Below are 56,783 nucleotides of genomic sequence, written 5' to 3' on the forward strand. Positions count from 1 at the left end.
TGACGGCGCTCAGGTGAATCTCCCCAGTTCTGCTCACTGAAATTCCCCACCCTGTGGCCCCATCCGGGGACGGGCGGGGCTCCTTCGATGATGGCGGTCTCTGACCACACGCCTACTCGAAGGAGCCCCTCGTCCCATGCTGTCACGGGAGGAAGACATCGAAGTTCACGCGTTGGCCCGGCAGGGCTGGACGATCTCAGCGATCGCCCGGCATCTGGGTCGGGACCGTAAGACCATCCGCGCCTACCTGCGCGGAGACCGGGCCGCGGGCGTCCGCAAGCCGGCGGGGCAGGACCCGTTCGAGCCGTTCGTGGACTACGTCCGCGCCCGGCTGGCCGAGGACCCGCACCTGTGGGCGATGACCCTGTACGACGAGGTCGTCGAGCTGGGGTACGACAAGGCCTACTCCACCTTCACCCGGCAGGTCCGCACCCGCGGGCTGCGCCCGCACTGCGAACCGTGCGCCGGCACGAAGGGCCGCCCGGCGGCGGTGATCGAGCACCCACCGGGTGAGGAGACCCAGTGGGACTGGGTCGAGCTGCCGGACCCGCCCGAGCACTGGGGCTGGGGCACCAAGGCGTTCCTGCTCGTCGGTGCCCTGGCCCACTCCGGCCGGTGGCGCGGCGTGCTGTGCCCTTCGATGGACCAGGCTCACCTCATCGGCGCCCTCGACCGCGTGACCAGAGCGCTCGGCGGGCTCACGCGCTCGTGGCGGTTCGACCGGATGGCCACCGTGTGCCACCCGGCCACCGGGCGTGTGTCCGCGTCGTTCGCCGCGGTGGCCAAGCACTACGGCGTCGGTGTGGAGATCTGCCCGCCGCGGCGCGGCAACCGCAAGGGCGTGGTGGAGAAGGCCAACCACACCGCCGCCCAACGCTGGTGGCGCACCCTGGCCGACGAGGTCACCGTGGAGCAGGCGCAGGCGTCGTTGGACAAGTTCTGCACCACCCGTGGCGATGCCCGCATGCGGCCCGGCGGCCCCGACGGGAAGGCCTCCGTGCTCACCCTCGCCGCCAAGGAACCGCTGGCCCCGGTCCCGACCGTCCCGTTCCCCGCGTCGATCACCGAGGAGAGGGTCGTCTCGGCGCAGGCGCTGGTGGCCTGGCGCGGCAACTTCTACTCCGTCGCCCCCGAGCTCGCCCGTGCCCAGGTGACCGTCACCTGGCGCCTGGGCAGCACGCGCATCGACATCGCCACCACCTCCGGGACGGTGATCGCCCGGCACGAGCTCGCCCCCGACGGTGCTGGCGTCATGGTCCGCGAGCACGCCCACGTCACCGCGCTCGAGGCGCGCGTCCTCGCCGGGCACGACGCCTCTGTGCCGCACCGGCGCAAGGAACGCATCCCACCCGGCCCCGCAGCCCAGGCAGCCGCGCAGGCGCTGCGCGCCCGCCACCAACCCGAGCCCGCCACCACCGCGGACGTGGTCATCGACCTGTCCGCCTACGACAAAGCAGCCCGAGGAAGGAACACCCTGACCCGATGAACACCACACCCACGACCGCGACGACGACCGAGGCGCTGCCGGCGCCGATGATCACCAGCCAGGCGTCGACCTACCAGCAGCTGCGCTCCCACCTGGCCGCGTTGAAGCTGCACGCCGCCGCCGAGCACCTGCCCACCGTCCTGGCAACCGCCGCCGAGCAGGGGTGGTCGATGACCGCGACGTTGGAGCACCTGCTCGCCCGCGAGGTTGAGGCGACCGAGGCCCGCAAGCTCGCCGGCCGGCTCCGGTTCGCCTCACTGCCCACCCCGGCCACCCTGGCCGACTTCGACTTCGACGCCGCCCCGAACGTCGACCGCAAGCTCATCGACGAACTGGCCACCTGCCGGTACCTGGAGTCGGCGACCAACGTGCTGCTCATCGGCCCGCCCGGCGTCGGCAAGACGCACCTGGCCGTCGGCCTGGGCCGGGCCGCGGCCGAGGCCGGGTACCGCACCTACTTCACCACCGCCGCCGATCTGGCCGCCCGGTGCCACCGCGCCGCGATCGAAGGACGCTGGGCCACCACCATGCGCTTCTTCGCCGGCCCAACCCTGCTCATCATCGACGAGCTGGGCTACCTGCCGCTGCCCGGCGAGGCCGCCTCCGCGCTGTTCCAGGTCGTCTCCCAGCGCTACCTCAAGACGTCCATCGTGCTCACCACCAACCGCGGCGTCGCATCCTGGGGCGAGGTCCTAGGCGACAGCACCGTCGCCGCAGCCATGCTCGACCGGCTCCTGCACCGCTCCGTCGTGCTCAACCTCGAAGGCGACTCCTACCGGCTGCGCGACCACCACGCCCGCCAGGGCACCCTGCGAGCCGCCACCCGCCAACCCCTACACTGACCACCGCCCAAGGTGGGGAAATTCAGTGAGCATCACTGGGGAACTTCGACGAGCCTCGTCATCTCGGCCGATCTGTCGGGGGAGTGGTTCGTTGACCTGCAGGGCGACAAGATGGTGAGACGAGGGCTGTCTCACCAACTTGTAGGGAATCCTCAGGCTCGAAATCCGGGCTCAGCAAGCTCGAAGGCGGCGCATGCACCTGTGAACCTGCAAAGCACACCCCAGCGCGGGCCTCCGCTAGGTGGTTTACACTGTCGTGAATCCCAGGCCGCGGTATAGGCCGTGCGCGGCGGAGGAAGTGCCTTGCCCGACGCGCAGCGACAGCTGCCGGTCGCCAGCGCTTGTGCAGGCCTCCATCGCGGCCAGCACCAGCGACCGGCCCAAGCCAAGGCCCCGCGCTTCGGGATGCACGAACAGGTCGATGACGAAGGGCCCGTCGAGGTGGTCGTCCCAGATGGAACGCTCGACGACCAGGATCGCGCCCGCCGGCCTGCCGCGAACGCGCGCGAGCCAGCTCGCATCCGTTCGCAGGGTTCCGAACTGGCCGGTGAAGGTCTCATCGATCTCGCGTCGGGCGTCGTCCAGGTCCTCGGCTCCCACCTGGGGCGGGTAGCTGGCCAGGTAGAGCCGAGCCAGATTCTCACGCTGGGACTGATCGAGAGGCATGAGGCGCTCGGCGGGATGAGCGGCGGGTGGATCGCCGGCCGCAGGCAGCGTGATGCTGAGCAGGTCAGAAGGCATGAGGGTTCCGTTCCAATGGTCGATGACGTGGGGATGAGAGGCGACGTCAGGAGCGGAACATGGTGAGGAGGATAGCAACCACGTGATGCCGACCGCCCGCCCTCCGGGGACGGGCGCCCAGGGCATGTGTTGACCTTGACACTGTGGAAGGGCGTCAGATGGCTGTCGACATGCTGAGTATCGGACATATGGCGCACGTGACCGGGGTGTCCCGGCGGATGCTGCGGCACTGGGAAGAGGTAGGTCTGCTCGCGCCGGCCTCCGTCGATGAGTTCACCGGCTACCGCCGGTACGCGCGGAATCAAGTTGGCCGGGTTCGGGCGATAGCGTCATTGAGAGCCGTCGGCTTCAGCCTCGACGCGATCAATGATCTTCTCGGTGGGCAACTCTCGGAGCGGCGACTCAAGGAGCTCCTGCGAGCTCGTGAGAACGAGCTCGTGGCCCAGATCGACGAGGACTCAGCGCGTCTGAAGGAGGTGCGAAAGCGCCTCACCGCTCTCCAGAGAGGACACCGAACGATCATGAACAACCTCGAGCTCGGCACGCTACCTACCTTGCAACTAGCAGCCCTGCAGACCTTCGTGGCGGATGAGTCGGAGATCGGCGACGCGGTCGCCGATCTACTGCCGCGAGTACGGGACCAGCTGGCCAAGAACGGCGTCACCGACGTCGACATCGTGCTCACGTACGACGGGACCTCCGAGGACAGCATCGTCGTCACCGCAGGGGCTCCGACCTCTGATGCACGCGTCATCCCAGGCCTCGAGGCAGTCCGGGTCGAGGGAGCCGAGCACGGTGCCAGTGTCCGTTTCGACACACCGCCCTCTGATATCGGTGATGCGTGGATCGCGATCGATGCGAACCTCGAACAACGCGGTCAAGAGACGACCGGGGTCTACCGCCAGACTCTCACGCGGGACGGTGGCGTCGTCCTGCAGGCGCCCCTCAAGAACCTGCCACACGAGGGCTGATGTGCGGCCGCGGGTCTCAGCCTCGGGTTGCTGCCCGGTGGTCCCCGTCCAGTTCCCAGGTGATGTGACCGCGCCTGGATAGGTCCTCAGTGTCGAGGGCGAGGGTGTGGCGGATCTGTCGGTGGACCAGCGGGTCGACGATGTGCTTGTCGTGCGGGAGGCCGCGCAGCGCCTGGTAGGTGGCGCGCGCGGTGGGGAGGAGGTGGGCCAGGAGGTCGGGGTTGGTGATGCCGTAGGTGCTGTCCAGGACGGCCGCAGCAGCCGGTGAGAACGCCTGCGACGGTAGTTCGTCCTCGGCAAGGAGGATGCTGACCGTCCTGCTGATCACCGTGGAGTGGTCCCAGTGCACGGACCATGGCAGCAACGCCGGCGCTGACCCGGTGTCATCTCGTACCGGCGGCCGTGCCGGCCCGGGAGACTGGCTGCTTCAAGGAGGTCGCCACGTCAACGGTTCGCCAGGGTTGTGGCCGGCCGCCTCGGCGACTGCGGTGGCGACCATGGCCAGGAATCGGGCCAGGTCGGGGTCGGCGGTCGGGTCGGTGTGGGCGCCCTCCTCGTCGTCGCGGTGGTACAGGTCGGGGTTGAGCAGTGTTCCCTCGGTGGGCGCGGCCAGCCGTAGGTCACCGCCGGTGTAGACGGACCAGAAAAGTTCGACCAGGGCGCTGGTGCTGACCCAGCCGTGGCACGCGCAGAGGAGGCTGCGGGTGTGGTTCACCGCGGCGACGAGCAGGTCCTGGTCGGCGGCGATCCACCGGCGGCTTTGGTAGTCGATCGGCGGGGGAGTGGCCTCCAGGAGGGTCGCGACCTCGTCCAGGCGGCGCAGCACGGATGGCCAGGCGCCGGTGCGGCGCAGGTGCCGGACCAGGTTCGGTGGGTGGACCGTGAACGAGGCCGGTAGGCCGAGGTCGATCGCGATCAGTCGCCAGGGCCGGGTGCTGCCGACCTTGGCCAGCAGCATGCTGGCGGCGGCCCGGTCCCGGTAGTCGCTGTCGCGGATCCACGGGTGCAGCGTGCCGGGCCAGAGCAGCTGCGGGATCCATGCCAGCCGTGCCTGTCCCGGCGCCGGGCTGGGCGCACCGTGCTGGGTAGGGCAGGGGTAGCGCGGGTTGTCGCTTCCGGTGCGGAAGACCAGTTGGCTGCTGGCGGGTAGTCGCTCTCTCAGGGAGGTGAGGCGGACCGCGGCCAGCAGAGGGTTGCGCCGGCGTTTGGTCAGGACGTGGTCGGGGCCGATGGGGGTGACCGGCCCGGCCGGGTGCAGCAGCCCGTGCCGGTCGGCGATTGCTCCCGCGACGGCCGGGTCCGGTTGTGCGATCACTGCTCGTGCGGCCAGGACCGCGTCCAGCAGGTCGCCGGTGGCACGGCCGGGACGGGTCAGGTGCTTGACGTCGCCGAGCCGTTCGACGACGAGCTCCAGGGCGGCGTCGAACAGGTCCGCGTGGGACACCTCGAACCCGCAGGCCCGGATCACGTGTGCCGGATCGTCGTCGGCTTGTCGGGCCACGGCGTGCAGCCATAGCTGGACAGCTGCCACGTCCTGGTCGACCGGCGGTGCGGGGGCTTCGCGCAGGTCGTGCCCGCACACCTGGTACCTGGTCCGTGGGGTGTGCTGTCCGGGCGCGGGTTCGCTGCAGACCCAGGGGGCGTTGTCGTGGGTCATCCATGCCGAGCTGGTGAACCGTGCGCGGTGGCACGCCGGGCAGCGGCGGACCAGGAGCCGTCGGTGCGTCGTGCAGACCAGGTTCAGCGGTGCCGCCCAGGCCTGCTGCCAGATGCCGCCGGTCTCGGCGAGGCAGGAGGGGCAGAAGCGGGTCCGGTCCGGGGCGACCTGGCCACGGCCGTGATAGGCGCCCAGGTACCGGGCCACCTGGGAAGGCAGCGCATCATCGCCGCAGTCGGTGCCCGGCGGGCGGGAGTCGAGCCCCGCCGCGGTGGCCAGGGTCTGGACGTGCGGTGCCAGGTGCGCCTCGACGCGGGCGGCCGGGCCGGCCACGACCGCCACGCCGAGCTCGCTCAGAAGACCGGAGACCGGCAGCCTGTATCGGTGGGCCAACCGCGCCAGCCACGACGCCAGCTGCTCCCCCGCGGCCGGAGGCACGGCCAGCGGGAGCCGGGTGATGTCGTACCCGCCCGGTACCAGCCGCGCCCGGGCACGCCCGGTGACCGGCCGGGGGAGGGGATCAGGTGCTCTGGCTGAGATGCTCGGCGGCATTGTCGATCCGGACCGATGACAGTACGTCGGCGTCGAGCACCTCGGTCCCTGTGGTGATTGCTCGTGCGCAGGCACGTTCGAGCAGGGTCGCCAGCGACCCGATACGACCCTGGGTGCGTTTGTGCAGCAGGTCGGCGTGGTCGGTCAGCATCCCCGGGCGGGCCCGCGCCAGCTTGTAGTGCGGTTCCAGGGTGGCCAGGAGCGTGGCCCAGGCACGGGCACCGGCGTCGGTGCTAGTGGAGAAGGGGACGACCGGGCAGCGGGTAGCCCGCCGGCTGGTCTGGGCCAGGACGGCCTGGTCGCCGTGCAAACCTTCGTCGAAGAAGCGTCGCTCACGCAGCCCGACCCCGACGTAGATGAACGTGACCGGTAGCTCGTTGGCCAGGCCCTTGAGGTGGTTGGACACCTCGGTGCCGTGGCGCCCGGCGAAGTCGACGAAGTGCAGCTCGTCGATGACGATCAGGCGGGTGTCGCAGCTGGCGACGCAGTCGATGGCCAGTGCGGTCAGCTCGGTGCGTGAGCCGCGACGGGCCGCAGGGTGGCCGTAGAACTCCAACAGCTTCTGGTTCAGGCCCTTGAGGGTGATGCCCTCGTTCAACGGCACGAACGCCACCGGCAGCCGCTGATTCCCCTCAGCCGTGGTGTGCCCGTAGCGGCGGTAGATCCGCCGGTGGAAGTCGCGAGCGTACCGGGTCGCGATCGTGGTCTTGCCCAGGTACGGCTCGGCGTCGATGACCACCGACCCGCGCAACTTGTCCGCATCGCGACGGTTGGAGGCCATCACCTCATCGATCACCTGGTAGGCCGAGACGAGCTGCTGGGTGCGCACCGTCGGAGGGTTGGTGTTCCAGACAACCCGGGCCTCGCCGTAGTCCTCGGCCTCCTCCGGACTCAGATCGGCCATCTCGGCGAGGGTCAAGGTCGGGAAGTCCGGCCGGGGAGCCGCGTTCACGAACGCGTCCCACCCGGCCTTGCGGGACATCTGGAACAAGGCGGTGTCGTGCACGGCCAGCCACCGGGCCCACGGGTTGCTCATTCGTCGAACACCTCCAGCACCTCGCTGTCCGGGTGCTCGGCGTAGTAGCGCTCGAACACGTCCAGGTCGTCCGGGTGCTGCGTCGGCGCGGCCTTCCGGGCCTCGCGGGCGGTGAGCAGGTCGATCACCCCGGGCACGGAGGCGCGGTCGGTCACCTCGCCTGCGTCGAACACGTGGCTGCTGGGCTGGGTGGCCAGCCGGATCGCAAGGTTGCGTTCTCGGCGGCCCATCACCTCCTACCGGCCCCACCGGGCCAGGAGGTCTTCCACAGCCTGCTGCGGGTCGACGTGCCGGTGCTCGGCGATGCTGATCCGGCGGGTGTAGTCAGCTGCGTCCTTGCTGAACGGGGCGTTGATCCCGCTGGCGAGCCGCCACTCCAGGCGGTGCCACCTCTTATCGGCCGGGTCCTGGAAGTAGACGGCCCGCACATCGTCGACATCGACCAGGATCGGCCACTTCCCGGCATGGGCGCCGCCGTAGTCCGATCTCCTGGCCCGGTAGGTGTTCAAGCCCGGACCGTCGTACCGGCGCCCGTCGATGTCGACGCCGTAGTGATGGATCTTGCGCCACTGGACCTCCATCAACTCATACCGCAGGTCCTCGGCCGCCGGGAGCCGCAGCAGCCCGGAGAACTCGATGCCCCGGTTGAACATCTCCTGCGGGGACAGGTCGACCTTCGGCAGCAACGGGTCCCGCAGCCCCCGGTGCGCGCGGAGGTGATAGACGTCACCGACCCACTCCCTGATCAGGTCCTCCAGCTCGGTGACGTAGTAGAACGCGCCCTTCTCGACGTCCTTGCCGCGGGAGGCGATGTTGGGACCCTTGTAGCCGGACAGCCTGTCCAGCAAGGACAATCGCAGGCTCTTGAAGAACCGCTCGAGTGCCGGTTTGTCGGTCGGCTTGTCCGGGATCGCCGGCTGCACCGAGATCCCCAACCGGCGGCACACCCCCATCGTGTGCTCAGACAGGTACACCTTGCCGTGGTCGATGACGATGGTGTCCGGGAACACCCCGACCGACCCCAGGACCACGTGTTCCGGGACGCCGGCGTACGGACCTGACGGGGAGTCGGGTCTCCGTCCCCACTGCTGCGGGGTCAGGCACTGCAGCAGCACGCTGGCCACGTCCGCCGACTTCGCCGCGACCGGGCGCAGACGCAGGCCTTTCACGGAGCGGTCGTACAGGTCCATCGCCAACGTAAGCTCGGTGTTCACCCACCGCATCGTCACCGGCTCCATCGCGAACACGTCCAGCTTGTACCCGTCCATCAGCACGTACTCACCGGGACGGTTCGGACGCAGCTGCCCCAGGACACCCTGCGGGCGCTTGGCAACCGAACGACGCCGCGGAGCGTCCCCGAACGTGTGCCGGCCGGCGTCCAGCTCGACAACGCGTTCGTAGGCCACCGACGGGGTGGGTACTACGCCGTCGGGTACCGACTCCAGGAACACCCGGTTCGTCTCCCGGATGACCGTCTGCTGCGAGGGTGTGGACCGGTTGGTATAGCGGGAGAGGACCTCGGTGCACGCATCATCCCAGCGGGGATCGACGCTGCGCCTGGTGTCCTTCAGGAGCCGCTCATCGATCAGCCCGGCCGGGCCCAGCTCGTCGAACCGGCGCAGGCGCCGTTGCACCGTTCGCAGCGACAACCCCAGCTTCGTGGCCGCTGAGCGCATCCGGGCGGGCGCCTCGTCAGCTCCTCGAACCGCGAGCAGCTCAGCGAAGATCTCCACCTCCGCCTCCAACCGGGTGCGCTGCTTGAGGGTCAAGGACTCCAGGCCGATAGCTGACAGGAGGTCCCGCTGCCCTGCATCGACGGCGTGACTGTCGGGGTCCGGTCCGGAGGCACCTTCGAGCAGGTCCGTCACCGCAGCTGTCCGATACCGTCCACCGTCTCCCTGCAGACGCACAGACGTGCCGCGGACCTCGCAGACGGCCCAGCCCTCGCCGTCGAACCACAGTCGAGTGCCGACCCGGACCTCAAGCAAGGACCCTGTCACCCTCGGGACACCTCCCGGACGCGATCGATCCGCGTCGCCGAGCTGAGGGGCTCATCCAGGTCGATCTCCCACGCCTGGTGCCAAAGGAGGCCAACCATCGCTGCCCGCAGGGCGTGCGCCGTGTAGTCGGTGGCGCGGCTCGCGGCCCTGAGCGACTCGCCCAGTGACCGGTCCACGGCGCCGTGGCGATGGAGCTGGATCGTGGCTCCGGGGTCCACCAGGTGTGCCCGGCGCCCCTGAGCCAGGAACCGGACGTTGGTCAACCGACGCGAGTCGGTGCCGGACCACACCGAGTAGCGCCACCCTCGTTCAGCAAGCACCCGGCCCGTCCAGCCGAGAACTTCGGCGACCTCTGGCTTGTCGACCAGATGTCCGGGCTTGACGTCGACCACCTCGACCGACCCATCACGTCGTTGCAGCAGGTAGTCCGGGACATGTCGGCGCACGACGTCGCCATCACGACCGGCGAGCCCGAACGGTTGACTGGCTACGGCGACCACGTCCTGGTCGAAGTCAGCCAGCATGAGCCGGTCCCGTTCGAGCAGGCTCTCGTACCCGACCAGGTCACCCATCGTCGCCGCCCACCACCAGCCCGGGTAGTGACCCATCCCCGCGTACGACCCGAACCGGCGAACCGGGAGCCCGCGCACCACCAGGTCCGCTCGGACAGCATCCCAAGTCGTCACGACGTCCTCGCCGTCTCGGGACGTGTAGCGGACCTCGACCAGCCTTCCCGGCTTCTCCCTGGCCACGGCTCCAGGGTCCACCTCGCGACAAGATCCCCGGACCACGACACGCCGACGACAAGAAACCTGGACAACGACAAGTTACGGCGGAACCTACAGCTGTGTAGGTTCTCGCGCGGATTGTCATCGCCGCGAGCCGTTGACCTGCGATGGGACAGATTGTCGGGACGCCGACCGTCTCACCAACTTGTCCGAATCCTCATGGTGAGCCCATCCCGTGGCTTGGCTCCGCCGGCCAGCATCGCCGGACGGCAGAGCACTGGAGCCAGCCTGGGTCGCTCCAACTTGGGTGAGCATGCGTCGTCCGCCCGCCGGCGTGCACGCCCGTCGCTACGGTACCGACGACGTCGATGTACAGGATGGCACCATCGACAGTGGCCGTCCCACATGAGGATCGTCGGCTGGAACAGGGGCCCGGTCATCGATCCACGTCAATGTCCATGGGCTGGTTCGCCGGGATGATGTGGTGCTGGGGCAGGCGGATGGCAACAACGGCGGCGAGCAGAGCGACAGCAATCCCGACGGTTAGAGCGACGCTCAGGCCGCTGTTGTAGAGGGGGGTCGGAGGGCTTGGCCGCGCTGGCCACGATGGCGAAGTACGTGCTCCCCACGGTGGCGAATCCGCGGCTGGCGGAGAACTGACCAACGCTGTTTGACACCCCGGAGGCTTCGGAGGCGTGGTTGCGCGACACCCGGGAGAGGGCCGTCTCGGTCAGCGGGCCGACGACCAGCCCCATACCGAGGCCACCGATCGCGCTACCGCAGGAAGTGCCAGAACGCCGGCCCTGCCGGGGCGAGGAGCACGACCGCGACGACCAGGGACATGCCTAGCCGATCCTGGCCACCTGCGCTGATCGAGCCTTTCCGAGGTGCACCTGCTCGGTGACCCAGCCGGCGCCGCTCCCGGGCCGGTGGCTGACCATCACGACGACGCCGTCGTCCGCCGGGCGGGAGGCGAGCAGGCCGGCCAGGGCCCGCTCGGCGGTGGCGTCGTCGAGGTGCGCGGTGGGCTCGTCGAGGAGGACGACCGGACGGGCCGAGACCAGGGCACGGGCGAGGGACAGCCGGGCGCGCTCGCCGCCGGACAGGCCGGACAGCCGGGTGTCCAGGCCGTCGGACAGGGTGTCGTACCAGTGCCCCAGGTCCACCGCGTCCAACGCGGCGAGCAACTCATCGTCGCTCGCCTCCGGCGCGGCCAGGACGAGGTTGGCCCGCACCGAGCCCAGGAAGGCGTGCGGCTCGTCGTCGACCACGGCGATCGCGCCGCGCACCTGGCCGAGCGGCAGGTCGCGCACGTCCTGGCCGTCGGCGGTGCAGCTGCCCGTCGCGGGGTCCAGGTGCCGCGCCAGCAGCGCGAGCGCGGTCGACTTGCCGGTGCCGTTGGGCCCGGTGAGCGCCACACGGGTGCCCGGCGGCAGGTCCAGGTCGAGCGGTGGCAGGTCGAGGGAGGTATGCGGCGGGCCCTCGCCCCCCGCCCCTGCCCGGGCGGGGCTGGCCGTCCAGCTCGCGCCGGCCCTGTTCAGGGCCAGGTGGGTGATTGGTGCGCGGCCGGTCTGGTCCTCGTCCTGCGCGCCGCCGGTCGCGACCGCGGGCCCCTGGTCCAGCACCCGGGCGAGCCGGGCCGCGGCGGCCCGCGCCCGGGCGCGGGCCCCGGCGATGTCGGCGGAGTCGGTCCAGGGGTCGGCCAGGGCGAGGGGGATCAGCGCGACCATCGCGGCGTAGGGTGCGGAGAGCAGGCCGGCGGTGTGGGCCGACCAGGTCAGCTGGGTCACGACCGCGGTGGTCGCGGCGACGACCAGCCAGAGGCCGAGGATGGTCAGCGCCCGGGCGCGGATCAACCGGGTCTCGAGAGCCTGCTGTGCCTCCTCCGCCTCGGCCACCGGCCGCACCAGGGGCCGGGGGTCGGCGTCGACGCCGGTGACGGCCTGCACCGCCAGCAGCCGCGAGGTCAGCGCGGTCGTCAGGTGTTGCACCTGTCCGCGGCTGCGCACCGCCTGGCCCTGGGCCGAGTGCTCGAGCACGTACCCGGCGGCGCTGACCGCCAGCACCAGCAGCGCACCCGCGGCCAGGGCGAGGCCGGCGGCGGGCACGTGCCAGCCGGCGAGGACCACGCCGACGACGGTGGCCAGGACCGCAGACCACGCGGGGACGGTGACGCGGACCCGCTCGTCGACGACGTCGTCGAGGTCGCGCACGACGGTGGTCAGCACCTCACCGCGGCTGCGTCGGCCGAGCCGGGCCGGGGTCAGCGGGATGAGCCGGGCGAAGACGTCCGCCCTCCGGTCGGCCAGCTCCTCCAGCGCGACGTCGTGGGAGACCACTCGCTCGGCGTAGCGGAACACCGGCCGGAAGATGCCGAACGCCCGCACTCCGACGATCGCCACCAGCAGGGTCAGGATCACCGGCTGCGTGGAGGCCTGCACGATCAGCCACCCGGAGGTGGCGGTGAGGGCCACGCCGCAGGCGACGGAGGCGCCGCCGATGAGGCAGGCGAGGACGAGGCCGTGCCGACCCCGAGGCGTCTCGATCGGGGCGACGACACCGGGCTCGGGGTGGGCTCCGTCCCCGGGGCCGGCCGTCCCGTCGCTGTCGTCCTTCTCCCTGGCGTTGCCCATCCCCCCGGCGCGGTCACGGTGCGCGGTGGTCACACCTGCGCCGGTGGTGGGGACGCGCGCGTGGAGCGGAGCGGGCGGACGGTGCCGTGCGGGCGCGGGTGCGGGCTCGACCCGCCACCGGTCGTCGGCCAGGGCGGCGAGGTCGGGGTCGTGGGTGACGACGACCACCCGGCGGGTTCGGGCCAGGGCGGTGATGACGGTGTGCAGCGCGGGCAGGGAGGTGATCGCGACGTTGGCGGTCGGTTCGTCCAGCAGCACCAGGGGCGCGCCGCTGAGCGCGGCCCGGGCCAGCGCGAGGCGCGAGCGCTGCCCGGCAGACAGGCCGAAGCCGTCGTCCCCGAGCACGGTGTCCAGCCCCTCGCGCCCGGCCAGGGCGTCCCACAGCCCCACCCGGTCCAACGCCGCGACCATCTGCGGGCCGGTCAGGCCTTCGTCCACCAGGGCCAGGTTGTCCCGCACCGTGCCGGGCAGGATGACCGGGCGCTGGGCGGCGAGGTGGGCCCGCGGTGCGACGACCTGCCCGGCGTCGGGGGTGCGCAAGCCCGCCAGCAGCTCGAGCACGGTGGTCTTGCCCGCGCCGGAGGGGCCGGTCAGCGCGGTCAGCCCCGGGTCCGCGAGGCTGGTCAGGCTCACGTCGACGATGCTGCGCCTGCGGCCCGGATGGGCGTAGGAGACGCCGGCGAGGCCGACCTGGTCGGGTCTGAGGGCGGTGCGGTCGGCGGCGACCCCGTCCGGTCCGGACCTGGTCGCGGCCGCCGCGGCCGGCCCTGCTCCGGTGGTGCCCTCCTCGCCCTGCTCATCCAGCACCCCCTCGGCGCGCAGCTTCTCCAGGGTCTCGGCGCCGTCGGCGGCGTTGTGGAACTCGGCGCCGACCCGGCGGATCGGCCAGTAGGCCTCCGGGGCCAGCAGGATCGCGGCGAAGCCGGTGAGCAGGTCCAGCTGCCCGAAGGCCAGCCGCAGTCCGACCGCGACCGCGACCAGCGCGACGGAGATGGTGGCCAGCAGCTCCAGCGCGGCGGTCGTCAGGAAGGCGGTGCGCAGCGTCTGGACGGTGGCCCTGCGGTGCCGGTCCCCGACCTCGCGCACGACGTCGACCTGGGCCCAGGCGCGGCCGTATCCGACCAGCGTCGGCAGGCCGCGGACCACGTCGAGAAAGTGGCCGGCGAGCAGCGCCATGGCTTCCCACCGGCGCTCGGTCTGGTCCTGGGTGTGCTGGCCGATGAGCGCCGCGAAGAGCGGGAGCAGCGGGACCGTCAGCACCACGATGAGGGCGCTCCACACGTCGATCACGGCCAGGGTGAGCACCGCCAGCACGGGCACCACCGCGCCGGTGACCAGGGCGGGCAGGTAGCGGGCGACATACGGCTCGACGGCCGAGACCCCCTCGGTCGCCCGGGTGACCGCGACCTCCGCCGGCGGCCGGGTCTCCTCCGGCCGACGCAGCCAGCGCCGCAGCACGGCCAGCCGCAGCACGGCCGCGACCCGCAGGCCGGCGACGCGGGCGACGTGCTCGGTGAGCCCGGCCAGGACGCCGCGGGCGGCGAGGAGCAGCACCAGCCAGGTCAGCGGTCCCGTCAGGTCGCCGCCGGTGACGACCCGGTGCACGGCCCAGGCCAGCGCCACCGCCTGGGCGATCGCCACCGCGCCGGAGACGACACCGACCAGCGAGAGCAGCGCCACCGGCCCGCGGGTGGCGGGCAGGGCTCGCAGGAGGGCGGGGTCGAAGGGACGCACGGTCGACAGGTCCGGTCAGGGGGTGCTGCCGGCGGGCTCGGCCCGGTCGTCGAGGCCGGTGGTCTCGCCGGTCACGGCCGCGTGGTGCACGGAGGTCGGGATGTGGTGGCCCTTGACCCGCCTGCGGAAGGCCCAGTAGGTCCACGACTGGTAGAGCAGCACGATCGGGGTGAAGATCAGCGCGACCACGGTCATGATGCCCAGCGTCTTCTGGCTGGAGGCGGCGTTCTCCACCGTGAGCGACCATTCCGGGTTCAGCGTGGACGGCATGACGTCGGGGTAGAGCGCGACGAACAGCGAGCCGACGGCGAGCAGGATCGTCACGAAGGTGCCGGAGAAGGCCCAGCCCTCGCGACCCTGGCGGGCGCTGCCCAGCGCCAGCAGCAGGGCGACGACGGCGACCGCGGCCAGCGCCCAGGAGACGACGGCCCCCCTCTCCAGGTGGATGACGGCCAGCCAGACCACCGCGAGCACGGCCGAGATCACGCCCACCCTGATGCCCAGGACGCGGGCGTCATACCGCAGCTGCCCGTCGGTCTTGAGACCGATGAACAGCGCCCCGTGCGTGACGAAGAGAGTGAGGGTGACCAGGCCGCCCAGCAGCGCGACCGGGTTGAGCAGGCCCCAGAAGCCGCCGACGTACTCCATCGAGGCGTCGATCGGCACGCCACGGACGATGTTGGTGAACGCCACGCCCCACAGCAGCGCCGGGACGACCGAGCCGAAGATGATCATGGCGTCCATCCGTCGACGCCAGCGGGCCGAGTCGACCTTGCCGCGGTACTCCAGCGCGACCCCGCGCACGATGAGGGCCACCAGGACGAGCAACAGCGGGATGTAGAAGCCGGAGAAGAGGGTGGCGTACCAGTGCGGGAACGCCGCGAAGGTCGCGCCGCCGGCCGTGATCAGCCAGACCTCGTTGCCGTCCCAGAACGGACCGATCGAGGACAGCATCTGCCGCCTGCGGGTCTCGCCGGACTCCTGGTCCGGGTCGTCCGGGTTCTCCCGACCGAGGACCGGCAGCAGCGCGCCGACGCCGAAGTCGAAGCCCTCCAGCACGAAGTAGCCGATCCACAGTACGGCGATGAGGATGAACCAGATCGTGGTCAGTTCCATGGTCACTTCTATCTTTCGATGGTGTCCGGGTATGCCGTGTCGGGGTCAGTAGGTGAAGACGAACGCGTCGTCGTCGGTGCGGCCCTTCGGGTCGTAGGAGGCGTCCTCGGGCACCACCTCGGCCCCGGCGCGGCCGTAGCGCAGGCTCAGCCCGACCATGAGCACCGCCAGCACACCGTAGAGCGCCGTGTAGACGACCATCGACAGGGCGACCGTGCCCGCCCCCACGCTGGGGGAGACCGCCGTCTGGGTGGTCATCAGGCCCATCACGACCCAGGGCTGGCGGCCCATCTCGGTGAAGATCCAGCCGAAGCTGTTGGCGAACAACGGCATGAAGAGCACCGTGGCCGCGGCCCAGCCCCACCACCGGCTGCCCTCCATCCGGGTCTCGCCGTCGGCGTCGCCCTTGCCGCGCAGGCGCCACAGGACCGCCATCCCGATGCCCATGCCGAGGAAGCCCAGGCCCATCATCAGCCGGAACGACCAGTAGGTGACCGGCATCAGCGGCCGGTAGTCCTCGACCTCGGTCAGGTCGTTGCCGGCGTAGGTCTGCACGTAGCGCTCCTGGATGCCGTTAACACCCTCGACCGCTCCCTCCAGATCACCGGTGGACAGGTAGGACAGCAGCTTGGGCACGGTCAGCGCCCAGACCTCCTCGGTGCCATCGAGAGAGCCGACGGTGATGATCGAGAACGGCGCGCCCTCACCCTCGGGGTAGTCCTCGTAGAGCGCCTCGGCGGCGGCCATCTTCATCGGCTGCACCTCGCTCATCACCTTGCCCTGCACGTCGCCGGAGACGATCACGCCGACGCCGGCGATGACCAGGGTCCAGGCACCGAGCTTGGCGGCCTTGCGGTACATCGGCTTGTCGCTCTGAGGGGTGCGGGTGCGCCACAGGTGCCACACGGCGAACGCGAGCACGAAGGCGCCACCGGTCATGTAGGCCGCGGTGAGCACGTGCGGGAAGGCGACCAGCTGCACCTTGTTGGTGAGGACGGCCACGAAGTCGGTGAGCTCGGCGCGGCCGCTCTCGGGGTTGAGGGTGTAGCCGACCGGGTTCTGCATGAAGGAGTTGGCGGCCAGGATGAAGTAGGCCGACAGCGCGGTCCCGATGTGCACCAACCAGATCGCGGCCAGGTGCAGCTTCTCCGGGATCCGGCCCCAGCCGAAGATCCACAGGCCCAGGAAGGTCGATTCCAGGAAGAAGGCGAGCAGGGCCTCGATCGCCAGCGGCGCACCGAAGATGTCGCCGACGAAGCGGGAGTAGTCGGACCAGTTCATCCCGAACTGGAACTCCTGCACGATGCCGGTGACCAGGCCGAGGGCGAAGTTGATGGTGAACAGCTTGCCGAAGAACTTGGTCAGCCGCAGCCACTGCGGGTTGCGTGTGCGCATCCACTGGGTCTGCATGATCGCGACCAGCAGGCTCAGCCCGATGGTGATCGGGACGAAGAAGAAGTGGTAGACGGTGGTGATGCCGAACTGCCACCGCGCCAGGTCGAGTGCGTCCATCAAAACCCTCCCACGGGACCGTGCGTACTACGAGACGTCGTTAAACCATACCTCGCGGGTGAGTAGCTCAGACCCAGGTCCCGGGTGAGGACCTCGAACCTCGGGCGCGGGGCCGCGTTGACGAAGCTGTCCCACCCGGCCTTGCGGGACAGCCGGTAGCCGGCGGTGTCGTGCTCGCCCAGCCAGGCCGCCAAGGGTTGGTCTTCATTCGTCGAACACCTCCAGCCCGTCGGCGTCCGGATGCTCGTAGTAGCGGGCGAAGACGTCGTGCACGTCGTCGACCACCTCCAGCGGTTGCTGTCTGGAGCGTTCGGCGAGTAGATCGACCACGCCCGGCAGGGAAGCCACCTGCTCCGCCGGCGACGTCGGTTGTCCGTCCTCGCCCGTCGAGAGGGGCTGACTTTGCGGTGGAGTGCCGGTGCCGTGGCTGCGGGTGGTGGCCAACTTGAGCGCGAGAGACTTGTCCCGCCGGGATGGTGACTGCCTGCTTCGACCAGGCGCCCAGCGGGCCCTGGACCACGGTCAGCGGGTCGACGTGCCGGTTCTCGCGCAGTGCGAGCTTCTTGGTGTACTCCGAGGCGTCCTTGGAGAACGGCTGGTCCCCCCCGGGTGCGTGCTCCCACTCCAGCGGCGCGAAGGCTTTGGTGTGGGGCCGGGACGCCGTGGAAGGGCCACCAGCCGTCCTCGGCGCCGGTGGGTTGCGGTGTGACGCACTGGTAGAGCACGTTGGCCATAGCCGACGATGAACGTCGTGATCGACCGAGTCCGTCAGCGGGTGGACGAGGAGCACGGGCTTGGGGTCGTCCCGATGCCGTCGCGAGCGACCGCCTACCGGCGCCTGAGCGAGTTGTCGAAAGGACGGCATGCGTTCGGGCCGGGCAAGGCTCGCCGCTCGGTGGCGAACCGTCCCGGTGGCCGTACGGGCAGTTGCGGGCGACCCGGCCGGGTGAGTACGTGGTGCTCGACACCACCCCGCTGGACGTGTTCGCGATGTAGCTGGTCACCCTGCGGTGGGTGCCGGTGGAGCTGACCGTCGTCCATGACCTGGTCACCCGGGTGCGTCCTGGGCGTGCGGCTGTCGCCGGTGTCGACGAAGTCAGCCGACGAATCGACGAAGAGACGAAGTCCCCGCAGCACTGCCAGGCACGCCACGTCCCACGAGGATCAACGGAGCCAGGACGGTCTCGGAGAAGCCTGGCAGCCACCAGTCCCGCTGGTCCGGCCTCACGATAGGACTTGAGTCACCTCTCCAGGGTGCGCACCGACGCGTTCCCTCTGCCTGAGAAACCGACACGTTAGATGAGACACCCCACACCTTGAGCAGAGAGAAGAGATGTAGGTTCGCTGCACCTGTCGGACAAGCAGCCGTTTGACCTGCGCAGTGACACGTTGGTGAGACGCGGGCCGTCTCACCAACGTGTCGGAATCCTCAAGGGGGCAGGCGGATACCGGGCCTGAATGGCAGCGTGATCAAGTGGATGGAGTACAGACCGATGACGAAGGCCTCCGAGCCACCCTGGCTGACCACGGGTAGGTGGGGGCGTCGCATCGGACCTGCCCGAGGGGTTGAGCTGGCGCGGCGCCGCTCTCGGCTACGACGTCGATCTCGGGGGTGCAGTGTGACGCGTGTCCTCGACGTACCGGCCCGGCTTGGCCATCATGACGCCGCCGAGCGTCATGGGGGATGAAGGTGGCGACGAGGTACCCGTCACCCCCCGCAGGCCGGCCGTGGTGGTACTTCGACGCTGGAAACACGTTCTGTTCACTCGTCCTCTTCGGCCTCGCGCGTAGCGAGACTCCTCGGAAGGGGGCGCCTTCGGCCTGTGACCGTCCCCGACCGCGGGGGTCGGTATGAGGCGTCCTGTTTCCCCGGCGGAGGGTTCTCAGGGTCGGGCTTTACCATCCGGGGCGGGACCGGAGCGTCTCCGCGGCTTGACTTGACGATTGTCCGTGCCTGATGAAGGAGTGCCCTCTTGCGGCGTAACGTGATCCTGTCCCTCCTGCTGATCGGCGTCTTCGCCGCGGTGGTGGCCATCGCCGTGCAGCTGACCCGCCCGGCGTCGGCCCCGGGGGTCACTGACGCGGCAGGGGCGAGTTCGTCCGTGCCGGTGGCGCGCGAGGACAGCCACGTGCTGGACGACGCGGGGGAGGGGGCGCCGGTGCTGGTGGAGTTTTTGGACTTCGAGTGCGAGGCGTGCCTGGCGGCCTATCCGCTGGTGGAGCAGGTGCGGGAGCAGTACGCCGGAGAGCTGACGTTCGTGGTGCGCTACTTCCCGATCGACGGGCACGCGAACTCGATGACGGCGGCGGTGGCGGTGGAGGCCGCGGCCCAGCAGGGCAGGTTCGAGGACATGTACACGCGGATGTACCAGACCCAGACCGAGTGGGGCGAGCAGCAGGAGTCGAAGGCGCCGCTGTTCCGGGAGTTCGCGCAGGAGCTGGGGTTGGACATGGACGCCTATGACGCCGCGGTCGCCGACCCGGCCACGCAGCAGCGCGTTGAGCGGGACCGGCAGGACGGTTTGGCGCTGGGGGTGCAGGGCACGCCGACGTTCTTCCTGGACGGAGAGCCGGTGCAGGTGACCTCGGCCGAGGACTTCCTTGCCCACATCGATGCAGCCGTCAACGACTGAGTCGCGGCCGGTGTCGGACGCGTCCCCCCAGTCGGAGAAGCGAGCCTCGCCGACGACCGGCTGGGTCCTGCTGGTCTGCGGGTGGATCGGCCTGTCGGCGGCATTCGTGCTGCTGGTCGAGAAGATCCGGCTGGTCGCAGACCCCGCGTACGTGCCCAGCTGCAGCATCAGCCCGCTGCTGAGCTGCGGGTCGGTCATGAGCACCCCGCAGGCCGAGCTGCTCGGGTTCCCCAACCCGATCCTGGGCGTGGCCGGCTTCGCCGCCCTGGTCACGGTCGCCGTCACGGTGCTCAGTGGCGCCCGGCTGCCGTCCTGGTACTGGGGCGGACTGACCGTGGGCACGGGCCTGGGCACGGTGTTCGTGCACTGGCTCATCTTCCAGAGCCTCTACCGCATCGGGGCGTTGTGCCCGTACTGCATGGTCGTCTGGGTCGTCACGGTCACTGCCCTTGTCGCGGTGCTGGCCCGCTGGTCCCGCACCGGTGCGCTGCCCCGCTGGGTCGGGACATACGCCAGCAGCCTCGTCGTCGCCTGGGCTCTCGTGGTCGCCGGTCTGATCGCCGTCCGGTTCTGGGACTACTGGGTCACCCTGGTGTAGGAGTGTGCCCAGGGTGCGAAGACGCCCCCGCCATGCACTATCATCGTCGTATGACGATGGCACCACGGAGCACGAGCGAGTCTGCGGACTCGTCGACAGACGGTCTGGACGTCGCCGCGGCGCTGTTCCACGGTTTGTCGGACCCGTCCCGGTTGGCGATCCTGCAGCACCTGACCCTGGGCGAGCACCGCGTCCGGGACCTCACCGAGCACCTGGGGCTGGCGCAGTCGACGGTGAGCGCGCACCTGGCGTGCCTGCGCGACTGCGGCCTGGTCGCGTCCCGGCCGCAGGGTCGGGCCTCGATGCTCTCGCTGACCAGTGCACCGGAGCTGCTCGGCGTGCTCGACGCCGCGGAGCGGCTGCTCGCCTCCTCTGGGTACGCGGTGGCCCTGTGCCCGAACTACGGCGTCGGGACCGAGGGCAACCCCGCCCCGGACCAGCTGCGCACCCACACGGGGCAGGAGGCGGGCGCGTGAGCGGCCAGGAGACCCCGGAGCGGGAGATCCTCGTGGACGCGTGCGGGTGCGAGATCACCCCGCCGCCTCCCACCGGTGGCGGTGAGGTCGAAGAACCGGTCACCCGGCTCTGGCAGGTGCGCGAGGTGCAGCTGGGTCTGCTCTCCGGTGCCCTGCTGGGTGGTGGGCTCCTCGCCGGGCTCGCGGGGTGGGAGACCGCCGAGCTGGTACTGGCCGCGGCAGCGCTGCTGGTGGGCGGGTCCACCTTCGTCCCGGGTGCGCTGCGGCGGCTGGCGCGCGGCAAGCTCGGCGTCGGCCTGCTGATGACCATCGGCGCCGTCGGCGCCACCCTGCTCGGGCAGGTGGAGGAGGCCGCCGCGCTGGCGTTCCTGTTCTCCCTCAGCGAGGGCCTGGAGGAGTACTCCCTGGCCCGGACCCGGCACGGCCTGCGGGCGCTGCTGGACCTGGTGCCCAAGGAGGCGACCGTACTGCGCGCCGGCCGCGAGCTCGTGGTCGACCCTGGGCAGCTGGTGGTCGGGGACGTCATGGTGGTCCGGCCCGGGGAGCGGCTGGCGACCGACGGGAGGGTGCGGAGCGGCCGCAGCAGCCTGGACACCTCGGCGATCACCGGCGAGTCCATGCCGGTGGAGACCGGGCCCGGCCAGGACGTCTTCGCCGGGTCGATCAACGGCACCGGCGCCCTGGAGGTGGCGGTCACCTCCACCGCGCAGGACAACTCCCTGGCCCGCATCGTGCACGTGGTGGAGGCCGAGCAGTCCCGCCGCGGCGCCACCCAACGGCTGGCCGACCGGATCGCCAGCCCGCTGGTGCCCGGCATCCTCGTCGCCGCCGTCTTGACGGTCCTGCTCGGGGCCCTGCTGGGTGACCCCTCGGTCTGGGTCCACCGAGCCCTGGTCATGGTCGTGGCGGCCTCACCGTGCGCCCTGGCGATCTCGGTGCCGGTCACCGCGGTCGCCTCGATCGGCGCGGCCAGCCGCCGTGGGATCCTGGTCAAGGGTGGCGCCGCGATGGAGGCCCTGGGCAAGGTGCGCACCGTCGCCCTGGACAAGACCGGCACGCTGACCCGCAACCGGCCGGCCGTGATCGACGTCGCCACCGCGCCCGGCCACGACCGAGGCCAGGTGCTGGCGTGGGCGGCCGCGCTGGAGGCCCGCAGCGAGCACCCGCTCGCCGCGGCCATCCTGGCCGCCAGCCACGAGGTGCCCGCCGCCGAGGACGTGGATGCGGTCGTCGGCGCCGGGCTGGTCGGCACCGTCGACGGCGCGCGGGTCCGCCTCGGCAAGCCCACCTGGGTCGAGCCTGGCGCCCTCTCCTCGGCGGTGGCCGGTATGCAGCAGGCCGGCGCGACCGCGGTCGTGATCGAGGTCGACGGCCACCCGGTCGGCGCCATCGCGGTCCGGGACGAGCTGCGCCCCGAGGCGAGCGAGGTCATCGCCCGTTTCCGGGAGCAGGGCTACACCGTGGCCATGCTCACCGGCGACAACCAGGTCACCGCCCAGGCCCTGGCCGCACAGGCAGGCATCGATCAGGTGTATTCAGACCTGCGTCCCGAGGACAAGTCCACGGTGGTCACCCGGCTGCGCGCCCACGGACCCACCGCGATGGTCGGCGACGGCGTCAACGACGCACCCGCGCTGGCCACCGCCGACGTCGGCGTCGCGATGGGCGCCATGGGCACCGATGTCGCCATCGAGACCGCCGACGTCGCCCTCATGGGCGATGACCTGCGGCTGCTGCCGTTCGCGTTCGACCACGCCCGCCGCACCCGGGCCATCATGGTGCAGAACGTCGTGCTCTCCCTGGCCCTCATCGCGGTCCTCATCCCGCTGGCCCTGCTGGGGGTCCTGGGCCTGGCGGCCGTCGTGCTCATCCACGAGCTGGCCGAAGTCGTCGTCATCGCCAACGGCGTCCGTGCCGGACGCTCCAGGCACCTACCCACCCCGAGCACCGCCCTTGAACGCGCCCGGCCAGAAGGAGCTCACGTATGAGCGCGGGTCACGACCACGGCGCCGCAACCACTCACCGGAGCCGCCTCGCCATAGCGTTCGCCATCACCACCACCATCCTCGTCGCCGAGGTCATCGGGGCGCTGTGGACAGGCTCCCTGGCCCTGCTGGTCGACGCCGGACACATGCTCACCGACGCCGCCGGGCTGCTCATGGCGCTGGTCGCCGCGTCACTGGCGCTGCGCCCACCGACCGCCGAGCGGACCTGGGGATTCCGCCGCGCCGAGGTCCTCGCCGCCGGCGCGCAGGCCACCGTGCTCCTGGGTGTCGGGATCTACGCCTTCGTCGAGGGCGTGCGGCGGCTCTACGAACCGCACGAGGTCAGCTCCACCGGCCTGCTGGTCTTCGGCATCGTCGGCCTGGCCGCCAACATCGCCTCCATGCTGGTCCTCAGCACCGGGCGGACCGCCAACCTGAACATGCGCGCGGCGTTCCTCGAGGTCGTCAACGACGCCCTCGGGTCTGTCGCCGTCATCGTCAGCGCCATCGTCATCGCCACCACCGGGTGGGTCCGCATCGATTCCATCGCCGGCATGCTCATCGCCGCCCTCATCATCCCACGCGCGATCATCATCCTGCGCGAGGCTGGGCACATCCTGCTGGAGTCCACCCCCAAGGGACTCGACCTGGACGACGTCCGCGCCCACGTCCTCGCCCTGCCGCACGTCCAAGACATCCACGACCTGCACGCCTCCACCATCGCCACCGGCCTGCCCGTGCTGTCCGCGCACGTCGTCCTGGACGAGGAGTGCTTCACCGACGGCCACGCCGCCGAGATGCTCGCCCAGCTCCAGGACTGCGTCGCCGCCCACTTCGAGGTCAGTATCGAGCACTCGACCTTCCAGCTCGAGCCACCGGGCCACGCCGCACGGGAGCACGCCGCGCATGCATAGGCTGGCCCGTCCGGTCCGGACGGGTCTGCGCACCGTCCCGCGGGTGCTCGGTGCCCGTCAGCTGCTCGGGCTGCTGGGTGGGGTCTGCCTGTGGCTGGCGTTCCCGGGGCACGACGTGTGGTGGCTGGCGGTCGTCGGTTGTGCTGCGTTGGCACTGGCCACTGCCGGCGCCACGTGGTGGGCCGGTGCGCTGTCGGGTGTGCTGCTCGGGCTGGCCTGGTTCACGCCGATGTTCACCTGGGCCGGCACCTACGCCGGTATCCCGGCGTGGCTTGGCATGAGCGTGGCCTCGGCCCTCTACCCGGCGGCTCTCGGTGCCGTGCTGGCGTTGCTGCAGCGCGGCGGCAGGGTTCGCCCGGTGATCGGTGCGGCCGCGTGGGTGCTGATGGAGTGGGCGCGCTCGGTCACCCCGTTCGGCGGCTTTCCCTGGGCTCGGCTCGGTTTCAGCCAGGCCGACTCGCCGATGCTGGGCGCGGTCAGCCTGCTCGCGGTCCCCGGGCTGGGGTTCTTGGTGGCCCTCGCCGGTGGGCTCCTCGCCGTGGCCGTGCAGCGCTTGATGGCGCCGGGTGGGGCCCAGCCGCGGCGGGCCGCCGTGGCCCTGGCTGGTGCCGCCGTCCTGGTGGCCGGTCCGGTGCTGGTGCCTCGTCCGACGGCGGGCGAGGCCGTGACCGTGGCGGCGGTCCAGGGTGACCTGCCCGACGGCTTCTCCCGGACGCTGACGGCCGAGCCGGGGGTGATGCTGGACCGGTACGCCGACGCCACCCACGCGCTGGCGGACGAGGTCGCCGCCGGTGGCACGCCTCCGGACCTGGTGGTGTGGCCCGAGGGCGCAACCGACCTGGACCCGCTCGACCCGCGTGCCGGGCAGGCAGCCACCGACCGGATCATGGGGGCGGTCGAGGCCGTCGGGGCACCAATGCTGCTCGGGGGCCTGTCCCGGCAGGGCGGGGCCGGTCCTGCCTTCAACATGGTGTTCAGCTACCTGCCCGGGCACGGGCTCGACCAGACGTACAGCAAGGTCTACCTGGCACCTTTTGGCGAGGTCATGCCGCTGCGACCGCTGTTGAGGTATCTCAGCCCGTGGGTGGACCGGATCGTCGACCTCAACGCCGGCGACCGCCCCGGCCTGATGCCGGTCCCGCTCGCCACGGGCCGGACCGTGAACCTTGGCCTGGCCATCTGCTTCGAGGTCGTCGTCGACCGCGCCGTGCGCGACCTCGTCACCGGTGGCGCGCAGCTGCTCGTGGTGCCCACCAGCAACGCCTGGTTCGGAGAGAGCGACCAGTCCGTGCAGCACCTGGCGGTCTCGCGGGTGCGGGCCGTCGAGTACGGCCGGTCCGTCGCGCACGTCAGCAACGTCGGTGTCTCCGGGCTCATCACCCCCGACGGTGTCGTCCACGCACGCAGCGACCCATACACGCAAGCCACCCTGCTCGGGCAGCTGCCGCTGCGCACCGAGCAGACCCTCGCCGTCCGCACGGGTCCCTGGGTGGTGCCCGCCGCCGCGGGCGTCGTGGTCCTGGGCATGGTGAGGATGGCTGTCCGTCGTCGGCGGGACCGGGTGGCTGGTCCGAGCGAGGCGGCCGAGATGAGGGTCGCCGAACGGTCTGTCCCTCCGACAGCAGGCGGTCGATGAACAGGCGTGAGACGACCCTGCTGCGGTGGCCAGCCGGTGCTGGGCGCGCCCGAGCGTGGATACTTCGCCGTCACGGACAGTGCGCTAGGGAAGAGAGCAGATGACCAAGATCGCGACGCCGCAAGTGGCCCTTTCCGATCCCCGGACGTCGGCGGGGACGTGGTGAGGCGCAAGCGTGACCGACCGGCCGGCCGGTCCTGGGCAGCCCGCCTGCTGCTGGTGGTCGTGGCCCTGCTGGCGGCAGGGTACTTTGTCCCGATCCTGATCCTCATGCTCGACCGGTGACTGGGGCATCCCGGCGCGGCGGACTGGCTCCGGGGTGAGCCAGCGCGCGGGACCTCCCTCTCGAGCAGCAGACTTGGTGCTGCGCTAATGCAGCGCTAATGCCCGTCGTACCGTCTCAGCGAGGCTGCGGCCTCACCGCCCGGGTATCCTCGACATCAGGGCCGCTCGGGCAGGGCTGTGTGCCTGCACCCGCCCCACAGGCGTTCGAGTACCTGCGCCCCGCACCGCAGTCCCCGCCAAGCATCCATCACCGCATCCCCGGCCAGCTACGTCGCTCCCGCGCGTCGGCTGCCTCCACTCACCCGTGCCTGCCCGGTTCGGCCTGGCGCCCGGCGCGCGTGTACACCCCGAGGACCACCATCAGCAGGAGGGCGACGACCGGCAAGTAGCCGGTACCCAGGGCCACCATGCCGCCGAACTGCTGGTCGGCCTGCAGGTCGGACACCCAGGGCACCTCGATGGTCGTGTAGAACTCTGACGCCAGCAGAGAGTCCGTCCGCATGACGGCGAGGGCCAAGAAGGCCTGACCGGCGAGCGTGGCGCCCAGCACCATGGACCTCACAGGAGCGGACCACATGCGTGGCCCGGGGTCGGTGCCCACGAAAGCCCAGACGAACAAGTAGCCCACAATGGAGAACTGCGCGACCATGAGGACGCGCCCGACGTGAGTGGTCAGGGCCCACGCCAGCAAAGGGGTCCCATAGAAGATGGCCAGGCTGCCGAGAAGCAGCAGTGCGGCCACCACCGGGCTGGCGAAGAGCGCCGCCCACCGCGACTGGGTCAGGGCGAGCAGCAGCTCACGCGGACCCAAGGTCCGGTCCTGGCGCGACGGCAGGGCCCGCAGGGCGAGCGTGATCGCGCTCGCCGGCACCAGCAGGACCGGCACGACTGTCATCAGGCCCATGTGCGCGGCCGCGTGCATCGAGAACATCACCCGCCCGTAGACGCCCGGCCCGCCGCTGGTGAGCCACATGAACACCACCCATCCGAGCACCCAGAGGTACAGCTTGTGGACCGGCCACCGGTCGCCACGGCGGCGGAGCCGGACGAAACCGGCGGCGTAGAGCCCGATGGCGGTCACGGCGAGGAGCGCGAACAGCCAGTCGGTGCGCCAGGTGAGGACGAGCCGCGACCAGGTGAACGGCTCCGGCAGCGGCCAGCCGGTGAGGTCGAGCACGGGTGTGAGCTCGACGGGCTCGGGCACCGGGGTGGGCGTGCGCCCCAGCACGACCCCCAGTGCGACGGCGGCGGCCATGAGCACGATCTCGCCGGCCGCGACCCGCCCGAACCGCATCGCCGAGTCCACACCCCGGGCGACGGCGGTGCTGCGTTGGGCGTAGCCCGCGACACCGAGGACCACCAGCAGCGCCACCTTGGCGAGCAGGAGCACGCCGTACGGCGTGGCGAGGTTCTCGAGGGAGCCGACCGTGACGGTGGCGAAGAGGATGCCGGACACGGCGACCAGGACGTAGCACCAGGTGGCCACCGTGGAGAAGCGTCGCACGGTGTCGGCCAGCGCGGGACCGAGCACGGGTAGCAGTGCGGCGATCGCCATGAGCCCACCGACCCAGACCGTCAGTCCGACCAGGTGCAGGTTGAGGGCGGCCACGGCCGTCCGGTGGCCGATGGCGCTCGCGGAGTGACCGGCGAAGGCCAGCGGCACGAGAGCCAGCAGCGCCAGAGCGAAGGTCCAGCCCAACTCGGCCCGCGACCGCACGTAGGCGGTCAGGGCTACCACGGGCACGACGAGCAGGACGACGCCCAGGTGAAGACGGAGCAGTTCGAGCGACCAGGCGTTGCCGATGAGCTCGGAGAGGTAGCCGGAGGAGGAGGGCGAGATGCCGGCCAGCTCACCCAGGGTGAGGTAGAGCACGACGGTCGCGCTGACCAGCCACACGACCGCGGAGAGGAAGGCCATCTGGGCGGCCGTCTCTCGCCGCCTGGTAGTTGTGCCTTCCCGTGCGAGGAAGGCCGCGACGAGCAGCAGCCCGATGGTGAACGAGGCCGCGAGGTCGTGCACGGTCCCGACGATCGGCAGACCCCAGCGCACGAGGGGACCGGCGTCCCCGAGAGCCAGCGGTGCGGCGGCGCCGGAGAAGGAGGCGACCGGCACCGCGACCACCAGAGCGCAGAGCGTGGCTGTGACGGGCACCGCCCAACCGACCAGCGGCGCCCGGTCCCCGGCACCCGCAGCCCTTGGCGCCGCGGGGGACGACCCGGAAGGCACCTCGTTCGCCATGCGATCATCCTAGGTACGCCAGGGGAAGGGGTGGCCCCCGGTCGGGGGACATGGGTGTCGGCGTGCCGACCCGGTCCGTGTGACCGGGCGCGCGCCGGGCCTCGACCGCCGCCCCTGCCTGCACCCTCGCGACGCCGCCCGTCGGCGTGCGGGCGTGGCGCCTCCCGGCGTGCGAGCGCCCGAGGAACGGCCAGACCCGCCCGAAGATCGCATGTCACCCACCCCCGGGGTAGCCGCGCCGATTACCCGCGAACGTCGGTGCTCACCACCAGCGAGTTCTACCGGCGTCCGGGACGTCTCCCTGGCGCTCACTGTTTCTGAAGAGACGTGTTCGCCGTCGCGTCCGGCGACTCACTGCCGGGGCTCAGCCGACCACCGCCGGCGTGCCCCGCTGAGGATCACGCGCAGCGAGGGGGCCCCGTCTGTGACCGGTAGATCCGACTCGGCGGACAGGCCCTGCGCGTGATCCGGTGACTCGTCGCCGGCCACCGCGCCGCAGTACCTCTTACGGTGCGTCCTCGGTGGGGCGAGAAACCCTGGAACGGGGTCGACCGTTAAGGTGCGTGGCAGCGGCGGCCTGCCGCGGGGCACCGCTACTGGGGACCCGTCCTACCTCCCTTGAGGGCGTGCGGTCAGGGGCCGCTCACCACGCGGCGGCCGCCGGAGGCGGTCACGGTCCGCTCGAGGACCTGGTCGACGAGCTCGTCCAGTCCGGGGTCGGTGCCCTTGGGCAGGGCGGCGACGGTCACTCCAGTATGCCGCGTGCCGTCGCCGGAGGAGTCCGGGCCATCACCGGAGGGGCCCGCGCCGTCTCCGGCCGGGTCGGCCGCGTGCACCGGGGTGACCCGGACGAAGACGCGGCGGCGGCGCACCCCGAGCATGAGCCCCAGGCCGAGCAGCGCCATGCCGGCGAAGACGAGCGCGGGGATGCGGCCGGGGTCGTGCCGGACCATCAGCCCGCCCCAGCGGATCACGGTCTCCAGCTCGATCGAGCCGCGGTCACCCGCCAGCTCTAGCTCCTCGCCGGGCCGGATGAGCAGGCTGGCGGGGCTGCCGTCGTCCTGCAGGACCTGGTCCATCGAGTCGGTCTCGACCGAGAAGACTGACTGGGCCCGGCCCTCGGGGAAGAGGTCGCCCTCGAAGACCGCGAGCACCAGGGCAGGGTCGACCAGGCCGGGGAAGCTGGAGGTCGGCCCGATCTGCGGGTCGAAGGTCAGCGTGGGCAGGAAGCCTCCGACGAAGGCGAGCGCGGGGTCGGCGCCGGGGACCTTGATCGCTCCCTCGGAGGAGTAGTTGTTGTCCTGCGGCAGGAAGGTCACGGCGTCCTGGAAGAGGACCCGGCCCGCCGCATCGCGGACGGTGACCACGGGGGCGTAGCCGTTGCCGAGCAGGAACGCCGAGGTGCCGGCGATATGGAGCGGGTCGTTGACACCGAACCCCGTGCTCCGGGCCGGGCCGTCACCGGCCTGCAGCGTGGCGGTGCCGGCGAAGCGCCGGGGCTGGCCGAACTGCGCGCCTTCGGCCTCGGACTCGAACTCCACGTCCAGGTCGTCCAGGCGCAGGGAGAAGACCGGGATGTCGTCGGGGTCGACCAGCGGCCCCAGGTTCAGGGTGTCGAAGGCGCTCGGTCCCGTGGTGACCGTCTCCCCCTCCTTGACGATGATCTCCCCGCGCCAGCCGAACAGGTGGCCCACGGCGACGGAGACGATGACGCCGAGGATCGCCAGGTGGAACAGCAGGTTGCCGGTCTCCTTGAGGTAGCCCTTCTCCGCCGAGACGACCAGCGACCCGTCCTCCTCCGTGCGCAGCCGGTAGCGGCGGCCGCCCAGCTCGGCGCGCGCGGCGGCGACCACCGCCTCGGGCGCCGCGTCGAGGACCGCCGTGCTGCGGGCGGGCAGCCGGCCCAGCCGGGCCGGCGTGCGGGGCGGCTGGGCGCGCATGGCCTCCAGGTGCTGACGCGAGCGCGGCAGAATGCAGCCCACCAGGCTGACCATCAGCAGCAGGTAGATCGAGGCGAACCACGGCGAGGCGTAGACGTCGAACATCCCGATGCGGTCCAGCCACGGCGCGACGCCGGGGTTCTCCTCGAAGTAGCGCCGCACCCGGACGGGGTCGACCCCGCGCTGCGGGAAGATCGAGCCGGGGATCGCCGCGAGGGCGAGGAGCAGGAGGAGGGCCAGCGCGGTGCGCATGCTGGTCAGCTGCCGCCAGGTCCAGCGCGCCCAGCCGACGGGTCCGAGGCGGGGGCCGCCCAGCGTGGTGCGGTCCTTGGGGTAGCTCGGCTGGATCTGTTCCGGTGACCGCGACGTGCGCACACCGGCGATGACCTTGTCTCTGGGCCCGTTCCGGGTGGTGCCCTCCCCGGTGGTGGCCATGTCAGATCACCGTCGTGAAGTTGCTCGTCAGCCGGGTCTGGACCCACGCGGCCGCCTCGGCCCACACGCCGAGCAGCATCAGCAGGCCCAGCAGGACGAGCAGGCCGCCGCCGACGCGCTGCACGAGCAGGTAGTGGTCGCGCAGCCAGCGCGAGGCGCGGCTGACCCAGCCCAGACCCGCGGCGACGAGCACGAACGGCACCCCCAGGCCCAGGCTGTATGCGGTGCCCAGCACCAGGGCGCGCCCGACCTGGTCGTCACCGGGCAGGATCGACGTCCCGAGCGTCTGGATCGCCGCCAGCGCCGGCCCGGTGCAGGCGCTGAACCCCAGCCCGAACGCGACGCCGAGCAGCGGTGCCCCCGCCATCCCCGCGGCCGGGCGCCACCGGACCCGCCACTCGGCCGTCGGCTGCAGCAGCATGACCAGTCCGAGCGCCAGCACCAAGACGCCGGCCACCCGCAGGAGGGTGCCCTGGTGCTCGGTCAGTGCCAGCCCGATGCCGGAGATGACCACGCTCATCGCCAGGAACACGGCGGTGAAGCCGAGCACGAAGAGCAACGCCCCGAGCACGAGGCGACGGCGCGAGGCGGTGCCTCCGCCGGGTGACGTCATACCCCCGACGTAGCCGAGGAACCCCGGGACGAGGGGCAGCACGCAGGGTGAGGCGAAGGAGACCAGGCCCCCGAGCGCGGCGACGAGGGCCGCGCCGAGCAGGGGCCCGGAGAGGACGAGCTCGCTCACCGGGTGCCTTCCTCGGCGAGCACGTCCTCGACCAGGCCGCGTAGGGTCGAGGCCTCGACAGGTCCGCTGACCCGGGCGGCGAGGCGCCCCTGGCCGTCCAGGACCATCGTCGTGGGGGTGGCGACGGCCAGCCCCTGCAGCTGGGTCCGCGTGCGGCCGCCGTCGTCCTGGAGAGAGGGGTAGGAGATGTCGTACTTCTGTTGGAACGCGATCGCGCTGGGCACCGAGTCACGGCTGTTGACCCCGATGAACTGCACCGGCTCACCGGCCTCGCGGAACTCGGTGGCGACCTTCTCCAGGTCGGGCGTCTCCTCGATGCACGGTCCGCACCACGAGCCCCAGACGTTGATCACCACGACCTCGCCGAGGTGGTCCTGGGAGGACCACGCCTCCTCCTCCAGGGTGGTGCCCTCGAGCGTGATCACGGTCTCGCGCTCCTTCGGCGCGAGCGCCTGAATGGTGCCGTCCCCCGCGACGTAGCCCTTCTGGTCACCCTGGCGCATCTGGTCGTTGATCGTCGAGGGCTTGTTCAGCCCCTTCCATGCCGGCGGGTGCGGCCCAACGACGATCGTGCCGTCCGGCCGACGGACGTTGCCGGCCAGGCGCTCCTGGACGTACTCGCGCAACCTGTCATTGGTCGCGAGCTTCGCGGTCTTTGGGCGCTTGGCCGCCTGCTGGGCCTTCCACTGCGCCACCAGCGCCCGGTACTCCTGCTTCCCGCTGCGCGTGGCCGCGTTACGGCGCAGCTCACGAGAGATCGTGCCCGGGTGCCGGCCGATCCGGCGCGCGATCTCACGCACGCCGACCTGCTGGGCGCGCAGCAACGCGATCTCCTCACGCTCTTCGAAAGACAGGTAGCGGCCAGAGGGCTCGACCAGTGAGATCGGTGACATGCCGCCAGCGTGTCGGAACCACCGTGTCCCGACCGGCACGGACACGCCCACCTTCCAACGCCGCCTCCGCGGACGTGATGCCCGTGGCGATCAGACGCCAGAACTGGCGCTGCACCACCCGCGAAGGATCAGGTCGTCCGGGTGAGCGCATCGCCGGCCGCAGTGCCCGATCTGCACGCCACTGCCGACGCGCACCCTCTGGCACATCACTGGTCTTCTTGCTCCAGTCCGCCATCGCCATCGTTGAACACCTCCGAAGTCAGGAGGGTGTTGCGACGACCGGTTGAATCCGCCTTGTGAGCCCGCGTCCGAGTGCGCCACGAGCCCGGTCAGGTCGGTGATGCCCTCCTGGGCGCGGGTGAACATTGCGTGCTCCAGAGCGTCCAGGACCAGCGATGTGGTCATCGACGTGGCCGCCCGCCAACCGATCACGCGGCGGGAGAACGCGTCGATCACGAATGCGACGTAGACCATACCCAGCCAGGTCGGCACGTACGTAAAATCCGCGACCCAGAGCCGGTTCGGTGCGACCGGGTCGAAGTCGCGGTTGACCAGGTCCGCCGCTCGCTGCGCCTGCTTGTCCGGGATCGTCGTCCGCGGCTTCCTGCCGTACTGGGCGCCTTCCCAGCCGTTGGCCCGGTAGAGCCGCTCGATGGTGCACCGTGCCACGTCGTGGCCCTTGCCACGTAGCCGCAGCCACATCTTGCGACTACCGAGGCCGGCGACCAGCTTCGAGGAGGCCCGCTCGGCCCGGATGAGCTCGGTGACCTGCTCATCGCGCAGCGCCCGTGCCGAGGGTCGACGGTTAACCCACTCGTAGTAGGTGGAGGGACTGATCGGGATGCCGTGCTTGGTCAGCACGGCGCACAAGGGCTCGACGCCCCACCGCAGGCCATCGCCCACCCGGTGGTCCTTGTGCTCGGTGATGAAGGCGATCACCTGCGCCCGGGCCGGTCGAGCTCGGCCCCGAAGAAAGCCGCTGCGGCCTTCAATATCTCGTTCGCGCGCCGCAGCTCGGCGTTCTCCCGCTTCAGCGCCTTGATCTGCTCGTGCTCGGCGCGCGTGAGCCCGGGGCGGGCGCCGGAGTCGACCTCGGCGCGGCGGACCCACTTGCGCAATGTCTCGGCCGAGCCGATGCCCAGCTTCGCCGCGATCGATTTGATCGCCTCGAACTCCGAGGGGTACTCCTCACGCTGCTCGAGCACCAGCCGGACCGCACGCTCGCGGAACTCCTGGTTGTACTTCGATGGTCGTGCCATGACCTGCATCCTTCCAACGGATCAGGTCTCCGGACACCCCGGGATGGCTCACGATACCTGTTGGTTGCGTGGGTGGTGACCTGCGCACCACAACTCCCTGAGTTCAGCGGAGATGGTCAGCTCGTCGCGATTCTGAGGGCTCGGTGACCGTCCTGCCTTGGACCGCCTCCGGCACCATGGCTTCCAGCGCCTCGGCACGGGTCAGGGTGCCCGCCGGACCGAGGAGGGTCAGCGGGCCGGGTCGTCCGAGGTCGAGCCAGCGCTGCTGCCACCGTCGCAGGAGGTGGTAGGCGTTGTCGGACAGCGGTTCACGGGCCGGGGAGACGACGTAGCCCCATTCCCGTCGAGGGTCGCCCGTGCATAGCGCGCCCGGCTCCACGAGGACGCTGGGAAGCAAGCGGCGCAGGACCTCAGGGTCGCCGATGTCCCGACCGTCCAGCCAGTACGCCTCGAGGAGCAGTGCCAGCACCTCGACACCACGCCCGAGGTCGACCGCCTCGGCGTAGGCCGCCGACACGGGGCGCGTGGGTGCGGCAGCACGGCCGGCACGTCGTCGGGGATCTCCTCATCCGGACGGGCCAGGTGGCGCTGCCTCCAGCTCCTCGCGCAGCCTCTCGCGCTCGGGCCCGGGCCCCCGCAGCCCTGTCAGGGGGACCGAGGAAGCGCCACAGACTGCCCACCACGCGGGCTGGGGCGCCGGCTCGTCGCCGGTGCCGGCCAACCGCAGGTGCACCAGGTAGGCCCAGGGTGAGGTCAGGTCTGCCAGCATGACGCGCGCTTCGTCGTGCCGCGCGGGCTTCCACGGGCGCTCGACCGGTGGCATGGGGAGCAGGGGCAGGGTGTTGTGCCGCCGGTGGAAGTGGTGGGCGGCTCTGCGACGTTGGCTGGTGATCGTCATGTCGTGGTTCCTCACTCGTAGCAGTGGCTGGGTCGGGCGTGGCGCGCCCGCGTCGTGACCGTCATCGGGCCCGGACCTGGAAGACGTAGTGGCCGCGGGGCCAGCGGCTGGCCCGGCCCTGATGGACGAGGTGGTGACCGTCGCGCTCGACCCAGACCGGGATCTCGACCGGGGCCACACGGTCGCGGGTCCAGATCTCCAGCACGTCGCCGGTCTGCAACGACCGGATCGCCCTGGCCGCCCGGATCAGTCCGACCGCGCACGGCGTGCCGCGGTTGTCCAGCAGCACGGTCGTCGTCGACACCGCGCCGGTCATGGACGGTCCAGGTCGTCGAGGTAACCCGCCGGGGACCAGTCTCGCCCAGGCACGCCCGGTGACCGGCCGAATTAGGGGATCAGGCGCTGTGGCTGAGATGCTCGGCGGCATTGTCGATGGTGACGGTCTCGATGAGCTCGCCGGTGATGGTCTCGATACCGGTGGCGATGGCCAGGTAGCAGACCCGGTCCAGCAGGTTGGTCAGCGAGCCGATGCAACCCTGGGTGCGCCGGTGCAGGACGTCGGCGTGCTCGGTGAGCATGCCCGCTCGGAAGTCGGCCAGAAGGACGTGCTGCTCCAGCGCGGCCAGCAGCGCGCTCCAGGCACGCGCACCGGTGGTGGTGGTGATCGAGAACGGCGCCACCACGCAGCGGGTGGCGCGCCGGGAGGTCTGGGCGTAGGCGGCGTCCTCACCGAGGAGGCCTTCGTCGAAGAACTTCTTCTCCCGCAGCCGCACCCCGACGTACAGGAACGTCACCGGCATCTCGTTCGCCAGGCCCTTGAGATGGTTTGAGACCTCCTGGCCGTTGCGGTGCTTGAAGTCGATGAAGTGCAGGTCGTCGATCACGATCATCTGGGTCTGGCAGGACGCCACACAGTCCACCGCCAGCGCCCCCAGCTCGGCCCGGGTGTTCCGACCGGCGGCCGGGTGGCCGTAGAAGCGCAACAGCTTCGTGTTCAGACCCTTGAGAGTGGTGCCCGCGCTCAGCGGCAGGTAGACCACCGGCAACCGCTGGTGTCCCTCGGGGGTGTGCGGCCCGTGGCGGCGGATGACCTTGCGGTGGAACTCGCGGGCATACCGGGTGGCGATGGTGGTCTTGCCGAGCGCGGGCGCGGCGTCGATGACGACCGACCCGCGCAGCTTGTCGGCATCACGCCGACCCGAGGCCATCACCTGGTCGATCACGCTGTAGGCACCGGCCAGCTGGGCGGTCGCCACGGTGGGAGGGTTGGCGTTCCACACCGCCCGGGCGTCGTTGTAGTCCTCCAGCTCCTCACCACTGAGACGGCCCATCTGGGCACGCGAGAGCAGCTCCAAGGGCTCGCGGGCGGCAGCCTGCACGAACGCGTCCCAGCCGACCTTGGAGGCCAGGTTGTACCGGGCCGGCTCATTCGCGGTCAGCCAGGCCGCCCAACGGTTGCTCGCTACCGCCGGTCCTGGGTTCATGCTCATTCGTCGAACACCTCGAACGCCTCCTGGTCAGGATGCTCGGCGTAGTACCGCTCGAACACGTCCACATCATCGGCCACCTGTGCACCGGTACGGCGACGCTCAAGATGGGCCAGCAGGTCAACCACACCGGGCGTGGAAGCGGCCTCCGACCTCGCGGCACCCTCGCCGGGCTCCTGAGAGGGCTGGGTCGCCAGGCGGCGGGCCAGGTTTTTCTCCCGGCGGCCGGTCACAGCGCCCTTGCTGTACCGCGCCAGCAGATCCGCCAGCGCGGCGCCGGGATCGACGTGCCGGTCGGTGTCCCGGCTCAGGCGCCGGGTGTAGTCGGCGGCCTCGGCGCTGAACGGGGCATCCAGGCCAGCAGCGTGTTCCCAGGTCAAGTCGTGCCAGGTCTGCGTGTCGGGGTCGCGGAAGTACACGGTGCGGATGTCGTCGTGGTCGACCATGATCGGCCATCGGCCCGGGTGGGCGCCGCCGTAGGTTGACTTGGTGCCGCGGTGCAGGTTCAGGCCCGGCCCGTCGTAGCGGCGTCCGTCGATCTCCACGCCATAGTGCTGAATCGTGCGCCAGGCGACGTCCAGGAACTCCATGCGCAGATCCTGGCTAGCCGGAAGCCGCAACACACCCGCGACGGCCATGCCACGAGCGAACATCTCTACCGGGGAGAGGTCGACTCCTGGTAGCCGCGGGTCGCACAGGCCCCGATGAGGGGTGTGGTGATAGATCCCGACCCACTCGCGGATGATCGCCTCCAGTTCCGCAACGTAGTAGAACGCCCCGGCCTCCACGTCCTTGCCACGTGAGTAGACATCAGGGCCCTTGTAGGCGGGTAGATGCTCCAGGAGTTGCTGTCGCAGCGTCCGGAAGAATCGTTCCATGGTGGGCTTGTCCGTCGGCTTGTGCGGGATCGCGGGCTGGATGTTGATCCCCAGGCGGTGACACACGGTCTTGGTGTGCCCGGACAGGTAGACCTTGCCGTGGTCGACCACGATCGTGTCCGGCAGGGCACCCGTGGTCATCGTGATCAGCTGGTCCGGGACGCCGACGTACGGTGCCGGCACCTCGCCCTCAACGTCCGGTCCCCACTGCTGCGGGGTGACCACCTGGAACAGCACCGATGCCACGTCCTGCGCCTTGGTCGACACAGCCCTCAAGGCCAGGCCGAGGACGCACCGGGAGTACAGGTCCTTCGCGATCGTCAGCTCGGTGTTGACCCACCGACCGGTCACCGGCTCCATCGCGAACACGTCCAGGCGAGTCGTGTCCAGCACGACGTACTGGCCGGGCCGGTCAGCCCGCAACCTGCCCAGCACGCCCTGCGGCCGTTCGGCCACCGACCTACGTTGCTTGGCCGCCCCGAACGTGTAACGCCCCTTGTCCAGCTCTCGGATCCGACGGTAGGCGACGGCTCGTGACGGGGTGGCAGCTTGCGGGTGCTCGACGAGGTACCTCTCATTCGTCTTGCGCAGCACCGACTTCATCGTCGGGTTCGACAAGTCTCGGTAACCGTGGAGAGTCTCCAGGCATGCCGAGTCCCACTCCGGGTCGACCGAGGGTCGACGAGGCTGAAGCCGACGTGAGTCCACCAAGCCCACGAGACCCTTATCCGCATACCGTTGCCCCCGACGGTAGGCGGTACGAAGAGAGATCCCGAGCTCCTCAGCCGCCGCGCGGTAGCGCTCATCTACCGGCCGGTCGGAGGGGATGAGGAGGAGCTCGTCGAACACCTTCGCCTGCTGTTCGACCTCGGCGCGCTGCACCGAGGTCAGCGACGCCAGAACGACCGCGTCCAGCTCCGTATCGGCGTCTTGGACGGGCCGGTCGTCGAGGGCCTGCGCGACGCCAACCAACGAGGGTGCATGAACCTTCTTGAACTGCTCGCCCGACCGCAAGATCACGATGGCGCTCTCGTGCTCGACCACGGTCCAGGCGCTTCCCTGCCACCAGAGTCGGGCACCAACCGACACATCAAGGCTCTCTGCACTCACACCGGCACCCCCGCTGAGTAAGTCAGGACCGTCTCCATGCCTAGAGGCCGTCGGAGGTCGGCCATCGCCTCGCTGCGCCACAGGCACCCCAGGACAGCCACGCGCCACGAGGCGTCGTCGCACGTCGACGGCTTGCGGGAGACGGCCTCACTCAGGGTGACGTCCCCTGGGGCGAGAACCGCCCGTGCCCGGTCCAGGACACCGGTCGGTAGTCGCTCGGAGCGACGACCGACCGCGAGGGCCTTGATGTTGCGCAGCACGACTGGATCGCCGCCGGAGAAGACCTCGTAGCCCCAGCCTTTGTCCCGGCACAACCCGCGTGTCCAGTCGAACTGGGCCCGCACCGCGGGCTTTTCCAGGAACTCTGCCGGCTTCACGTCGACCAAGGTGACCGTGCGGTCGACGTGGACCAGGAGGACATCGGGCACATGCGAAGGCTGAGCGCCGGTGCCGCTTCCCGTGATCTGGAACGGTTGGGTCGCGATACCCACGACAGTCGGGTCGAAGTCCGCCAACCACAGCCGGTCCAGCTCGAGCAGGCTCTCGTACACCAGCGTCCGACGGTTCGTCGCCGACCAGAACAGGCCCGGGTAGTTCCCCTGCCCCCGGTAGGACGGCGGGATACGGACCGGAAGGCCCTCGACGATCAGCTCGGCGCGCGCCTCGCGCCACGTCGTCGTGACCTCGTCGCCGACGACGTTGCAGTACCGCAAGGAGACCTCACGCACGCCCACACGCCCATCGTGGCCCACTGACAGATGGATGAGACTACTGACACGCCACTGTCAGATAGATGAGACCACTGCCAACTTGGCCGAGAACCTACAAGCTGCGAGCGAGGTGTGTGCCCGCGACGGTGGGAACAACTCGGGCCACCCCATAGTTGAGTCAGATGAACTCAACTTCACTGAGTCTCGGTTTGACAATGAGCCGAGTCGCTCCCAAGGTTGAGTGCAGACGTGTCAACCTCGCGTCGCACCCGCCCGGGTGAGGCGCACCGTATACCAAGGAGAAACCACGCATGGGACGTGCAGTCGGCATCGACCTCGGCACCACCAACTCGGCGGTCGCCGTCCTCACCGGTGGCGAGCCGGAGATCATCGCGAACGCCGAGGGCGGTCGCACCACCCCGTCCGTCGTCAGCTTCGCCAAGAACGGCGAGGTGCTCGTCGGTGAGGTCGCCAAGCGGCAGGCCGTCACCAACGTCGACCGGACCATCCGCTCGGTCAAGCGCCACATGGGCACCGACTGGAAGAGCCCGGAGATCGACGGCAAGACCTACACCGCGCAGGAGATCAGCGCCCGCACGCTGATGAAGCTCAAGCGTGACGCCGAGGCCTACCTGGGCGAGGACGTGACCGACGCCGTCATCACCGTGCCGGCCTACTTCGACGACGCCGAGCGCCAGGCCACCAAGGACGCCGGTGAGATCGCCGGCCTCAACGTGCTGCGCATCGTCAACGAGCCGACCGCGGCCGCGCTGGCCTACGGCCTCGACAAGGGCAAGGAGGACGAGCTCATCCTCGTCTTCGACCTCGGCGGCGGCACCTTCGACGTCTCCCTCCTCGAGGTGGGCAAGGACGCCGACGACGGCTTCGCCACCATCCAGGTCCGCGCCACCCACGGCGACAACAAGCTCGGTGGCGACGACTGGGACGACCGGATCATCCAGCACCTGGTCACCACCGTGAAGAACCAGTCCGGCGTCGACCTGTCCAAGGACAAGATCGCCATGCAGCGCCTCAAGGACGCCGCCGAGCAGGCCAAGAAGGAGCTGTCGTCCTCGACCAGCACCAACATCAACCTGCAGTACCTGTCGATGGGCGAGAACGGCCCGATCCACCTGGACGAGACCCTCTCCCGCGCCCAGTTCGAGCAGATGACCTCCGACCTGCTTGAGCGCACCAAGGCTCCGTTCAACCAGGTCATCAAGGACGCCGGCATCAAGGTCGAGGAGATCGACCACGTCGTCCTCGTCGGTGGCTCCACCCGCATGCCCGCCGTCGTCGACCTCATCAAGGCGCTGACCGGCGGCAAGGAGCCCAACAAGGGCGTCAACCCGGACGAGGTCGTCGCCGTCGGCGCCGCCCTGCAGGCCGGTGTCCTCAAGGGTGAGCGCAAGGACGTGCTGCTCATCGACGTCACCCCGCTGAGCCTGGGCATCGAGACCCAGGGCGGCATCATGACCCGCCTGATCGAGCGCAACACCGCGATCCCCACCAAGCGCAGCGAGGTCTTCACCACGGCCAGCGACAACCAGCCGTCGGTGGGCATCCAGGTCTACCAGGGTGAGCGCGAGATCGCCCAGCACAACAAGCTGCTCGGCAACTTCGAGCTGACCGGCATCGCCCCGGCCCCCCGCGGCGTGCCGCAGATCGAGGTCACCTTCGACATCGACGCCAACGGCATCGTGCACGTCTCCGCCAAGGACCGTGGCACCGGCAAGGAGCAGTCGATGACGATCTCCGGCGGCTCCGCGCTGCCGAAGGACGAGATCGAGCGCATGATCAAGGACGCCGAGGCGCACGCCGAGGAGGACAAGAAGCGCAAGGAGGAGACCGAGCTGCGCAACACCGCCGAGCAGCTGGTCTACTCGACCGAGAAGTTCCTGGCCGACTCCGGCGACAAGGTCCCGGCCGACGCACGTGGCCCGGTCGACACCGCGCTGACCGACCTCAAGGACGCGCTCAAGCCCGAGTCCGGCGCCTCGCTGGACGACATCAAGGCCAAGATGGAGACCCTCTCCACCGAGTCCCAGAAGATGGGTTCGGCCATGTATGCGGCACAGGGCGCCGAGGGCGCCGGTCCGGATGCGGGCGCGGGCTTCGCCGACGGGACGGGTGCGGCCGACGTCGACCCGAACCGGGAGGCCGGTTCGTCGGATGACGATGTCGTCGACGCCGAGGTCGTGGACGACGAGGACACCAAGTGACCGACCCCCACGGCACCCACTCCTCTGGGGCTCCTCAGGACGAGGAGCCCCAGGGGCGGGGCCCGGTGATCCGCGACAAGCGGCGCATCGACCCCGAGACCGGCATGCCGCGCGAGCCCCAGGGCTCTGCGGCGCAGGGCGGGCAGCCCGAGCCGGCCGAGGCTGACGGGACCGAGTCCGACAGCAGCTTCGGCGGCGACGTGGGGGACGCGCTCCCCGGCGGCACCGCGGACGGTGCTTCCGACACTGACGGCGACACCCACCCGGACACCCTGCTGGCCGCCGAGCGGCTGGAGGAGATGCGCCGGATGCAGGCGGAGTTCGTCAACTTCCGCAACCGCACCCAGCGGGAGCGGGAGAGCGACCGGACCCGCGCCACCGGCGCGGTCGTCGAGGCGCTGCTGCCCGTCATGGACGACATCCACTCCGCGCGCGAGCACGGTGACCTGGCCGAGGGCACGCCCTTCGCCGCCATCGCCGAGAAGCTCGAGCAGGCGCTGGGGAGGTTCGGCGTCGAGCGGACCGGCAACGTCGGAGACGTCTTCGACCCCATGGTCCACGAGGCGCTCATGCACCTGCCGGCCGATAGCCCCGGCGTCACCCTCCCCGAGGGTGCGACGGAGATGACGATCGTCCAGGTCATGCAGCCCGGCTTCAAGATCGGTGACCAGGTCGTCCGCGCCGCCCGCGTGGCGGTCGCCGACCCGAGCTGACCGACCGCATACCCACCGAGAGCGCCGTGTGGTTGGCTCAGAGGTGACCGAGCGCGGCGGGTGGTTGCTGGACCAACCATCCGCCGCGCCCGGTAGGCCCGGCAGCAACCACAGGACGTGGCCGGTGGGGCGAAGAACAACCACACGACTCGCTCGGTGGAAGAAGACACGAAGGAGGTGAGCATCGATGGTCAACCAGGACTGGTTCGACAAGGACTTCTACGCCATCCTCGGCGTCGCCAAGGACGTGGACGAGAAGGAGCTCAAGAAGCGCTATCGCAAGCTCGCGCGCGAGTGGCACCCGGACGCCAAGCCGGGCGACAAGGCCGCGGAGCAGAAGTTCAAGGACATCGGTGAGGCCTATGCGGTGCTCTCCGACCCCGAGCAGCGCAAGCAGTACGACGCCGTGCGCGCCATGGGCGGCGGCGCCCGCTTCACCGCCGGCGCCGGCGGCCCGGGTGGTGCCGGTGGCTTCGAGGACATCTTCTCCCAGATGTTCGGCGGTGGCGGGGGTGCGCAGAACGTCCGCTTCTCCACCGGCGGCCAGGGCGGGATCGATCTGGAGGACCTGCTCGGTGCCTTCGGCGGCGCGGCCGGTGGCGGTGGCTTCCCGGGCGGGGCCCAGGGCTTCCCCGGTGGTGCACAAGGGTTCCCGGGTGGGGACCAGGGCTTCCCCGGTGGTTTCCAGGGTGGCGGCCGTGCCCGCACCATGAAAGGCCAGGACGTCGAGGCCCGCACCACCATCGACTTCCGTGCCGCCGCGACCGGCGACACGGTCACGCTGAGCAAGCCCGACGGCGGCCGGATCACCACCCGGATCCCGGCCGGCGTCAAGGACGGTCAGAAGATCCGCCTGCGCGGCAAGGGCATGCCCTCGCCAGTGCAGGGCGGCGAGCCCGGCGACATGTTCCTGCACGTCACGGTGACGCCGCACGCGGTCTTCGGCCGCGACGGCGACACCAACCTGACCCTCGACCTGCCGGTGACCTTCGCCGAGGCCGCCCTCGGCGCGACCGTCCCCGTGCCGACCCTCGACGGCGGCACCGTCAAGGTCAAGATCGCCCCTGGCACCCCCTCGGGCCGCGTGCTGCGGGTCAAGGGCCGCGGCATCGACGCGAAGTCCGGCAAGGGCGACCTGCTCGCCAAGGTCCAGGTCGTCGTCCCGCAGCGGCTCTCCGACACGGCCCGGGCGGCCGTCGAGGCCCTGCAGGCCGAGGAGGCGGGGACCGACCCGCGCGCTGAGCTGATCGAGCGGGCGAGGAGGTGAGCTAAGCATGCCTGACCGCGACACCCCCGTCTTCGTCATCTCCGTGGCGGCCGAGCTGGCAGGCATGCACGCCCAGACGCTGCGGCAGTACGACCGCCTCGGCCTGGTCACCCCCTCCCGCACCCGCGGCGGCGGCCGACGCTACTCCTCCCGCGACATCGACCGGCTCCGCGAGGTCCAGGCACTCTCCGCCGAGGGTGTCAGCCTCGCCGGCATCCAGCGGATCATGGAGCTGGAGTCCCAGGTCGAGGCTCTCCGCTCCCGGATGACCCAGCTCCTCGTCGAGAACGAGGCGCTGCGCGACCGCATCACGCACGGCTCGCGCGTCTTCGCCGCCGACAGCGCCGGCGAGGTCGTCGCCCTCCGGGCCGGCACCCGCCCCCGCTCCACCCCGGCCACGACCGCGCTGGCGCTGTGGCGACCGAGGCACTGGCCGTTCACCGACTGAGGAAAGAACATCCGCGCGGGCCTTCCTCTGCGCCTGAGCATGCCTGAGCAGGCACAGGCGCGCCCGGAGGCGGGTCGTCCACCTCCGGGCGCGCTCGTCCTCGGGCCCCTCACCCGCCGCAGCGGCACTCCTTCCGCCTCGCCTGCCCGACCTGCGCCGCCCGGTCGAAAGGGTTCAGCACGGCAGCCGCGCCCAGGACCACGGTCGAGAGGCCGACCCGGACCAGGCTGTCCAGCCCCGGCCGCAGCTCCTGCATCCAGGTGAGCTGCTCCATACCGAGCCAGGCGGCGACGATGAGGACAACGGCGCCGGTCCACCACAGGGCGTTCATCACTTGACCTCCTTGCGGGCGACCCGCCACAGACCGACGGCCAGCGGCAGCAGCACCCAGAGGGCGTTGGCGGTGCCGACCTGGGCCCACTGCTCGGCGGTCAGCCACCGGTCACCCATCAGCGGGGCGTTGGCGCGGCTCAGGTCCAGCCACGGGGCGGCGTCGCGCAGCCACCCGGTCAGGGTGAAGAGCAGCGGCGTGATGGTGGGGATGAGGAAGTAGGCCACGATGCCCAGCGGCACGTTGAGGAAGAGAGCACCGAGGCCGATGCCCATGAGCACCCCCTGCACCTGGGCCACGGTCAGGTTGACGACCTCGGCCGCCGACATCGACAGCTCGACCGGGGCGTCGGCCAGCGAGGCGGACAGCACGTGGGCGCCCATCGCCAGCGGGATCGTCACGGCCAGGACGGCCAGGCCGAGCAGGACCGCTGCGACCGTCTTGGCCGCCATCACCCGCATCCGCCGCGGCTCCAGGGCGAAGGTGATCAGGGCCGTGCGCTGGCTCCACTCGTTGGCCGCGGTCATCACGCCCAGCACCGGCAGCAGCAGCGCCTGCGGGGTGACGGCCGCCATGAGCAGCGGCAGGAGCGCGGCGCCCGTGTCGCGGGTCAGCCACAGGGTGACCCCGAGCGCGAGCACCGTGATGAGTACGATGGCGAGGATCAGGCCCTTGCCGGTGCGGGTGTCCACGAGCTTGCGCAGCTCGACGGAGACCAGGCGGCCCAGCGAGACCGGGCGCACCTCCTCCAACGGCGGGGGGTATGCAGTGCCGCCGGTGCTCTCGGGCGTCGCGTCGGTCGTGGGTCGGGTGGGGGTGGACTGGGTCAGCGTGGTCATGGCGTCCTCCTGGACGGGGTGCGTGCGGGGGCTGTGGGTCTGGGTCATCGCTGCGGTGCTCATGCGGCCGTGCTCCTGACCGGCTCGCGGGCGTCGTCGGCGGTCAGCTGCAGGAACATCTCCTCCAGGCCGCCCCCTCCGGCGGCCCGGAGCTCGGTGACCAGCAGCTGCTCGGCCAGCGCGACCTGCGCGACCTGGGCGGCCTCGGCGGTGACGATCAGGACGCCCTCCCGGCGGTTGGTGACCTCGAGGCCGGCCCGCTCGAGCGCGGTGCCGAGACGGTGGCGGTCCGGGCCGTCGACCAGGACGCCCTTGGCCGCGATCAGCTCGTCCTTGGCGCCCTGCGCCACGATCCGGCCACGGCCGATGAGCACCAGGTCCTGGGCGATCTGCTCGACCTCGTGGAGCAGGTGGGAGCTCAGGAGCACGGTCCCGCCGTCGGAGGCGAAGTCGCGCAGAAGCTCGCGCATCCACCGGATGCCGGCGGGGTCCAGGCCGTTGGCCGGCTCGTCGAGGATCAGGACCTGCGGGTCGCCCACCAACGCGCCGGCCAGGCCGAGGCGCTGCCGCATACCGAGGGAGTAGTTGCCCACCCGGCGCTCCGCCTCGCGGGAGGTCAGACCGACCCGCTCGAGCGCGGCGTCGACGTCGCGGCGGCCACGGCCGGCCATGAGCGCGGCCAGGGTGAGGGTCTCGCGACCGGTGCGTCCGGCGTGCTGGGCACCGGCGTCGAGCATGACGCCGACGTGGCGGGCGGGGGTGGGCAGGCTGGCGTAGGGGCGGCCCAGCACCAGGGCGGTGCCCGAGGTCGCCGCGGTCAGGCCGACCATCATCCGCATCGCGGTCGACTTGCCGGCGCCGTTGGGGCCGAGGAAGCCGGTGACGCGGCCGGGGCGGGCGGTGAAGGTGATGTCGTCGACGGCGGTGAAGGTGCCGTAGCGCTTGGTCAGGTTCTGGGTCTCGATCATGGCTCCAGCCTCGCCGGGGAGGACGGCCCCCCACATCGGTCGAGGGTCGAGGACCGCGATGTCCTTGGTCTGCGTCTGCGCAGGTCGGGGCATACCAAAGTCGGGGGTGGCCGAGCCGATCGGCGGAGTCGGTGAGGTGAGGTCCCGAATAGGCTGAGAGGTATGCCGTCCCTCGCCCCTCCCGTGCCCTCACCCGCCCCGCGCGGGGGTGGGGCGGAGCACACCGTGGAGCGGCTGGGCCTCTGGCAGCAGGCCTGGCGTCTGGGCCTGGCCTGGCTCGTCGGGATCGCCGCCTTCCTCACCATCGCGGCGGTCGCCACGGACGGCTTCACGCGGGAGGGCGAGGGCACCACTCTGGTCCTCGTCCTGCTCATCCTCGACCTGGCCGTCGGCCACCTCGCCCTCGTCGTGGCCGCCTACCGCCGGCGCTGGCCGCTGGCCGTCGCGCTGATCACGGCCGTGATGACCTTCGTCTCGATCACGGCTACCGGCGCCTCGGCGCTGGCCCTGGTCTCGTTGGCCACCCGGCGGCGGATCTGGCAGATCGTCGGGGTGGTCCTGCTCAAGATGGCGGCCGACACGACCTACGAGTTCGGCTTCACCCGGTGGCTCGGCGTCCAGGGCGAGGTCCTTGTCGAGGGTGACACCGTCGCCGTGGGGACCCAAACCGCCCTGGCCAACCTCGGCTTCGTCGTCCTCCTCTACGTCATCTGCATCCTCGTCGGCTGGAACGTCGGGTCGCGCCGCGAGCTGATCCGGTCCTGGCGCACCGGCGCCGAGACCGCCAACCGGGAACAGGCCGCCCGCGTCGCCCAGGCCCAGCTGGCCGAGCGATCCCGGATCGCCCGTGAGATGCACGACGTCCTGGCCCACAGGCTCTCCCTCGTCGCCATGCACGCGGGGGTCCTGGCCCACCGCACCGACCTGCCCGAGGAGGAGCGGCGGGAGGCCGCCGAGATCGTGCGGGCCGGGGCGCACCAGGCGCTGGAGGAGCTGCGGGAGGTGCTCGGCGTGCTGCGCAGCGACGTCGGGGACGAGGCTTCGGCCGGCGGAGGGGACGGGCAGCCATCCACGGTGGAGGCGCCCCAGCCGGGCCTGAGCGGCATACCCTCCCTGGTCGCCGAGGTGACCAGCAGCGGGCAGGAGATCCACCTCCAGGCCGACCCGGACCTGTGGGCCCGCTCGGTGCAGCTGCCGGCGAGCACCGGCCGGCACGCCTACCGCGTGGTGCAGGAGGCGGTCACCAACGCGCGCAAGCACGCGGGTGGCGCTGCGGCCACCGTCGAGCTGTCCGGCCGTCCGGGCAAGGGGCTGAGCATCGTGGTGGCCAACCCGGTGCCGGCAGGGGCGCAGGCTACGCTGCCCGGTGGCGGCCGGGGGCTGACCGGGATGGCCGAGCGGGTGCAGCTGGCCGGCGGCCGGTTCGAGGCCGGGTTCGAGGTGACCCGCTTCGTGGTGCGGGTCTGGCTGCCGTGGGAGCGGAAGAAGGAGCAGGGATGAGCGAGGCACAGGCGCGACCCAGGGTGGTCCTCATCGACGACGACGCGCTGGTGCGCACCGGGCTGCGGATGATGCTCGGCGGGCCCGACGGGGTGGACGTGGTCGCCGAGGGCGATGACGGTGACACCGCGGTCGAGCTCGTCGGCAAGCACCGGCCCGACGTCGTGCTCATGGACATCCGGATGGCGCGCACCGACGGCCTGACCGCCACCCGCGAGCTGCTCGCGTCGTGGCCGGCGACCAAGGTGCTCATCCTGACGACCTTCGACGCCGACGCCTACGTGCTCGAGGCGCTGCGCTCCGGGGCGCGGGGCTTCGTGCTCAAGGACACCCCGCCCGACCGGCTCGTCGCCGCCGTCCACGAGGTCGCCTCGGGCGACCACGCGCTGTCCCCGTCGGTGGCTGCGCTGCTGGTCAGCCAGGTCGCCGGGGGCCCTGCGACCGATCCCGCCGACGCCCGCGCAGCCAAGGCCCGCGAGCAGCTGGACCGGCTGACCGAGCGCGAGCGCGAGATCGCCCGGGCCGTGGCCCACGGCGGGTCCAACGCCGACATCTCCCGCGAGCTCTACCTCAGCGTGCCGACGGTCAAGGCCCACGTCTCGAGCGTGCTGGCCAAGCTCGGGCTGGCCAACCGCGTCCAGGTGGCGCTGCTCGTCCACGACGCCGGGGAGGTATGACGTGACCGCCCACCTCGGTCCCGCCGGCGAGGGGGCGGCGCGCGTGGAGATCCCCGGGCAGCTCCTGGAGAGGGCGCGCACGGCGACGCGGGTCTGCATCCTCTCCGGGGCGGGCATGTCCGCAGAGTCGGGGATCCCGACCTTCCGGGACGTGCAGGTGGGGCTGTGGGAGCGCTTCGACCCGATGGAGCTGGCCACCCCGGAGGCCTGGCGCGCCGACCCGGAGCAGGCGTGGGCCTGGTATGCCTGGCGCGCCTCCCTCGTCTCCGGGGCGCAGCCCAACGCCGGCCACCTGGCCCTGGCGCGCTGGCAGCAGCGCGACGGCGTCGAGCTGACGATCGTCACCCAGAACGTCGACGACCTGCACGAGCGGGCGGGCGCGCAGGTCCTGGCCCACCTGCACGGGAGCCTCTACGCGCTGCGCTGCAGCGAGTGCGAGGCCCCCAGCGGTGCCGCATACCCCCAGGTCGACGAGCCCGTCGCCCACCTGGACCCGCCCGCGTGCGAGGAGTGCGGGGGAGCGGTGCGGCCCGGCGTCGTGTGGTTCGGCGAGGCCCTGCCGGAAGGCGCCTTCTACGACGCCGTCGAGGCGGCGCAGCAGGCCGAGCTCGTGCTCGTCGTCGGCACCTCCGGCCTGGTCCACCCGGCGGCGACCCTGCCCTACCTCGCCGCGGCGGCCGGTGCCCACGTCGTGGAGATCAACCCGCGCGAGAGCGAGGTCAGCGAGACGGCCCACGAGGTCTGGCGGGCCACCGCGGCGCAGGCGCTGCCCGCGCTCGTCGACGCCCTCGGCTGACTCTTCTGCAAGACCGGCACGATCGTGCCGATGTTATGACGGAGGGTGACCTGTGCCCACCGAAAAGAGCGCGACCGGCACGATCGTGCCGATTTCTCTTGACGACGGGTGGCTGGGACCGACATCATGGTGGCGACCGGCACGATCATGCCGGTATGTGTTCAAGGAGATGGCGATGACCGATTGGACTCGGAAGGTGGCGGAGCGACGCCGCGAGCTCGGGCTGCGTCAGCTCGACCTGGCCCTCCTGGCCGGGGTGTCCGAGCGGTTCGTGCGTGAGCTCGAGACGGGCAAGGCCAGCGTGCGCCTGGACAAGGTCGAGCCCGTGCTCGACGTGCTCGGCCTGGAGCTGAGGCTCCTGCCGCGGGAGACCCCGTGACCCCCGCGGCCCGAGCCGGGCACGATGGTCGCGACGACCCTCGGGACCTCAGGGTCGCCCACGTCCTCAAGGACGGCGTCCCCGCCGCGACCCTCACCCGTCTGGACGACGCGGTGCGTTTCGACTACACCGCCGACTATCTGGACGCCGGCCGACGGCCCGTGGCCACGACGCTGCCGCTCACCGACGAGCCGGTGCTCGCCACGGCAGGGGCGGTGCCGCCCTTCCTCGCCAACTTGCTGCCTGAAGGGCGTCGGCTCACCGCGCTGCGTCGGTCGGTCAAGACCAGTGCCGACGACGAGCTCTCCTTGCTGGTGGCCGTGGGTGCCGACCCGGTCGGCGACGTGCAGGTCCTGCCTCACCCTGAGCCGGACGAGGAGCCGGCGACGCCGGAGGTCGAGGGTTCCTTCGACGACCTCGACTTCGCCGACCTCCTGGCCGCGCACGGCACCGGCGACCCGTCGGCTCTGGCGGGCGTGCAGGACAAGGTCTCGGGACGCATGCTCACCGTCCCTCTCGCGCACGCCGGCCGGGCGCATCTGCTCAAGTTCGAGGTCCCCGAGTTCCCGCGGGTCGTGGCCAATGAGGCCTACTTCCTCTCCGTGGCCCGACGGGTGCGTCATCCGGTGGTCGAGGCCGAGGTGGTCCACGACAGGGAGGGGCGTCCTGGTCTTCTCGTCACCCGCTTCGACCGGGTGCCGGAGGGGGAGGGACTGCGGCGGCTGCCCGTCGAGGACGGCGCCCAGGTGCTGGGGGTCCATCCGGCCCGCAAGTATGCCGTCACGATGGAGGACCTGGCGAGCGCCGTCGCGGACGTCTGCCGCTCGCGCCCGCTCGCGCTCCGGGCGGTCCTCCAGCAGGCGGTGCTCGCCTGGCTCACCGGCAACGGCGACCTCCATGCCAAGAACATCTCGGTCCTGGGTGGGCGCGACCGCCACGTCGCACCCATCTACGACATCCCGTCGACCGTGCCCTACCGTGACCCGACCTTCGCCCTGCCGCTGGCGGGACGCCGGGACAACCTCACCCACAAGGCGTTCCGCACCTTCGGTGCCACGATCGGTCTGCCCGAAGCGGCTGTCGACGCTGTGGTGGAGGAGGTGCTCGCCGCGACCGACGGCGTCGTCGACGATCTCGGTGCCGGAGCGGTCGGGTGGGACGCCCGTCGCCGTCAGGACCTCGTGCGCACGCTCACGCGCCGCCGGCGGGACCTGGGTGGCTAGGTCAGCCCGAGCGTCCGCGTCTGGCGATCCACGGCCGCGGCGAAGAGGTGGTCGGCCGGGTCGGCCGTGCCGACGAGGTGGCCACCCAGCTCGAGGCTGAGGAGGCCCACGAGCTGGGCCAGCTCGGCCAGGACCGCCGCGCTGCCGCTCCGGTCCACGCCGACGGCTGAGGCGAGCGGCCCGACCTGCCCCAGGAGCGCGGGGTCGTCGAAGCCCTTGATCTCGCCGGGCGCGCCAGCCTCCAGGAAGGGCCGGGCCACCCGCTCGGCGGCGGGGATCGTCTCGGGCGGTGCGGCATGCCCCGGGACCGGCGTGCCGTAGATGAGCTGGAAGTCGTGCGGGTGCGCGACCGCCCACTGGCGCAGTGCGTGGGCCAGCGCCGTCCACCGCTCGGCGCCTTCGCCCGCCGGGACGTCCGTCAGGGCCGCGCCCAGAGCCTCGTAGCTCTCCAGCACCAGGGCGGTGATGAGCGCCTCCCGCGTGGGGAAGTAGCGGTAGACCGCGGACGAGACCATCCCCACCTCGCGGGCCACCGCGCGCATCGACAGGCCCACGCCGCCGACCTGCGCGATCTGCTCCCGGGCGGCCGCCAGGATCCGTGCCACGTTGTGCTCCCGCTGCTGCTCCCGCACTCCCATGCCACCCAGTCTGCCACAACGAGAGCACCGCTCTTGTCAAAATGAGAGCAGTGCTCTAGCTTGGTGCCGACCGCAACAGAGAGCACCGCTCTCGTTCTAGATCGGAGATCCTCATGGCCACCCTCACCGCCCCGTCCGTCCGACCCGCGGCACGTCCCGACCGCCGCACCCAGCCGATGCGCCACCTCACCGCCCCCCTCGTGGGCACCGGCGTCCTCATGGCCACCTACCTCCTTCTGCGTCCCTACGGCGACCACGCCGGCGGCTCGACCGCCGAGGCCGCGCAGGCCTTCGCCTCTACCCGGTGGGTCGTCGCGCACCTCTTCGGGGCGCTGGCCCTGGCCTCCTTCGCCCGCCTCGCGCTGCGCCTCGACGACCTCGGCTCCACGCGGCTGTCCCGGGCCGCGCGCTGGACCGGCCTGGCCGGCGCCGCCCTCGTGCTGCCCTACTACGGCGCCGAGACCTTCGGGCTGCACGCACTCGGCCGGGCTGCGCTCGCGGGGGACCAGGGCGTCCTGCAGCTGGTCGACGACATCCGCGACCAGCCCGTCGCGCTGACGATGTTCGGCCTCGGCCTGGTCCTGCTCGCCGCCTGCGGCCTCATCCTCGCCCTGGCCTGGCAGCGCCGCACCGGCAGCCTCGCCGCGTGGCCGCTGGGGGCCCTCATGGCTCTCTTCCTGCCGCAGTTCTACCTCCCGCCCACCGGACGGATGGCCTACGGCGTCCTGTATGCGGTCGCTGCCCTCCTCCTGCTCCTCACCTCACGCTCTCTCCGGACTCAGGCCTCCGCCCAGTGACGCCCCTGTGCTGGCCAGATCGGCGACCACCAGCACAGCGGCGTCACTGGGCGACCTGAGGGGGCACCGGGTGAGGGAAAAGCGGTCGCCGAGTGACCGCATACCTCGCTAGCCTCCGGAGTCTGCCCGGACCGACCGGACGGATCCGACCAAGCCGGGTCGGGCCGGAGGAGATCCGGGTGACGCAGAAGAACCGAGAAGAACAGAGAAGAGACGAAAGGACCATGGAGAAGATCACCTCGAGGCTGCTGAGCTGGGCCTCGATCCTCGACCCGCAGACCCGGGAGCAGGCGGAGCGGACGGCGCAGATGCCGTTCATCCACCCGCACCTGGCGCTGATGCCGGACGCCCACCTGGGGATGGGCGCGACCGTCGGGTCCGTCATCCCCACCGACGGCGCGATCATGCCCGCCGCGGTCGGTGTCGACATCGGCTGCGGCATGGTCGCGGTGCGCACCCAGCTGCACGTCGCCGACCTGCCGGAGGACCGGGTGACGGTCCGCGAGCAGATCGCGCGCAGCATCCCGCTGTCCGCCGGTGCGCAGAACCGCAAGATCACGCGCGAGCACACCCAGCGCCGCCTCGCCGACCTGGAGGAGCGCGCGGCGGCGATCGACCTGGACCCCGCGACCTACAGCAAGGCGTGGCGCCACCAGCTGGGCACGCTCGGGTCGGGCAACCACTTCCTCGAGGTCACCCAGGACGAGGCCGGCACCGTCTGGCTGTTCCTGCACTCCGGCAGCCGCGGGGTCGGCAACAAGATCGCGATGCACCACACCAAGGTCGCCCAGGACTACTGCCGGCAGCACTTCATCGAGCTGCCCGACGGCGACCGCGACCTGGCCTACCTGGTCGAGGGCACCGAGGAGTTCGACCACTACATCCGCGAGATGCAGTGGGCCCAGCACTACGCCCTGCTCAACCGCGAGGAAATGATGGACCGGATGGTCGACCAGCTCGCGCGGTGGGTCGGCGTCGAGGTGGAGCGGGTGGAGGAGATCAACTGCCACCACAACTACACCGAGCCCGAGAAGCACTTCGGCCGCGACGTGTGGCTCTCGCGCAAGGGGGCCATCTCGGCGCGCGAGGGTGAGCCCGGCCTCATCCCCGGGTCGATGGGCACCGCGTCCTATGTCGTCGAGGGTCTGGGCAACCCGGTCGCGCTGCACTCGGCGCCGCACGGGGCGGGCCGGGTCTACTCGCGGACCAAGGCGCGCAAGACCTTCACCCTGGAGGAGCTGGCCACGGCGATGGAGGGGATCGAGTACGACCACTCGCCCGCCTTCCTCGACGAGATTCCGGCCGCCTACAAGGACATCGACCAGGTGATGGTCGACGCGGCCGACCTGGTGCGGACGCGGCACACGCTGCGTCAGCTGGTCAACGTCAAGGGCACCTGAGGCACGCCGGCCCGTCGGGTCGGGAATTACGCTGATCGGGGCGCCCACCATCGCGGTGGGCGCCCCGATCAGAGGGAGGGCCCATGAGCCGCTCAGACCAGCAGCCGTCCGACGGTGACGGCCCCCGCCTCGGCCTCCTCGCGCTGACGGCCCTGGTCGTCGGCTCCATGGTGGGCGCGGGCGTCTTCTCGATCCCGCAGAACATGGCTGCCGGACCTGCCGGCACCGGTGCCCTCATGGTCGGGTGGGCAATCACCGGCGTCGGCATGCTCGCCCTGGCCCTGACCTTCCAGTTCCTCGGCCGCCACGCCAAGGACCCCGAGGCCGGCCTCCAGGGCTACGCCCGCGACGGCTTCGGCCCGCTGCCCGGCTTCCTCGTCGGCTGGGGCTACTGGATCAGTGCCTGGCTGGGCAACCTGGCCTACCTGGTCCTCATCTTCTCCACGCTCGGCATCTTCTTCCCGGTCTTCGGCGAGGGCACGACCTGGTGGGCGACGCTCGGCGGGTCGGTCGTGCTGTGGCTCTACAGCGGCCTGCTGCTGCGTGGCGTCCGCGAGGCCAGCGCCGTCAACGTCGTCGTCACCGCCGCCAAGCTGATCCCCCTCGTGATCTTCCTCGTCGTGGGTGTGGCCGCCTTCGACGCCGAGATCTTCACCGCCGACTTCTGGGGTCAGGGCGAGGGCATCAGCTCCGTCTTCGACCAGGTCCGGGCGATGATGCTCGTCACCGTGTGGGCCTTCCTCGGCATCGAGGGCGCCACGGTCTACGCGCGGCGGGCGCGCAAGAGCGGCGACGTGGGCCGGGCTACCGTCACCGGCTTCCTCCTCGTCCTCGCGCTGCCTGGAGGCTCCGCCGTATAACAGGTATAACAAAGTATTCCTGGTATAACAGGTATAACGCTGCTGGAGAGGGGTGGTGGGCATGGCAGGCAGGAGGGGCAACCCGTTCCGTCCCAGCTTCGGCGTGACGCCGCGGGTGCTGGCGGGACGTGACGACGTCATCGACGACTTCGACATCGCGCTGGACGAGGGGCCGGGGTCGCCGATGCGGACGATCCTGGTGAGTGGGGCCAGGGGTATGGGCAAGACGGTCGTGCTCAACGAGCTGGAGGATCGAGCCAGGGGACGGGGCTGGCTGGTGCTGCGGCTGCCCGAGGGCGGACGGCTGGTCAGCGAGCTGGAGGGGGTCATCCTGCCCTCGCTGCTGGCCGAGCACGACCCGGAGGCGGTGCGGCGCCGGCTGACCGGAGGCAGCGTCGGCGGTCTGGGGTCGGTGTCGACCGAGACGGTCGAGCGCTTCCCGGTCACCGAGTCGTTGGCCTCGATGCTCGCCCGTCTGGCGGGGATCGCGGGTGGCCATGGCACCGGCCTGCTGCTGACACTCGACGAGGTGCAGGCCGCCCCGGCGGAGGACCTCGCCCACCTGGCCTCGGCCTACCAGCACCTCGTCCGCGACGAGCACGAGGTGGCGCTGGTCGCCGCTGGTCTGCCCGTCGGGGTCAATGCCCTCCTGGAGCAGCGCGGCACCACCTTCCTGCGGCGGGCCGAGCGGATCCACCTGCGCGCGCTGACCGACGCCGAGGTCGCCGAGGCGGCGGTCGAGACCGTGCGCGAGGCGAAGCGCGTGATCAGCCCGGAGGCCACCGAGAGACTGGTGCAGATCGCGCACGGCTATCCCTACCTCCTGCAGCTTGTCGGCTATCACGCCTGGCGGGCCGCCGGCGATGACGAGGTCATCACGCTGGCCGACGTGGAGCAGACCGTCCCAACCGTGGTGGAGCGGATGGGTCGACTCGTGCACGCCCCTGCGCTGCTCAAGGTCCCGGAGGGCCAGCTGGCCTACCTGCGCGCGATGGCCCAGGACGACGGTCCGTCGTCGACCGGGGAGATCGCCCAGCGTCTCGGTGTGACCAAGGGCCACCAGAACATGCAGCGCACCCGGCTGCTCGAGCGAGAGCTCATCACCCCGACCGGCCACGGCTACGTCGACTACGCCCTGCCCTACCTGCGCGAGCACATCCGGCGTCAGCACGGCCACGACGGCCCGGACGCGGATGGCCCCGCCTGAGAATTGCCCGCGGGCGGATGGCGCAGACTAGAGCGGTGACCCCAGCGAGCCCGACGAGCCGACCCGCGCGGGTCCCCATCCCCTCCGAGATCTGGGTGCTCGTCGGTGCCGCCTTCGTCATCGCGGTCGGCTACGGCCTCATCTCGCCCGTGCTGCCCGGCTTCGCCCGGTCCTTCGACGTGGGCATCGCGGCGGCCACCGTCGTCGTCTCGATCTTCGCCGCCTTCCGCCTCCTCTTCGCCCCCGCCGGCGGGATCCTGGTGGAGAAGCTGGGTGAGCGGCCGATCTACATCACCGGCCTGCTGATCGTCGCCGCCTCCTCCCTCGCCACGGCCTTCGCGCAGACCTACTGGCAGCTGCTCCTCTTCCGCGGCCTGGGCGGCATCGGCTCGACGATGTTCACGATCTCCTCGATGGCCCTCATCGTCCGGCTCGCCCCGCCCTCGGCCCGCGGCCGGGTGTCCTCGATCTTCGCCTCCTCCTTCCTCATCGGCGGGATGATCGGGCCGGTCGTCGGCGGCTTCCTCGCCGAGTGGGGGATGCGCGTCCCGTTCGTCGTGTATGCGGTCGCGCTCTTCATCGCTGCCGGTGTGGTCAAGGTGGGGCTGGGTGGTGCCCGCCTGCGTTCTGCGCCGACGGGTGACGCGGCGCGACCGGTGCTCACCCTCGGCGAAGCCTGGCGCCATCCCTCCTACCGCGCCGTCCTCGTCTCCGGCGTGGCCAACGGCTGGGTCAACATGGGAGCGCGGATCGCGGTGCTGCCGCTCCTGGCCGCTGCCGTCCTCGACCGCCCCTGGGTGGCCGGGGCAGCGCTGGCCGTCGGTGCGGTGGGGACCGCGATCACCTTGCAGTTCTCCGGCGCGCTCGCCGACCGGGTCGGACGCCGGCCGATGATCCTGCTGGGGCTGGGTCTGCTCGGCGTGACGGTCGGCGCCCTCGGCACCGCCAAGCACGACGGCCTGGGGCTGACCACGGCGCTGGTGCTCCTCTTCGGCCTCACCCTGGCCTCGGGCGTCGGCGCCGGTTTCGTCGGGCCCGCCACCCAGGCGGCCGTCGCCGACATCGTCGGGCACGACCGCAACGGGGGCAAGGTGCTGGCCGCCTTCCAGATGGCCCAGGACCTCGGGGCGATCCTGGGCCCGATCCTCATCGGTCTGGCCGCCGACCGCTTCGGGTTTGAGGTGGCCTTCGCCATCTGCGGCGTGGTCTGCCTGGTGGCGATCCTGCCGTGGCTGCGCGCCCCCGAGACGCTGCGACTGCGCCCCGCCGACGGCGAGATCTGAGCCGACCACCCACCCGCCGCGCCTCCACCGCGCCCGGCGGGCTGCCGCATACCCTCGAGTCGTGTCCACCACAGACCAGCCGGGCGACCTGCACCCGGGCAGCGAGCACCTGATCATCCTCCCCGACCGTGACGTCGCCGAAGAGCTGGCCGAGGAGCTGCGCGACGAGGGTTTCGAGCACGTGCGCGTCGTCCGCGAGGCCGCCAAGACCGAGGAGGACGACGAGGACCACGAGTGGGCGGTCTACGTCCTGGACACGCGGCTGCCGGACGCTGAGGGCGGGGGAGCCTACGAGGGTCTGCGGGAACGGTTCACCGAGTTCGCCCGTCAGAACGACGGTTGGTACGACGAGCCCGGTGACCCCCGACCCCCGGTCGGCTGAGCTCGGCTCGTCACCGGCCGCACCGCCAGTCTTCTTCGTTCGAGGGGTACCACCGCCATGGGCTTTTTCGCCGTCGCCTCCATCCTGATCGTCATCGTCGTCGCCGCGCTGATCGCCGGCCGCTGGGCCAAGAGCGCCCGCCTCGTCGCGGCGGCCACGGCGCTGCTGCTGCTCGGCTACACCGCGATGAACAGCTTCGTCACCCTCGACCACCGCGAGGTGGGCATCCAGACGGCGCTGGGCCGCTACATCTCGACCATGAACACCGGTGGAATCCACTACAAGTCGCCCTGGTCCAGCGTCGAGAAGTTCGACCAGACCATCCAGACCGTGGACCTGCAGGGCATCAGCGTCTCCTTCTCCGACGGCGGTGGCGTCGAGGGGATCGAGGAGATCGGTGGCGGCAAGGGTGTCATCAACGCGACCGTCCGGTGGCAGATGTCGCGTGACGAGGACGGCGCCCGGCTGCTGTGGGAGCGCTACCGCACCTTCGAGTCGGTCAGCGCCTCGCTCGTCGAGCGCACCGCCCGCGACGCCGTGATCAACATCGCCAACTCCTACCCGGCCGCGACCGCGATCATCAGCCAGCGCGAGATCGCCAGCCAGGTCAAGACCGAGATCGAGAAGAGCCTGGACCCCTACGGCGTGGTCGTCGACTCCGTCTCCATCCCCGCGATCGACCTGGATGGCTCGACGCAGGCCGCGGTCGACCGCCTCTTCACCACCC

Annotated in this window: 51 protein-coding genes and 2 pseudogenes (1 of these 53 running past the window's edge); 26 read left to right on the forward strand and 27 right to left on the reverse strand. The window is 71.0% G+C overall.

The window, feature by feature from the left end:
- The first annotated feature begins 136 nt into the window (after positions 1-136).
- Positions 137-1,486, forward strand: a complete 1,350-nt coding sequence (locus tag ACTMMA_RS14365; protein WP_441188762.1) for a Mu transposase domain-containing protein — start codon at positions 137-139, stop codon at positions 1,484-1,486.
- Positions 1,483-2,328: an IS21-like element helper ATPase IstB gene (istB, locus tag ACTMMA_RS14370; RefSeq protein WP_441188763.1), complete on the forward strand. Its 846-nt coding sequence runs from the start codon at positions 1,483-1,485 to the stop codon at positions 2,326-2,328. The genes ACTMMA_RS14365 and istB overlap by 4 nt, the downstream gene beginning before the upstream one ends.
- Positions 2,329-2,574: 246 nt before the next feature.
- Here the strand turns inward: istB and ACTMMA_RS14375 are convergent, their stop codons facing one another.
- Positions 2,575-3,069, reverse strand: coding sequence for a GNAT family N-acetyltransferase (locus ACTMMA_RS14375; RefSeq protein ID WP_441190827.1), 495 nt, complete (start codon positions 3,067-3,069; stop codon positions 2,575-2,577).
- Positions 3,070-3,257: 188 nt separating this feature from the next.
- Between ACTMMA_RS14375 and ACTMMA_RS14380 the strand changes: the two genes are divergently transcribed.
- On the forward strand, positions 3,258-4,040 hold the full coding sequence (locus ACTMMA_RS14380; protein WP_010148347.1) for a MerR family transcriptional regulator: 783 nt from the start codon (positions 3,258-3,260) through the stop codon (positions 4,038-4,040).
- A gap of 16 nt (positions 4,041-4,056) precedes the next feature.
- Here the strand turns inward: ACTMMA_RS14380 and ACTMMA_RS14385 are convergent, their stop codons facing one another.
- The 10 genes from ACTMMA_RS14385 to ACTMMA_RS14430 form a co-directional block, all read right to left on the reverse strand.
- Positions 4,057-4,368, reverse strand: a complete 312-nt coding sequence (locus ACTMMA_RS14385) for a hypothetical protein (RefSeq protein WP_237707530.1) — start codon at positions 4,366-4,368, stop codon at positions 4,057-4,059.
- A 99-nt stretch (positions 4,369-4,467) separates the two neighbouring features.
- Entirely contained in the window at positions 4,468-6,249 is a 1,782-nt protein-coding gene (locus tag ACTMMA_RS14390; protein WP_441190828.1) for a TniQ family protein, read from the reverse strand.
- Positions 6,218-7,285 (reverse strand): TniB family NTP-binding protein, encoded by a 1,068-nt coding sequence (locus ACTMMA_RS14395; RefSeq protein ID WP_006593183.1) that lies wholly within the window; start codon positions 7,283-7,285, stop codon positions 6,218-6,220. The genes ACTMMA_RS14390 and ACTMMA_RS14395 overlap by 32 nt, the downstream gene beginning before the upstream one ends.
- Positions 7,282-7,515: a hypothetical protein gene (locus tag ACTMMA_RS14400; RefSeq protein WP_441190829.1), complete on the reverse strand. Its 234-nt coding sequence runs from the start codon at positions 7,513-7,515 to the stop codon at positions 7,282-7,284. The genes ACTMMA_RS14395 and ACTMMA_RS14400 overlap by 4 nt, the downstream gene beginning before the upstream one ends.
- A 6-nt stretch (positions 7,516-7,521) precedes the next feature.
- On the reverse strand, positions 7,522-9,153 hold the full coding sequence (locus tag ACTMMA_RS14405; protein WP_441190830.1) for a TnsB C-terminal domain-containing protein: 1,632 nt from the start codon (positions 9,151-9,153) through the stop codon (positions 7,522-7,524).
- A 128-nt stretch (positions 9,154-9,281) separates the two neighbouring features.
- The gene (locus ACTMMA_RS14410; RefSeq protein WP_006593185.1) at positions 9,282-10,037 is read right to left on the reverse strand and encodes a TnsA-like heteromeric transposase endonuclease subunit; all 756 of its coding nucleotides are present in this window, start codon (positions 10,035-10,037) and stop codon (positions 9,282-9,284) included.
- Between the two features lie 821 nt (positions 10,038-10,858).
- Entirely contained in the window at positions 10,859-14,380 is a 3,522-nt protein-coding gene (gene cydC, locus ACTMMA_RS14415) for a thiol reductant ABC exporter subunit CydC (RefSeq protein ID WP_441190831.1), read from the reverse strand.
- A 15-nt stretch (positions 14,381-14,395) separates the two neighbouring features.
- The gene (cydB, locus tag ACTMMA_RS14420) at positions 14,396-15,496 is read right to left on the reverse strand and encodes a cytochrome d ubiquinol oxidase subunit II (protein WP_075811989.1); all 1,101 of its coding nucleotides are present in this window, start codon (positions 15,494-15,496) and stop codon (positions 14,396-14,398) included.
- A 45-nt stretch (positions 15,497-15,541) separates the two neighbouring features.
- The gene (locus ACTMMA_RS14425; protein WP_441190832.1) at positions 15,542-17,008 is read right to left on the reverse strand and encodes a cytochrome ubiquinol oxidase subunit I; all 1,467 of its coding nucleotides are present in this window, start codon (positions 17,006-17,008) and stop codon (positions 15,542-15,544) included.
- Positions 17,009-17,212: 204 nt separating this feature from the next.
- On the reverse strand, positions 17,213-17,452 hold the full coding sequence (locus ACTMMA_RS14430) for a hypothetical protein (protein ID WP_143553984.1): 240 nt from the start codon (positions 17,450-17,452) through the stop codon (positions 17,213-17,215).
- Positions 17,453-18,981: 1,529 nt separating this feature from the next.
- Between ACTMMA_RS14430 and ACTMMA_RS14435 the strand changes: the two genes are divergently transcribed.
- The 7 genes from ACTMMA_RS14435 (at position 18,982) to ACTMMA_RS14465 (ending at position 25,535) form a co-directional block, all read left to right on the forward strand.
- Positions 18,982-19,641 carry a DsbA family protein gene (locus tag ACTMMA_RS14435; RefSeq protein ID WP_441190833.1) on the forward strand — a complete coding sequence of 220 codons (660 nt, stop codon included), beginning with the start codon at positions 18,982-18,984 and terminating at the stop codon, positions 19,639-19,641.
- Positions 19,622-20,239 carry a vitamin K epoxide reductase family protein gene (locus ACTMMA_RS14440; RefSeq protein ID WP_075811993.1) on the forward strand — a complete coding sequence of 206 codons (618 nt, stop codon included), beginning with the start codon at positions 19,622-19,624 and terminating at the stop codon, positions 20,237-20,239. The genes ACTMMA_RS14435 and ACTMMA_RS14440 overlap by 20 nt, the downstream gene beginning before the upstream one ends.
- Positions 20,240-20,289: 50 nt before the next feature.
- Positions 20,290-20,715 (forward strand): ArsR/SmtB family transcription factor, encoded by a 426-nt coding sequence (locus ACTMMA_RS14445; protein WP_441190834.1) that lies wholly within the window; start codon positions 20,290-20,292, stop codon positions 20,713-20,715.
- Positions 20,712-22,703, forward strand: a complete 1,992-nt coding sequence (locus tag ACTMMA_RS14450; RefSeq protein WP_441190835.1) for a heavy metal translocating P-type ATPase — start codon at positions 20,712-20,714, stop codon at positions 22,701-22,703. The genes ACTMMA_RS14445 and ACTMMA_RS14450 overlap by 4 nt, the downstream gene beginning before the upstream one ends.
- Complete coding sequence (locus ACTMMA_RS14455) at positions 22,700-23,614, forward strand: cation diffusion facilitator family transporter (protein ID WP_075811999.1); 915 nt, start codon at positions 22,700-22,702, stop codon at positions 23,612-23,614. Before ACTMMA_RS14450 ends, ACTMMA_RS14455 begins: the two co-directional genes overlap by 4 nt.
- Positions 23,607-25,250 (forward strand): apolipoprotein N-acyltransferase, encoded by a 1,644-nt coding sequence (gene lnt / locus ACTMMA_RS14460; RefSeq protein ID WP_083664264.1) that lies wholly within the window; start codon positions 23,607-23,609, stop codon positions 25,248-25,250. Before ACTMMA_RS14455 ends, lnt begins: the two co-directional genes overlap by 8 nt.
- A gap of 162 nt (positions 25,251-25,412) precedes the next feature.
- Positions 25,413-25,535: a hypothetical protein gene (locus ACTMMA_RS14465; protein WP_269087347.1), complete on the forward strand. Its 123-nt coding sequence runs from the start codon at positions 25,413-25,415 to the stop codon at positions 25,533-25,535.
- Between the two features lie 298 nt (positions 25,536-25,833).
- Here ACTMMA_RS14465 and ACTMMA_RS14470 read toward each other — a convergent pair whose 3' ends face one another.
- The 12 genes and pseudogenes from ACTMMA_RS14470 to ACTMMA_RS14525 form a co-directional block, all read right to left on the reverse strand.
- Positions 25,834-27,774 carry a bifunctional copper resistance protein CopD/cytochrome c oxidase assembly protein gene (locus ACTMMA_RS14470; RefSeq protein ID WP_083664265.1) on the reverse strand — a complete coding sequence of 647 codons (1,941 nt, stop codon included), beginning with the start codon at positions 27,772-27,774 and terminating at the stop codon, positions 25,834-25,836.
- 632 nt (positions 27,775-28,406) lie between these two features.
- Positions 28,407-30,149 carry a cytochrome c biogenesis protein ResB gene (gene resB / locus ACTMMA_RS14475; RefSeq protein WP_237767434.1) on the reverse strand — a complete coding sequence of 581 codons (1,743 nt, stop codon included), beginning with the start codon at positions 30,147-30,149 and terminating at the stop codon, positions 28,407-28,409.
- A 1-nt stretch (position 30,150) separates the two neighbouring features.
- Positions 30,151-30,891, reverse strand: a complete 741-nt coding sequence (locus ACTMMA_RS14480) for a cytochrome c biogenesis CcdA family protein (protein ID WP_289020246.1) — start codon at positions 30,889-30,891, stop codon at positions 30,151-30,153.
- Positions 30,888-31,394 (reverse strand): TlpA family protein disulfide reductase, encoded by a 507-nt coding sequence (locus ACTMMA_RS14485; RefSeq protein WP_441190867.1) that lies wholly within the window; start codon positions 31,392-31,394, stop codon positions 30,888-30,890. Before ACTMMA_RS14485 ends, ACTMMA_RS14480 begins: the two co-directional genes overlap by 4 nt.
- A gap of 18 nt (positions 31,395-31,412) precedes the next feature.
- A pseudogene (locus tag ACTMMA_RS14490) lies at positions 31,413-32,019 on the reverse strand (transposase); the annotation flags it as partial.
- 59 nt (positions 32,020-32,078) lie between these two features.
- A pseudogene (locus ACTMMA_RS14495) lies at positions 32,079-33,043 on the reverse strand (IS3 family transposase); the annotation flags it as partial.
- A gap of 103 nt (positions 33,044-33,146) precedes the next feature.
- Positions 33,147-33,560: a hypothetical protein gene (locus tag ACTMMA_RS14500; RefSeq protein ID WP_441190836.1), complete on the reverse strand. Its 414-nt coding sequence runs from the start codon at positions 33,558-33,560 to the stop codon at positions 33,147-33,149.
- A 48-nt stretch (positions 33,561-33,608) separates the two neighbouring features.
- Entirely contained in the window at positions 33,609-33,941 is a 333-nt protein-coding gene (locus ACTMMA_RS14505) for a hypothetical protein (RefSeq protein WP_441190837.1), read from the reverse strand.
- A 61-nt stretch (positions 33,942-34,002) separates the two neighbouring features.
- Positions 34,003-34,257, reverse strand: coding sequence for a sulfurtransferase TusA family protein (locus ACTMMA_RS14510; RefSeq protein WP_441190838.1), 255 nt, complete (start codon positions 34,255-34,257; stop codon positions 34,003-34,005).
- 79 nt (positions 34,258-34,336) lie between these two features.
- Positions 34,337-35,431 carry an AAA family ATPase gene (locus tag ACTMMA_RS14515; RefSeq protein WP_441190839.1) on the reverse strand — a complete coding sequence of 365 codons (1,095 nt, stop codon included), beginning with the start codon at positions 35,429-35,431 and terminating at the stop codon, positions 34,337-34,339.
- On the reverse strand, positions 35,428-37,416 hold the full coding sequence (locus ACTMMA_RS14520; RefSeq protein WP_441190840.1) for a TnsB C-terminal domain-containing protein: 1,989 nt from the start codon (positions 37,414-37,416) through the stop codon (positions 35,428-35,430). Before ACTMMA_RS14520 ends, ACTMMA_RS14515 begins: the two co-directional genes overlap by 4 nt.
- Positions 37,413-38,150: a TnsA-like heteromeric transposase endonuclease subunit gene (locus tag ACTMMA_RS14525; protein ID WP_441190841.1), complete on the reverse strand. Its 738-nt coding sequence runs from the start codon at positions 38,148-38,150 to the stop codon at positions 37,413-37,415. The genes ACTMMA_RS14520 and ACTMMA_RS14525 overlap by 4 nt, the downstream gene beginning before the upstream one ends.
- A 287-nt stretch (positions 38,151-38,437) precedes the next feature.
- Here ACTMMA_RS14525 and dnaK point away from each other — a divergent pair, with 287 nt between their 5' ends.
- The 4 genes from dnaK to ACTMMA_RS14545 all read left to right on the forward strand — a co-directional run bounded on the left by dnaK (position 38,438) and on the right by ACTMMA_RS14545 (position 42,776).
- Positions 38,438-40,348: a molecular chaperone DnaK gene (dnaK, locus tag ACTMMA_RS14530; RefSeq protein ID WP_441190842.1), complete on the forward strand. Its 1,911-nt coding sequence runs from the start codon at positions 38,438-38,440 to the stop codon at positions 40,346-40,348.
- On the forward strand, positions 40,345-41,061 hold the full coding sequence (locus ACTMMA_RS14535) for a nucleotide exchange factor GrpE (protein WP_441190843.1): 717 nt from the start codon (positions 40,345-40,347) through the stop codon (positions 41,059-41,061). The genes dnaK and ACTMMA_RS14535 overlap by 4 nt, the downstream gene beginning before the upstream one ends.
- Before the next feature lie 187 nt (positions 41,062-41,248).
- The gene (locus ACTMMA_RS14540) at positions 41,249-42,328 is read left to right on the forward strand and encodes a DnaJ C-terminal domain-containing protein (protein WP_441190844.1); all 1,080 of its coding nucleotides are present in this window, start codon (positions 41,249-41,251) and stop codon (positions 42,326-42,328) included.
- 7 nt (positions 42,329-42,335) lie between these two features.
- Complete coding sequence (locus ACTMMA_RS14545; RefSeq protein ID WP_441190845.1) at positions 42,336-42,776, forward strand: heat shock protein transcriptional repressor HspR; 441 nt, start codon at positions 42,336-42,338, stop codon at positions 42,774-42,776.
- Between the two features lie 109 nt (positions 42,777-42,885).
- Here ACTMMA_RS14545 and ACTMMA_RS14550 read toward each other — a convergent pair whose 3' ends face one another.
- Genes ACTMMA_RS14550 through ACTMMA_RS14560 form a run of 3 tightly spaced genes read right to left on the reverse strand, consistent with a single transcriptional unit; the run spans position 42,886 to position 44,914 of the window.
- Complete coding sequence (locus tag ACTMMA_RS14550) at positions 42,886-43,107, reverse strand: hypothetical protein (RefSeq protein WP_441190846.1); 222 nt, start codon at positions 43,105-43,107, stop codon at positions 42,886-42,888.
- The gene (locus tag ACTMMA_RS14555; RefSeq protein ID WP_441190847.1) at positions 43,107-44,009 is read right to left on the reverse strand and encodes a basic helix-loop-helix domain-containing protein; all 903 of its coding nucleotides are present in this window, start codon (positions 44,007-44,009) and stop codon (positions 43,107-43,109) included. The genes ACTMMA_RS14550 and ACTMMA_RS14555 overlap by 1 nt, the downstream gene beginning before the upstream one ends.
- On the reverse strand, positions 44,006-44,914 hold the full coding sequence (locus ACTMMA_RS14560; protein ID WP_441190848.1) for an ABC transporter ATP-binding protein: 909 nt from the start codon (positions 44,912-44,914) through the stop codon (positions 44,006-44,008). Before ACTMMA_RS14560 ends, ACTMMA_RS14555 begins: the two co-directional genes overlap by 4 nt.
- Before the next feature lie 162 nt (positions 44,915-45,076).
- Between ACTMMA_RS14560 and ACTMMA_RS14565 the strand changes: the two genes are divergently transcribed.
- The 5 genes from ACTMMA_RS14565 (at position 45,077) to ACTMMA_RS14585 (ending at position 49,489) form a co-directional block, all read left to right on the forward strand.
- On the forward strand, positions 45,077-46,414 hold the full coding sequence (locus ACTMMA_RS14565) for a sensor histidine kinase (RefSeq protein WP_441190849.1): 1,338 nt from the start codon (positions 45,077-45,079) through the stop codon (positions 46,412-46,414).
- A complete protein-coding gene (locus ACTMMA_RS14570; protein WP_441190850.1) occupies positions 46,411-47,091 on the forward strand; it encodes a response regulator in 681 nt (226 codons plus the stop codon). The genes ACTMMA_RS14565 and ACTMMA_RS14570 overlap by 4 nt, the downstream gene beginning before the upstream one ends.
- Before the next feature lies 1 nt (position 47,092).
- Positions 47,093-47,887 (forward strand): SIR2 family NAD-dependent protein deacylase, encoded by a 795-nt coding sequence (locus ACTMMA_RS14575; RefSeq protein WP_441190851.1) that lies wholly within the window; start codon positions 47,093-47,095, stop codon positions 47,885-47,887.
- 175 nt (positions 47,888-48,062) lie between these two features.
- Positions 48,063-48,266 (forward strand): type II toxin-antitoxin system Y4mF family antitoxin, encoded by a 204-nt coding sequence (locus tag ACTMMA_RS14580; RefSeq protein WP_441190852.1) that lies wholly within the window; start codon positions 48,063-48,065, stop codon positions 48,264-48,266.
- A complete protein-coding gene (locus ACTMMA_RS14585) occupies positions 48,263-49,489 on the forward strand; it encodes a type II toxin-antitoxin system HipA family toxin (RefSeq protein WP_441190853.1) in 1,227 nt (408 codons plus the stop codon). Before ACTMMA_RS14580 ends, ACTMMA_RS14585 begins: the two co-directional genes overlap by 4 nt.
- On the opposite strand, the gene ACTMMA_RS14590 is transcribed toward ACTMMA_RS14585, so the two are convergent.
- On the reverse strand, positions 49,486-50,127 hold the full coding sequence (locus ACTMMA_RS14590; RefSeq protein WP_441190854.1) for a TetR/AcrR family transcriptional regulator: 642 nt from the start codon (positions 50,125-50,127) through the stop codon (positions 49,486-49,488). The two genes, ACTMMA_RS14585 and ACTMMA_RS14590, sit on opposite strands and share 4 nt — an antisense overlap.
- A gap of 113 nt (positions 50,128-50,240) precedes the next feature.
- Between ACTMMA_RS14590 and ACTMMA_RS14595 the strand changes: the two genes are divergently transcribed.
- From ACTMMA_RS14595 to ACTMMA_RS14625, 7 genes are all read left to right on the forward strand, one after another.
- Positions 50,241-50,924, forward strand: a complete 684-nt coding sequence (locus ACTMMA_RS14595) for a hypothetical protein (RefSeq protein WP_441190855.1) — start codon at positions 50,241-50,243, stop codon at positions 50,922-50,924.
- Positions 50,925-51,148: 224 nt separating this feature from the next.
- Entirely contained in the window at positions 51,149-52,324 is a 1,176-nt protein-coding gene (locus ACTMMA_RS14600; RefSeq protein ID WP_441190856.1) for an RtcB family protein, read from the forward strand.
- Positions 52,325-52,407: 83 nt separating this feature from the next.
- The gene (locus ACTMMA_RS14605) at positions 52,408-53,184 is read left to right on the forward strand and encodes an amino acid permease (protein ID WP_441190857.1); all 777 of its coding nucleotides are present in this window, start codon (positions 52,408-52,410) and stop codon (positions 53,182-53,184) included.
- Positions 53,185-53,245: 61 nt separating this feature from the next.
- Positions 53,246-54,391, forward strand: a complete 1,146-nt coding sequence (locus ACTMMA_RS14610; RefSeq protein WP_441190858.1) for an ATP-binding protein — start codon at positions 53,246-53,248, stop codon at positions 54,389-54,391.
- A 17-nt stretch (positions 54,392-54,408) separates the two neighbouring features.
- Entirely contained in the window at positions 54,409-55,674 is a 1,266-nt protein-coding gene (locus ACTMMA_RS14615) for an MFS transporter (RefSeq protein WP_441190859.1), read from the forward strand.
- Positions 55,675-55,735: 61 nt separating this feature from the next.
- Positions 55,736-56,056, forward strand: a complete 321-nt coding sequence (locus tag ACTMMA_RS14620; RefSeq protein WP_441190860.1) for a ribonuclease E inhibitor RraB — start codon at positions 55,736-55,738, stop codon at positions 56,054-56,056.
- 57 nt (positions 56,057-56,113) lie between these two features.
- Positions 56,114-56,783, forward strand: the 5' portion of a protein-coding gene (locus ACTMMA_RS14625; protein WP_441190861.1) for an SPFH domain-containing protein. Its footprint extends 293 nt past the window's final position; only the first 670 of its 963 coding nucleotides appear in the window; its start codon is at positions 56,114-56,116; its stop codon lies beyond the right edge, outside the window.

Source organism: Ornithinimicrobium panacihumi, assembly GCF_052073805.1.
GTDB classification, from domain to species: Bacteria; Actinomycetota; Actinomycetes; order Actinomycetales; family Dermatophilaceae; genus Ornithinicoccus; species Ornithinicoccus panacihumi.

Excerpts from the sequence above, each read along its gene's own strand:
- ACTMMA_RS14365 (WP_441188762.1), top strand. The coding sequence starts at position 137 with ATGCTGTCACGGGAGGAAGACATCGAAGTTCACGCGTTGGCCCGGCAG.
- istB (WP_441188763.1), top strand. The coding sequence starts at position 1,483 with ATGAACACCACACCCACGACCGCGACGACGACCGAGGCGCTGCCGGCG.
- ACTMMA_RS14375 (WP_441190827.1), bottom strand. The coding sequence starts at position 3,069 with ATGCCTTCTGACCTGCTCAGCATCACGCTGCCTGCGGCCGGCGATCCA.
- ACTMMA_RS14380 (WP_010148347.1), top strand. The coding sequence starts at position 3,258 with ATGGCGCACGTGACCGGGGTGTCCCGGCGGATGCTGCGGCACTGGGAA.
- ACTMMA_RS14390 (WP_441190828.1), bottom strand. The coding sequence starts at position 6,249 with ATGCCGCCGAGCATCTCAGCCAGAGCACCTGATCCCCTCCCCCGGCCG.
- ACTMMA_RS14395 (WP_006593183.1), bottom strand. The coding sequence starts at position 7,285 with ATGAGCAACCCGTGGGCCCGGTGGCTGGCCGTGCACGACACCGCCTTG.
- ACTMMA_RS14400 (WP_441190829.1), bottom strand. The coding sequence starts at position 7,515 with ATGGGCCGCCGAGAACGCAACCTTGCGATCCGGCTGGCCACCCAGCCC.
- cydB (WP_075811989.1), bottom strand. The coding sequence starts at position 15,496 with ATGGAACTGACCACGATCTGGTTCATCCTCATCGCCGTACTGTGGATC.
- ACTMMA_RS14425 (WP_441190832.1), bottom strand. The coding sequence starts at position 17,008 with ATGGACGCACTCGACCTGGCGCGGTGGCAGTTCGGCATCACCACCGTC.
- ACTMMA_RS14440 (WP_075811993.1), top strand. The coding sequence starts at position 19,622 with ATGCAGCCGTCAACGACTGAGTCGCGGCCGGTGTCGGACGCGTCCCCC.
- ACTMMA_RS14445 (WP_441190834.1), top strand. The coding sequence starts at position 20,290 with ATGACGATGGCACCACGGAGCACGAGCGAGTCTGCGGACTCGTCGACA.
- ACTMMA_RS14455 (WP_075811999.1), top strand. The coding sequence starts at position 22,700 with ATGAGCGCGGGTCACGACCACGGCGCCGCAACCACTCACCGGAGCCGC.
- lnt (WP_083664264.1), top strand. The coding sequence starts at position 23,607 with ATGCATAGGCTGGCCCGTCCGGTCCGGACGGGTCTGCGCACCGTCCCG.
- ACTMMA_RS14470 (WP_083664265.1), bottom strand. The coding sequence starts at position 27,774 with ATGGCGAACGAGGTGCCTTCCGGGTCGTCCCCCGCGGCGCCAAGGGCT.
- resB (WP_237767434.1), bottom strand. The coding sequence starts at position 30,149 with ATGGCCACCACCGGGGAGGGCACCACCCGGAACGGGCCCAGAGACAAG.
- ACTMMA_RS14485 (WP_441190867.1), bottom strand. The coding sequence starts at position 31,394 with ATGCGCCAGGGTGACCAGAAGGGCTACGTCGCGGGGGACGGCACCATT.
- ACTMMA_RS14505 (WP_441190837.1), bottom strand. The coding sequence starts at position 33,941 with ATGACGATCACCAGCCAACGTCGCAGAGCCGCCCACCACTTCCACCGG.
- ACTMMA_RS14510 (WP_441190838.1), bottom strand. The coding sequence starts at position 34,257 with ATGACCGGCGCGGTGTCGACGACGACCGTGCTGCTGGACAACCGCGGC.
- ACTMMA_RS14515 (WP_441190839.1), bottom strand. The coding sequence starts at position 35,431 with ATGAGCATGAACCCAGGACCGGCGGTAGCGAGCAACCGTTGGGCGGCC.
- dnaK (WP_441190842.1), top strand. The coding sequence starts at position 38,438 with ATGGGACGTGCAGTCGGCATCGACCTCGGCACCACCAACTCGGCGGTC.
- ACTMMA_RS14540 (WP_441190844.1), top strand. The coding sequence starts at position 41,249 with ATGGTCAACCAGGACTGGTTCGACAAGGACTTCTACGCCATCCTCGGC.
- ACTMMA_RS14545 (WP_441190845.1), top strand. The coding sequence starts at position 42,336 with ATGCCTGACCGCGACACCCCCGTCTTCGTCATCTCCGTGGCGGCCGAG.
- ACTMMA_RS14550 (WP_441190846.1), bottom strand. The coding sequence starts at position 43,107 with ATGAACGCCCTGTGGTGGACCGGCGCCGTTGTCCTCATCGTCGCCGCC.
- ACTMMA_RS14555 (WP_441190847.1), bottom strand. The coding sequence starts at position 44,009 with ATGAGCACCGCAGCGATGACCCAGACCCACAGCCCCCGCACGCACCCC.
- ACTMMA_RS14560 (WP_441190848.1), bottom strand. The coding sequence starts at position 44,914 with ATGATCGAGACCCAGAACCTGACCAAGCGCTACGGCACCTTCACCGCC.
- ACTMMA_RS14565 (WP_441190849.1), top strand. The coding sequence starts at position 45,077 with ATGCCGTCCCTCGCCCCTCCCGTGCCCTCACCCGCCCCGCGCGGGGGT.
- ACTMMA_RS14570 (WP_441190850.1), top strand. The coding sequence starts at position 46,411 with ATGAGCGAGGCACAGGCGCGACCCAGGGTGGTCCTCATCGACGACGAC.
- ACTMMA_RS14580 (WP_441190852.1), top strand. The coding sequence starts at position 48,063 with ATGACCGATTGGACTCGGAAGGTGGCGGAGCGACGCCGCGAGCTCGGG.
- ACTMMA_RS14590 (WP_441190854.1), bottom strand. The coding sequence starts at position 50,127 with ATGGGAGTGCGGGAGCAGCAGCGGGAGCACAACGTGGCACGGATCCTG.
- ACTMMA_RS14595 (WP_441190855.1), top strand. The coding sequence starts at position 50,241 with ATGGCCACCCTCACCGCCCCGTCCGTCCGACCCGCGGCACGTCCCGAC.
- ACTMMA_RS14600 (WP_441190856.1), top strand. The coding sequence starts at position 51,149 with ATGGAGAAGATCACCTCGAGGCTGCTGAGCTGGGCCTCGATCCTCGAC.
- ACTMMA_RS14605 (WP_441190857.1), top strand. The coding sequence starts at position 52,408 with ATGAGCCGCTCAGACCAGCAGCCGTCCGACGGTGACGGCCCCCGCCTC.
- ACTMMA_RS14610 (WP_441190858.1), top strand. The coding sequence starts at position 53,246 with ATGGCAGGCAGGAGGGGCAACCCGTTCCGTCCCAGCTTCGGCGTGACG.
- ACTMMA_RS14615 (WP_441190859.1), top strand. The coding sequence starts at position 54,409 with ATGGCGCAGACTAGAGCGGTGACCCCAGCGAGCCCGACGAGCCGACCC.